The following is a 57,671-nucleotide window of genomic DNA, read 5'->3' as shown; positions in this document are numbered from 1 at the left end:
CCCGTCACCAACATTTTATAATTTGTTAATCTGCCATAACCAATATATGAAGTTTCCCCACAATCTGGTTTAGGTTCTAATTCTTTTTGTAAACCAGGAACCGCTTGTTCTTGTTTTGGAAAATCTGCATTTGAAAATTTTGTTCTTGGATCTTGGGCTGCCATAATACAACACTCCTTCAATAATTATTATATCTTTACATTACCCAAATTTTATAGGAGTTAATACATATATAAAGTGTTTGACAACTTATACTTCGTTCAATAATTTTTGCACAAATGTAACAAAATACTCAGGTACTTTTTCTAGAATACGTTCATCTGGGTCATACTTAGGGTGATGTAAATCATATTCACTATTCGACCCAATAAATGCAAAGACGCTTGGATATTTATTTGAAAAACCAGAAAAGTCTTCCCCAATTGTTAAAGGTTTATCCATAACTTCTACATTATATCCAACTTGTTTCGCTACTTCGATAGCGTCATCCGTTAATTTCTCATCGTTTTTAACGGCGCCTGGTAAACGATGATATAGTGTTTCTATTTCGACATCAAACGCTTCTGCAAGCCCACTTCCAATTGCTCTAAGTCGTTCTTCAATATAAACACGTTTATCTTCATCAAAGCTTCTCACAGTACCTTGGACATATGCCTGATCAGCGATGACATTCCATGTATTTCCACTAGATACTTCACCTATAGTTACAACTGCGCTATCAAAAGCAGATAGATTTCTACTCACAATCGATTGAACACTGTTAATTAATTGTCCTAGAACGATGACAGGATCATTACCCTGTTCTGGTTTAGCAGCATGCGCGCCTGTGCCTTTTATTTTAAATTCAAAACGATCTACAGATGACGTAATTACACCAGGTTTCACTGCAAATTCACCCACGTCTAACGACGGATAATTGTGATAGCCTAACACAGCTTTTGCACCATCAATCGCTCCTGATTCAGTGATATGTAGTGCACCATAACCCAGTTCTTCTGCAGGTTGAAAAATAATGCGGACACGCCCTTTTAATTGGCTTTCAATGTCTTTAAGTCTTGTTGCTACGGCTAAAATACTGGCCATGTGTATATCATGTCCACATGCATGCATAACGCCTTTATTTGTTGAAGTGAATTCATGTACCACTTGCTCATGAATAGGCAAAGCATCAATGTCTGTTCTTACAGCTACGAATGTTTCACCTTGTCCTACTTCAGCAACTAAACCAGTCTCTAATGGTAAATCAATTATTTTAATATCATACGCTTCTAATATTCGTTTCAATCTTTTTGTCGTCTCATATTCAGCATCTGAAAGTTCAGGGTATTGATGTAAAGTTCTTCTCCAATTCACGTAATCTTCATATTGTGGCATTATATGTCACGTCCTTTCTTATTAATAAAACGGAAAATCATGTAATAACTTATCGTTACGACAACGACGCCTAATGCAAGGTTATTCGTAATTAAAATAAGCAATACAGTAGATATAATTAAAGTACTATTTAACAAAGGTGCTTTGCGAATGAATGGCACCGTTCGTCTATCAAATGTACCAAGTGAAATTGTGATCAACACAGTAGCTAACACTGCCATAGGTATTCGTCCGATAATTTCTCCAAATATAAATAAACAAATCAATAAAAAACTGCCTGTGATGAAAGTAGACACTCTCGAATTTGCACCCATAGCTATGTTAAAGCGCGATTGTCCAACAAGTGCGCTACCGCCAAAACCTCCAAACAAGCCAACGATAAAGTTTGCAATGCCTTGACCAATAGATTCCTTATTCTTATCACTAGTTGTCGAAGTTACAACATCAACCATTTGTGCTGTTAACGTCGTTTGGATTACGGCTACGATAGCCATTGCTACACCATAAAGTAATGCAACCATCACTATATTCAAATCACTCATTTCATTTGGTATGGAAGGTATTGGCATTTTTATATGTATTGAAGCCATATCAGAAACATATTGAATGTTTGGCTTAATCACTCCCGCAAGTAGCGTCAATATAATAATTGCTATTAAAGGTGCTGGTATAAGTTTGATATATTGCCCTGCAAGCCAAATAATAAAGAATGAAGCTATTGCAAACGCATATGTCGAAGCTGAAATATTAAATATATGCTTTAATTGGGATGTAAACAATAATAAACCTAATGCATTCATAAAACCAATAACAACACCCGTAGGTACAAAGTTTAACAATTTATTTATGTGACAGTATCCTAATATGATTTGTATGACGCCCATAAACAATGTAGCTAAAATAAGCGCTTTTAGACCATGACTTGCCATTAATGGTGCAACTACTAGCGACACACCACTACTTGGCGCTGAGACCATCAACGTTCTATTGCCAGTAAAGCTCAACACGAGCATCATCAAACCAGTACTTAACATGCCTATCGTTGGACTTACGCCAGCGATGAAAGAGAATGCAATTGCGCCTGGAAGTAATGCAAGGGCAAGTAATATACCTGTGAGCATATTTTGACTTAAATCCCCGCTCCATTGTTTAACATAAGTAGTTTGCCCCACATTCGATGTCACCTCCCATGTATGCTTTAAATAACATGGTACCATAATTGTCAAAATATTTAATCAACTCAAACTTAATTAATTTACACTTAAAAAAGAAGAGTGAACTTGAAAAAGAGCTTTGCATTAGCTCTTTTCAAGTTCACTCAATTCACAACAATATAACAATTAAATCTGAGACATACGTATATGCCCCAGACTCAATATTATTAGTTATTTAATTTAATTTGGTTATCAACAAGTATTTGACCATCTTTGATTACTTTTTCAGCATGGTTTATACCATAATGATACGGAATATACTCATGGTTTGGTGCATCCCAAATAACGATATTGGCTTTGTCACCTTTATTAATTGTTCCAGCATCAACATCAATTGCTTTCGCTGCATTCACTGTAACAGCATTCCAAATCTCATTCGGTGATAATTTTAATTTCAACGCAGCAATCGACATCACAAGTTGTAAGTTGTTTGTCACACAACTCCCTGGATTAAAGTCTGTTGCAATTGCGATAGCTCCACCATTATCTAACATACCTCTAGCATCTGCGTATTGCTCCTTACCTAAATAAAATGTGGTACCTGGTAGTAATACAGCTACTGTATCGCTATCTTTAAGTTTCGCTTTACCTTCTGTACTTGACGCAACTAAATGGTCTGCAGAAATTGCACCTTCATCAATTGCTAATTCTAGACCACCTAATGGATCAATTTCATCTGCATGGATTTTAACATCAAAACCTAAATCTTTTGCTGCTTGCATATATTTTCTAGATTCTTCTACTGTAAATACGCCTGTTTCGCAAAAGATATCTGCAAAATCAGCATACTGTTTAACTTCAGGTAGTAAATCAATCATTTCTTGTAAAAAAGCTTGATTAGATTTCGCGTCTTTTGGTACTGCGTGCGGACCTAAGAAAGTATGTTTCATATCTAAGTTATATTTTTCTGCTAAACGTTTGGATACACGTAGTTGTTTGAGTTCACTTTCTTTATCTAAACCATAACCACTCTTACTTTCAACAGCTAAGACTCCATGTTGTATCATCGTTAACAAATTCTTTTCAGCTTTATTAAATAGCTCTTCTTCAGTTGCATTTCGTGTAGCTTCTACTGTGGATAAAATACCTCCACCTTGCTCAAGTATTTCTAAATATGAAACGCCTTGTCTTTTAAGCGACATTTCATGTTCTCTTGAACCGCCATGCACTAAATGAGTATGTGCTTCAACAAGTGATGGTGATACAACTTTCCCTGTAGCGTCGATTGTTTCCTTCGCCTCATATTCATCTGTATGGGCACCCGAGTAAACCACTTTGCAATCTTTAACAACAACCGTTCCATTTTCAATGATTTCTAATTCGTCTAAATCTTTTCCTTTTAAAGGACGCTCTGTAGATTTTGGTAAAATTAATTCTTTAATGTTTTGAATAATTAAATCGTTCATTTTATATCTCCTTTACCCGTAATCATTGGAATTTTGATACCTTTTTCTTTAGCAACATTAATTGCTGATTCATAACCTGCATCTGCATGTCTTACAACACCCATACCCGGATCTGTCGTTAATACACGTCCTAAGCGACGATCTGCGCGTTCTGAACCATCAGCGACAATGACCATACCAGCATGTAATGAGTAACCCATACCTACACCACCGCCATGATGGAACGAAATCCACGAGCCACCAGCCGCTGTGTTAATTAAAGCATTTAATACTGCCCAGTCTCCCACAGCATCTGAACCATCTTTCATACCTTCTGTCTCACGGTTTGGACTCGCAACAGATCCTGAATCAAGATGATCACGCCCGATAACGACCGGTGCAGAAATTTCTCCGTCACGAACCAAACGATTTAAGGCTAAGCCCATTTTGGCACGTTCTTCAAAGCCCAACCAAGCTATACGAGAAGGTAATCCTTGGAATGCAATTTTTTCTTGAGCTAAATCTAACCAGCGAATAAGCTTTTCATTATCTGGGAATAGTTTTCTCATTTCTTCATCTGCACGTTCGATATCTTTAGGATCTCCACTTAAAGCTGCAAAGCGGAATGGTCCTTTACCTTCACAGAATAAAGGTCTAATATACGCTGGTACAAATCCTGGGAAATCAAAAGCATTTTCTAAGCCATTATTATAGGCAACTTGTCTAATGTTATTCCCGTAATCAAAAGCAACTGCACCATTTTTTTGGAATTCAATCATTAATTCAACGTGTTTTCTCATTGAATCTTGCGATAATGCAACGTATTCTTTAGGGTCTTTATCACGTAGCGCTTTTGCTTCCTCTAAGGAATAACCTTGTGGAATATATCCGTTCAATGGATCATGTGCACTTGTCTGGTCAGTAACAACATCAATTTTAAATCCTTTATCTAAAATGGCTCTGTGTGTGTCTACAGCATTACCAACAAGTCCTATGGATAATGGTTTGCCCTCTTGTCGTGCTTCTTCGGCTAAACGTAATGCCTCATTTAAGTCATGTGTCTTCACATCGCAATAACGCGTTTCTATACGTTTATCAATACGTGTCTCATCAACATCTACACCAATTACAACACCGCCATTCATCGTAACAGCCAGTGGTTGCGCACCACCCATGCCACCTAGACCAGCTGTTAAAGTTACTGTTCCATTTAACTTGCCATCGTAATGTTGATTAGCAAGCTCACCAAATGTTTCATAAGTACCTTGGACAATACCTTGGGAACCAATATATATCCAGCTACCCGCTGTCATTTGTCCATACATCATTAACCCTTTTTTATCTAATTCGTTAAAGTGATCCCAATTTGCCCACTCAGGTACAAGTACGGAATTTGAAATTAATACACGCGGTGCTTCTTCATGTGTTTTAAATACAGCAACTGGTTTTCCGGATTGTACTAACATTGTTTCATCCGCTTCTAATGAACGTAACGTCTCTTCTATCGCTTCAAATGCTTCCCAATTTCTAGCAGCTTTACCAATACCGCCATATACAACTAAATCTTCAGGACGTTCAGCTACTTCTGGGTCTAAGTTGTTATACAACATTCTAAGCACTGCTTCTTGTTCCCAGCCTTTACATTCAATATCTAAACCTTTTTTTGCTACTATTTTTCTCATGAAAAATCACTCCTCATTTTAATTAATTAACCTTTGTTTAATAAATCTTAAAATAGCCATAATGCGAATGGTATCGTGATTAGTAATGTAAGCACTACTCTCTCAAACCATATCAAGACCAATTTACCAACTGAAATTTTTATCTCAGTTGAAAGAATCACAGGTACCACACTCGAGAAAAAGATAATCGCCGAAACACTCATTACTGCTACTATAAATCTCGTAGCTAAATCAGCAGTTTGTGCAATGGCAGCAGGTAATAGCATCTCAACAATTGAAATGGTTGAAGCTTGTGCTAATATTGCTACATCCTGAACTGGGAATATACTTATAAATGGATAAAAAATATAAGATACATATTCTATTATCGGTGTATATTCAGCAATAATTAAACCTAAGAAGCCGATAGACATAATAGATGGTAATATCGCAATTGTCATTACGACGCCGTCACGTAAATTTTCACGTACGTTTCCTATTAATGAGTCAGCATTTTTAACTGCTAACTTAGCTTCTAACCAAGATTCTTTTAATAAAGGCATATTTCTGCGTTTTTCTTCTTTATATGGTTGGTTTTGATATGTCGTGTTTTTCTCAAATCTTATAGGTGGGAGTTGTACGGTGATAGCAGTAACTATAAAAGTCACTGCAAGTGTGAACCAAAAATAAAGGTTCCAATGTTCAATAATACCTAATGTATTGGCTACTATAATCATGAAAGTAGCAGATACAGTTGAGAAACCTGTCGCAACAATAACTGCTTCTTTATGTGTATATCCACCATTTTTATAGACTTTATTTGTAATTAATAAGCCAATTGAATAACTACCTACAAACGAGGCAACCGCATCAACTGCTGATTTACCAGGCGTTTTAAAAATAGGCTTCATGACTGGTCTCATAATTACGCCAATAAATTCTAATAATCCGTAACCTACTAAAAATGTTAATAAAATAGCCCCTACTGGGATTAACACACTTAGCGGTATCGCTAATTTATCGTATAAAAACGGTCCAATACTTTCTTTCAATACAAATCCTGGTCCAAAATCAAAGACAATCATGAAAGCAATGAAGACGCCTAATACTTTAAATAAGCTAAAGATAATATCAGTTTTTGATTTGTTCCATTTTTTATTAATAAATGGATGCAATGCACCTATAATGATTAAAAGTAATACATAATAAGGTAAAATTGGATTCACCAAAAATGTAATCCACTGAACAATATGATCAATCAGAATTGTTGATTTACCATTAATCGTTATAGGTACAAAGAAACATATAATGCCAATTAAGCTATAAATGAAAAATTTCCACATGTACTTCACGCCCCTAACATGAAAGTACGCCTCCCACTATATCTCTCAGTATAATATGATATGATATATACTACCAATATAAATAAACTAATTATTGATAGTTTAAAACTATAAGATAAATACATATTCACGGAGGAATTATATTGAAAATCATTCAATTAGAGTATTTTGTCGCCGTTGTGAAATATAATAGTTTCACTAAAGCTGCTAACTTTTTACATATTAGTCAACCGTCTTTAACGACCACAATAAAAAAAATGGAAGCCAATTTAGGTTATGACCTTTTTATGAGAACTACTAAGGATATTAAAATCACTGAAAAAGGAATTCATTTTTATAATTACGCGCAACAATTGATACAGAACTATCATCAAACAATCGAAAAAATGTATGACCTCAATATGGGACATGCGCCTAAAATCAAATTATCTATTTTAGAATCAGCGAATCAATGGATTTCTCAAGTGCTTTCTATCCATTTAAAATATAATCCTAATCAGACTTATCTTGTATCTGAAGTGCATGACCAAAATAAAATACTGGAACAACTCATCAATTTTGAAAATCATCTCGCTTTGACAAACGAACAAATTAGTCATGAAGATATTAAATCTATTCCTTTATACGAAGAATCCTATGTCGTTATTACACCTAAAAATGCTTTTCCAGATACTAAAATAACGTCTATTAAATCATTGCCATTAATTTTACCTACAAAAGGCTCTCAAGTGCGTAAACATCTTGATGATTACTTTACACGTATGAATATACATCCAAATATCATTATGGAAGTTGATCGTTTTGAAGCGGCTACGAATTTTGTCCATAGAGGATTAGGATATGCTGTTATTCCACGCGTATATTATCAATCATTTAATGCACGAGATTTAGATGCACTAGAAATGCGTCCCAAACTAGGCCGTTCTATTTATATTAACTATCTAAAAAAAAGAAAGCACTCAGAGCGAGTACTTTCTTTTATAGATCAGTGCATTGATTATTGGAATATTAAAGAATAAAATGATGTAAAAAATTAGCAGATAATTTAGCAGTTCGATTATCCACATCATATTTTGGATTTGTTTCAGCAATACTAACAGTCGAAACTTTCTCATTTGGAATAATACGTTTCGCCAATTCAAGTACAACATGCGGTGATAGACCTAATACAGCATTTGCACTTACACCCGGTGCAAATGCACTATCAATAACATCCATACATATCGTAAACATAATCACATCATGATCATGTACGAAACGTTCTATCTTATCCTTAATTGGAGGAGAAATTTGATGTAACAATTCATCAGAATAAACAAAACCGATGTCTCTTTCTTTCGCGTAATCAAATAGTGCTTGCGTATTACCACCTTGTTGAATACCTAATACTAAATAATCAGTGTTTTCATCCTGTTCTAAAATTTGTCTAAAGCTCGTACCAGAAGTAGAACCAGATTCTTTTCTAGTGTCAAAGTGTGCATCAATATTGATGATACCAATAGAAGCATCAGGAAACGCCTCACGCGTGCCCAAATACTGTGCATAAGCGATATCATGTCCGCCACCTAATAAAAAGGTTTGGTTATGTCTTTGTATCGATGAAGCAACATAATGCGCAAATTCTTGTTGGGTTTCTTCTAAAGTTTCGTGATTATGTTCAACATTTCCATAATCATAAATTGAACATGTTCTTAAGACTGGCAAATTAGCAAAAGTCTTCTTGATTGCATCTGGTCCTAACTTAGCTCCGATTCTTCCTTTATTAAGTTCAACACCCTTATCAACCGCATAACCTAGCATACCTACACCGTGACGTGGTTCATCGTACTCATCTTCAATATTACGAAATTGTATCGTTTGAAAATGTCTGAATTCTGTTTCCTCTGTCTCACTATCGATTCTTCCTGTCCATAAATCACGTTGTGCTAATTTATACATAGTTCTCCTCCTTTTGAAACTATATCGACACTTAAAGTATACGCTTACATTTTTGCCAATTCAATTATATTTATAATTACCTTTACCCACTTGTTTAAAAGTTAATTTTGAAATTCACATTAAAATTGTTGCATTTACACGTTTGATTTTGTAAAAGTATTACATTTCAATGATAAATATTTGAATTTAATTTATTTATCGCTAAGAAGTATGTATAATTAGGCATAAATGATTTTTCTGAACCCTATTGGAGGTTACATAATGAATACAAAACGTATACCAGGTTTTCAATGGGCAATGATGATATTTATTTTCTTCATTATTGCTTATGCAGCACCTATTATACTTAAAGATTTTCAAGGTACAATTTCACTTAAAACTTTTGTCTTTGACATAAGTAGCTTAGCACCATTTATTGCTGCTATTATATGTTTACTCGTCTTTAAGCACAGAGGTACGCAACTCGGTAGTTTAAAGTTTTCAATTAGTTTAAAAGTTATAGAACGTATCATTTTAGCACTCGTTATACCATTAATTATTTTTATTATTGCTATGATTTGCTTCAATGTTTATGCAGATAGTTTTGTACTTCTACAAACAGAAGATTTATCTGTTTCAATTATATCAATTATCATTGGTCAAATTATCATGGCTTTCTTAGTAGAGTTTGGTTTCCGTTCTTATTTACAACATATTGTTGAAACTAAGATGAATACATTTATCGCATCTATTATTGTAGGGATTATGTATTCAATATGGAATGTTAATATTTCATTTAGCTTTGATTATGCGATATATAGTTTCCTTTATTCTTTCGCTTTTTCAATGATTATTGGTGAACTTATCCGTGCTACAAAAGGACGTACAATATACATTGCGACAATATTCCATGCGACAATGTCATTTGGACTCGTTTTCTTATTTAACGAAGAATTAGGCGATGTGTTCCCAATGAAAGTAATTGCTTTAAGTACAGTTGCTGTTGCCGCTGTTTACATTCTATTAAGTATTATCGTTCGAGCGATTCTTTATTTCTTCACAAAACGTAATTTGGATGAAGTGGATGATAACAACTATCTTGACCATGTTAACGAAACATCTGAAAACGATGCTCAAATCGATGATGTTGATGTTGACGAAGATAGTGTTCAAGATGAAAACAAGACAAACACTTCGACTTCAGACAGCTCAAAATCAACGACTGCTGCAAGTGGTGTTGCTGTGGCCAACCGAACGACACATGACTCAGATCAACAGCCGCACACTGATGACACAACAAAGACGACAGCTTCAACAGTCGATGATAAAGATACAACATCTCCTGTTAATGAAGCAACTAAACAAAACAACACAGATTTAACTACTGATGTTAATCAAAAAAAGACAAACACTGAAAACAACACGATGTATCATAATAGTGATGAAATAAATGAACAAGATGACAACACAAAATCTAATGATAATGACAATAACGACTCAAACAATTTAACTAATAGTTCAGTTGAAGCATCTACTGAAAAAGTAAAGCATGATTCAAATGACAACGATAATGAGTCATTAAAAACAAGTGCGCGTTATTCAACTACTCGTAAATCTTCAGCAGTAAGTAATGCGAAAGCATCCATTACTGAGGATAATCATGTTGAAGACACATCATCAACTGAAGCAAACACTACACACGCAACACATAATGATGCAACAGTAGATAATGATTCAAATGATAAACACACGCGTTCTCCTTTTAATCTTAAAAGTAAACGTGGTCACCGTCGTTAATTACATCAATGCGTTACATTATTAAATCTCGAGGAAGTATTGTATATATAATATTTCCTCATAGAGTGTCGACAAAGTCTCTCGCTTTGTCGGCATTTTTTGTATACATTTTCTGCGAAACCCGTAGTCTTCAACTAGTACTTTATTAACGAGTCAGGCGTCGCCTAAATCACTACCATCTTTATATAAAAAAAGTGATAAATAATCCTTTGGGACCTTTATCACTTTTTTATTATTTATCAAGAACTTTCACACCGTCTGGTGAACCAACAATAATTTGGTCAGCAACATCTAAGAAATAACCAGTTTCTAATACGCCCACAAGATGGATTAAATACTCATGCATTTCGTAAGCGTCTATATTTTCGTATAATTCTAAGTCCAATATATAGTTACCATTATCTGTAATAAAAGGCACATCATCAACAACGCGGCGTATTGCTTTAATATTACCCTTACCATATGACTCAATCTTTTTAGATACGAGTAGCCAATTAAATTTATCTACTTCTACAGGAAGCTTAAACGTTTGGCCTAAATAATCTACGCATTTACTATCATCTATTAAAACAATAAATCTGTCTGCCATAGCATCAATTACTTTCTCTCTAAATAGTGCTCCACCGCCACCTTTTATAAGGTTTAATTGGTTGTCTACTTCATCAGCGCCATCAATTGCGATATCAATTTTATCTACATCGTTTACATCGACTACACGCATACCTAATTCTTTAGCGATATAAGCCGTTTTGTTTGAAGTACAGACTCCAGTTATATCAATATGTGCTTGTTCTAATTTCTCTGCGATTTTTGGCACGAGTAGTTCAATTGTTGAACCTGAACCAATACCCACAATCATACCATCTTTAATTTGGTCTAATGCATCATCAAATGTACTTAACTTCAACTGTTTTTTATTCATAATGCTTCCCCTTTACACACAGTACTTTTACCTTTATTGTACATGAGATTTATAAAAATACATAGCTAAAAAACGTAAATATAAAACGCTAATATATGTTCACTTGCATATTCCTAAATTTGTTTTAAAATGATAATCACTAAACTGCAGGAGGTACTGAATTATGATTTATACGCTAGATGCAATTTCTACAGGTAAAATTCAAGATTTATCATACAGTACGAAAAGACCAATGCGCTCAGCCTTAAACAAAAAGAGAATCACAAATCAAATGTGGTTATCGAAGACTGGGTTCATTGAAGATGAGCAAGAATATAAAGGGCATGGTGGACCAGATAAAGCGCTATGCCTTTATAGTAAGAAGAACTATGAATTATGGAAAAATGATGTTTCTACATTACCTGACTATGCTATGTTTGGTGAGAATCTAACTGCTGTCGATTTAGATGAAAATGACATTTATTTGGGTGATCAGTTCCAATTAGATGAAGCAATTGTAGAAGTATCTGAAATAAGAGAACCATGCTGGAAAATTCAAGAAAAGTATAATATTCCAGATCTAGTTAAGCGCATGTCACGTTCTTGCAAGACTGGGTTTTATCTTAGAGTTATCAAAGAAGGGTTTGTAAATGACGCTGCAAATTTAGAATTAATACATTCTTCAAACACGCATATGCCTCTTACAGTGTTCGAACTTAATGACATCTATTATAACGATAATAAAAATATAAGACGTTTAACAGATGCTTTAAAGAACCCCTATCTAACTGACGAGAGACATTTAAAGTTGCAAAAATTTTTAAAACGAGCACAAAACATCGCAGAGAAATAACTATATAAATGGGAACTGGAGAGAAAAATAATTTTTTCTCATAAGGTTTCGGTCTATGATTCGCTCTCGGCAAAGATGTCTAGAAAATAGACTACAAGAATTGCAAGTCTTTAAAAATTTAATATAAGCCCATTTCCAATTCAGTTAACTACTGCCAATATAAAAATAAGGCTGAGACATAAAGTAATGTCCTAGCCTTATTTGCATAATATCAATTTAGTTTCTATAACTCTTTTTCAAAAATTTTATATGACGTTTTTGAATAGTATGGTTGATTAGCTTCCAATATAGATGGTGCTTTTTCTCCCATTAAGTTAATGTCATTTGGTATACATTGCGTCTCAAGTGTAAAACCAGAATGTGCCTTGTAAATATTAAAGTCACTTTGCCAACTTGTAGTATCATTAAATGTGAAAATTACAACATTTGGCATGTCAGTATTCACTGTTAATAAAAAGCGTTTATTTTCAACGGTCATTTCATTGCCACCTATATCAAATGGATGATCGATGCCGCCAAAACGTTCCATTTGTACTTTCACAACTGGATGTTCACTCGTAAAAATGTCTTTAAATTGTATGTTTTTTTCGTTAAATGTGTCCACTAAATCAATTGGTTTCATGCTTTCAACAATATTATCGTCGCCTAATAAATACATATCTAATTTTGAACTTGAAATACTATGGTTATCAATTACATTATTATCTCTATTCAAATTAAAATAAACATGATTCATCGGATTAAATAACGTTTTCTCTGTAGCGGTTGCTTTGTATTCAATTGTCCATTTATGGTCAACATCATAAGTATGAATTACTTCTAGGTCAATATCACCGGGAAAATGGTCGTCTGAACTTTTTATAGTTGTTGTAAAAATAACTTTTACTTGGCCCACTTGCTCTTCAATTTCATAATCAAAAAAGCGTGTACCAATACCTTCTGGGCCACCATGTATGTTATGTTCACCGTTATTTGCGTCAAGCTGATACGTTTTTCCATCTAATTCGAAAGTAGCATTTGCGATTCTACCACCATAACGGCCAATTGTTGCCCCGAAATGAAATGGGTTTTCCTCATAGAATTCATCTGCTTCTACAACATTTCCAAGTACAATGTTATTATCATCGTATTTCCATGAGACAATACGTGCGCCATAATTTGTAAAAACAATTTTCGTTTCTTCATTATCAATTTTAATTAAATCAATACCATTACTTTGGCTTTCTACTTTTGCAAACATCATCAATTACTCCCTTTCAAACCCAATACTTTTTCAAAAGTTAATATTAAGTTTTATCATGAATAAAAACATCACTTACAAACGTGGCCTGTAAATCACAACTCAGAGGGGGATCTTCATTGTGTTTAGGCAATGTAAACTTTCTCACTACAAGTCCAATTAATTTGAATTATTATTTTGAAAATAATAATTCAATTGTAGTAAACAAACCCTATCACACATAATACGATTAAATGTAACAACATCAATGTGATTAACTATGCTTCCCTCTAGCATAAATTAACTTGCAAAGTCACTATGATGCAATAACACAAATCTTGTGTAATATTTAATACTCCCTATTTCTTCTATTACTCTCTTATATTGTAACAATTTAGTCAAATGTTTATCTATACTAATCGTCAATTTTAACAAACAATCATAAAAATTGTTATACTTTTTCTATTATTATACAAATAATAGCCAAATTTTCATTGTATAATATTATAACTTTGTTGAATTCCTCTTTATTCTACTACTTAATTTATATAAATACATAGTAATTTTATATAAACAACTTTCTATTTACTCTAAAAAGATACGTTTTTTATACACAATAAACGTATCAATATTAAAAAATAAACTACCTCCACATATTACATGGTGATGGTAGTTTATTTTAATAGCGCACTTTAAATTATTATTTTTTGTTAAATATACGTTTTACCGAGCTCATAAAGCCTTTATCAAAACTCAAAATCGTATCTTTATAACTACGCACTGCAACCCATAATAGTATAAAAATAGTGATAATAGATATAACCATACTTAATACGATTTCCCAAATAGCAACATCAGGCGTGGATGCACGAACAAACATTACAAATGGTGAAAGTAATGGTATAAAGCTCGTGATTTTCACTAATAACGTATCTGTGTTCATGATACTGAAAAAGGAAATATAGAAAGCAATCATACTAATTAATGTCATTGGCATTAATGATTGATTAATATCTTCTATACGCGCAGTAATAGATCCCAAAATCGATGCTAAAATAATATATGAAAGTATACCAATAATCATTGATATGATACCTACGACGATTAATTGCACGGTTAATTCGTTTGGTTCAATATCAAACCCTTTTAACATATCTCCAATATCAAACACTAAGAAACATATAATGCCAGCCACAATAAATATACTGATTTGGGTTAATGCTACTGAAACCACACCTGCCATCTTCGCAAGTATATGCGTCACTGGTGACACACTCGTAATAATCATTTCAATAACTCGTGATGTTTTCTCAGTTGCGATTTCCATTGCAACTTGGCTCGCATAATTGAAAACGATAAAGAATATGAGCATCACGCCTGCATATACAATCATTGTATTAAAGCCTTTTTGAGCTTCATTTAAATTTGAATTGTTGGCATTATCTGCAAGCACTTCTGAAGTCACTTCACTTTGAGATTGCAATTGCTTTAATTCATCTTGTGATAAGTTTAAATTCGCTGCAACAAATTGTGTTTGTACAGTTGATAATGTTGCTTTTAATTTTTGCTTATCTTGTTCTGAAACAGTATCTTTACTCAATATTTTACCTGAAAGTTTTTGATCTTCACTCAGTTTAATAACGTATGCTTTATCTAATTTTTCGTTTTTAACCTGTGACTTTGCTTGTTTTTCTGATAATTGCTTAAAGTCTGCCCCTTCATCAAGCTGATCACCTTGTGATTTAATGACTTTATAAATTTCATCATTCGATGAGACAACCCCTACTTTATCAGGGCCATCGTCAAATAAATCAATAATTTTATTAATATTCGCCGCTCCAACCATTAACAGAATCACAATAGCTGTGAATATAACAAATGACTTTGTTTTAACTTTATTTTTATAAGTTAAGGAAAAAGTTGCAAAGAATTTATCCATTGACGTCACCTACTTTTGCTATAAAGATCTCATTTAGTGATGGTTCTACAACTTGGAATCTTTTGACGAAACCATACTGTATTACAACTTCATAAATTTTCTCAGCAACCGCTTCTGTCTCAATCATTGCTTTAATTTCTCTTTTACTTCTATCTACATTTAATACACCATCAATGCTATCTATCTCTGACATTTCATGTTCTGTTTCTATGACGACGCTTTTCTTACCATGATTCGCTTTCACTTCATCAATTGGCCCTGAAACAACAAGCTCTCCACGATTTAGAATACAGACATTATCACATAACTCTTCTACATGTTCCATTCTATGAGAGCTATATATAATAGTAGTACCAGCATTATTTAAATCTTTAACCGCTGATTTTAATAACTCTACATTTACTGGATCTAAGCCGCTGAATGGTTCATCCAAAATGAGTAATTCTGGTTTATGTAACATACTTGCTAAAAGTTGAATTTTTTGTTGATTCCCTTTGGATAGTGCTTCAATTTTCTTTTCTCTATTTTCATTAATACCAAACCTATCTAACCAATAGTCTATAGCTTCTGTAATTTCTTTGGACTTCATTCCTTTTAAAGTAGCTAAATAACGCAATTCATCTTCTACTTTCATTTTAGGATGTAATCCTCTCTCTTCTGGTAAATAGCCAATGTGGTTGTATGAAGTCTTGTCTATGGGTTTGTCATTATATGCAATTTTACCTTCAGTGATTGGCGTTAGACCTAAAATCATTCTGAAGGTTGTCGTTTTTCCTGCACCATTTCTGCCTAGAAAACCTAACATTTTACCTTGTTCTAAAGATAATGAAATATCATTAACAGCTGTAAAATCTTTATACTTCTTGGTTACATGTTCAATGTTTAGTGACATTGTGTCCCGACTCCTTTCTTTTTAAAAATTATATACTTTGATAATACCATTAGATTAAGCAAAGTTACATTTTAAATTTAACTTTGCTAGACATGATTCTATTTTTTTAATGGTCTTAGCTCATTGCCGTAACTATAATCGATTAAAAATATAGCTTTGTTACTTCTTATGCAAATGATATAACGCAATAAAAAATAACGCTGTTTCCACTTAAACTAAGTTGGTAACAGCGTTTTAATTTCAATATTTTAATTCATCTTGTTTTTGAGTTTGTCCAAGTTGCCCATTTTCTTTTGTATTAAAAGTATCTTCATACCCATGAGCACTCGAACGAATGTGATTACCGTATTTATGGCTCGTCCCATATTTATTTGTTCTTCTTTCACTATCCAAACAACAAATAACTAAACAATATATTCCTAAAACCATATAAATGATATATATCAACAATAGCGTAATGATACTAGAAATATTAGCATATTCAGGATCCATTGCATTTGTTGATGTAATAATAATATTAGTAACAATTAATACAGCAAAATAAATCACTGGAAACACCATTTTTCTACCAGTATCATGAAATCTTCTCACCAATAATGCCCAGCCAGGAATCAGTGTAGCTAATCCATATATAACAATATATATACAGGATATGACTATTAAAATGCCCCCAATCATAGTAACTTCACCGGAATAAGATGAAACACCTGAAACAAGCATGATTAAACCTATAATAAGTATTATTAGCGCTGGTATCATAAAAATCAAATGCCATAACGTCATGTACCAATATTCGCTACGACGTGAGCGCCCTTTAAAATTAACATAGTTTGTCCAAAATAATTTGAGCGCTTGAAGAAAACCAATTTTCCGCTCCATATTACTCCCCCTTCATATACATTTGTTAAAGATAATTTTTAAATTACATTAAACTTTGGTACATTATATGTAAATTCTTTAAATATCTCATTTAGTTTAGTGTAACAAACTATTTTGTAAGTAGTAATACAATTTTACTGATTCTAAAAAAAAACATTTAAAAATATTTATTTTTTTAAAAACTAGAAACCGGAGGAACAACTCATGGACTTTTTACATCGAGATACAATAGCTATTGCTAAAGATTTATTAGGTGTCAAAGTGGTTTTCCTGGATGAACTCGAAACATTCACTGGATACATTGTAGAAACTGAGGCCTATGTTGGCAAAGAAGACCGCGCTGCTCATGGTTTTAATGGAAAAAGAACGCCCAAAGTAGAATCTTTGTATAAACGTGGTGGAACGATATATGCGCACGTTATGCACAATCACCTTTTAATAAATTTTGTCACAAAAGATGAAGGCATTCCTGAAGGTGTATTAATTAGAGCTGTAGAACCTGAAGAAGGTATTGAAACCATGAAATTAAATAGAGGAAAAAGCGGGTTTGAATTAACTAATGGCCCTGGAAAGTGGACAAAAGCATTTAATATCCCTCGACATTTAGATGGTTCTCGCTTAAATGAAGGACGCCTATCAATCGACACTAAAAACCGTAAGTACCCATGCGCTATTGAAGAAAGCGGACGTATTGGGATTCCAAATAAAGGTGATTGGACATTTAAACCACTACGTTTTACTGTAAAAGGTAATCCGTATGTCTCTAAGATGCGTAAATCAGATATGACAGATACAGATTATACGTGGCTCTAATACAATATAATAATATAGAAAAAGGAGCTTCCTAAGATGGACGCTCCGCTACGTTCGTTTCTATTTCTTTTATCGATTGCTTTATTCAACATTACAGACCTCACCACTGTTTAATTTAAACATATTATTTTTGTTTGAAAAATGACAGTAATTTGGACCGACTCCTGCGGGAAAAGCACTAGCCGAAGACTACAGGCTGAGGCTGTGCCCGCGGAAAGCATGCACAAAAAAGTGTCGACACTTTGAGAGCTTCCAAAAATGGAAGCTCTTTTTTCTATATCAAGCATAAGTTTTTCATCAACTATTTATTTTTTAACTTTTTATTTCCATCTAATAAACCAAATTGAATTGTTATAATTGTACAAATAACCAATATAACTGGATAGAATGAATATTTTAATACTTCTAAATAGGAGACATCACCATATTGTTCTACCATTAACATCCCACTATCATGGGGTAGAACCATTAAGGCACTACAAGCAAATATATCTAGTAAGCTGGCCATCCGTTTAGGTGGCACTTTATATTCATCACCAATCTCTTTTGCAATTGGTGCAGAAATAATAATCGCTAACGTATTATGTGAAAGTGCAGCAGATAGTACACCTGACATCATACTGATGACATATTCAGCACTTTTACGTCCTGTAGCCTTTCTCTTCATAGCTTGAATGATCCAATCCACACCACCATAGTATCGAATCAATGCTACAAGGCCAGATACTAAGAATGCTACAAGGAAAATGTTGAACATACTTTCCATACCGTCGCCCATTGCTTTAGTAAATTGGAAGATACCCATTTGACCTTGAACCAAACCTAGTAGTCCAGCCATCCCAATACCAAGAATAAGCACAAGAATCACATCTAAACCTGCAATAGCCGCTATTAATACAAATATATAAGGCAAAATATTAATGAAGTTGAAACTTAAATCACCTTCTACATTACCAGTGCCACCAACAATGGCGTATATAATTGCAGTGATAAGTGCGGCAGGCAAAGCAATGAGTACATTCATTTTAAATTTATCTTTCATCTTAGCGCCTACACCATTCGTTGCGGCAATCGTTGTATCAGAAATGATGGATAAATTATCACCAAAGTAAGCACCTGCAATAACCGCTGCACCCGCTGCTGCAACACTTAAATCCGCTGCTTGTGCTACAGCTACACCAACAGGTATAAATGCTGCTTGCGCTCCTGTTGAAGTCCCTAAAGTTAAGGCAGCAAACCCACTCATTATAAATATTCCTGGGATAAGTAAACTTGGTGGAATGACGGAAAGTCCCATGTTCACCATAGCTTCTTTACCACCCATTTCAGACGTAACCGTTGAAAAAGCACCCGCAAGTAACAAGATTAATCCAAGATTTACAATGCCTGAGTTCCCTGCATGTTCAGTAAAAATTTGAACTTTTTTCGTGAATTTCGTTTTTCTATCATAACAAGTCCATGCTATGACAATACCTATAAAAATAGCGACATGTCGCGGCAATTGATCAAAAGCATCCTCTTTGCCCATAATCGTAAATGTAATCCCCACGCCGATATATAAAACTAAAAATATTAATAACGGCAATAATGCTAACGCACCATATTGTTTTTCACTTCTTAATGATTCACCCATATATTTACTCCTTATAACCTAGTATTTACATATGATATATAGTATATCAAAACTGATAGAATGTCATCGGATAAAACTTCATTTCTTTTATATAATGGTCATTTAGTCTTTTTTAGCTATTTGATTATACTTGATTATTTTAATTTTACTTCCTTTAATTAACTTTAATACTATATAAATTAAGTTCTATTATAAAATTTGGTGTTAAATTACACAAAAAAACTATATATTTCTTAGCATTTAATTTTTTTGTAGCATTATCATATTCGAGAATGTATAATAAATATCATGGACTTTTGTAAGCACTTTCTTGCTTTAGTACAAAAATTATTTACATATCACAACTTAGGAGAGATTTATTTGTAAAATGAGGGGGAATGAAAATGCTAGAGCTAGACGCTATTACTACTTTAGCACTCGCATGTGTTTTATATCTTTTAGGGGTATATATAGTGAATCATATTGGCATCTTAAAGCGATTATGTATTCCTGCACCAGTAATTGGTGGTTTGTTATTCTCAGTACTTGTTGCTATCTTACAATCAACGAACATTATAACAATAAAATTAGATTCTGAATTCTTTCAGAACTTCTTTATGCTTGCTTTCTTTACAACAATTGGACTAGGAGCATCATTAAAACTACTACGCTTAGGCGGAAAAGTGTTAATATTATATTTTATCTTTTGTGGGGTTCTTGCCGTATTCCAAAACATTATTGGAGTATCCTTAGCAAAAGTTTTAAATATTCCACCATTACTTGGACTAACAGCTGGTTCAATGTCAATGGAAGGTGGACACGGGAATGCTGCAGCATATGGTCAAACCGTGCAAAACATGGGTATTGATTCAGCATTAACAGCCGCTCTAGCAGCCGCAACATTAGGTCTTGTTGCTGGTGGATTAATTGGTGGTCCTGTAGTTAAATTTTTAATAAATAAATATAAGTTAAAACCAGAACACGCAGAAGAAACAACAAAAGATTACAGTAATGTAAAATCTAACGCATATTTAAGAAATCGCATGACACCGACAACAATTTTCCTATTACAATTTTCAATTGTAGCCATCTGTATGGCCATTGGTTCTTATTTAGGTAATACATTCTCAGACATAACAAACATTAATGTTCCTGTTTATGTGGGTGCTATGTTTGTCGCAGTTATTATACGTAATATATCAGAATATAATAATTTAAATCTTATTGATATGAAGATTGTCGATAGTATCAGTGATGTTTCTCTTAGCCTATTCTTATCTATTGCCTTAATGAGTATTCAACTTACTGAAATTTATCAATTAGCGATTCCATTAATCGTTATTGTATTAGTACAAGTCGCATTTATCGTATTATTCTCAGTCTTCGTCGTCTTCAGAGGACTAGGTAAAAACTATGATGCCGCAGTTATGATTGGTGGTTTCATCGGACATGGTTTAGGTGCTACACCTAACGCAATGGCTAACTTAGATGTTATTACTAAAAAATACGGTGCTTCACCTAAAGCTTATCTTGTCGTTCCGATAGTCGGAGCATTCTTAATAGATTTACTTGGTGTACCAATCGTTACAACATTCATTAACATCTTTGGTTAAAGTAAAAATGACATTTGAATCAAACTGAAATATAAACATTTTCAGTTAAATAAAAAGATGGTTGAGACAAGTATTTATGTCTCAGCCATCTTTTTTGTTATCTAATATCTAACCCTCTTTGTTCTATCCATGATTCTAGCTTAGGGCTAAAGATCATTTGTGATTGTTTTAAATCTTTAATTGTTGGTGTATCAAGCATTGTCATAATTTTCTTCATGTGATCTGTGAATTGTTCAGCATAATTAATTGCCTCTGTAATACCATGGTGCTCGACTTGGTTTAAAAATGGTCGTGACATACCAACAGCACTAGCGCCTAATGCAAGACATTTCACTGCATCTAATGGCGTTCTCACACCACCACTTGCTAATATATCCATATCTTGTTGGTGTGCAGTACTTTCTAATAGTGATTCAACAGTCGTTTGCCCCCATAAACCAAGATAATCCATATCTTTATATGTACGTCTTTCATTTTCAATATCTACAAAGTTTGTACCGCCACGTCCACTTACATCAACGTATCGGATCCCAATCTCATGCAATTGTTTAATTGTTTCTTTGCTCATACCAAAACCAACTTCTTTAACAATCACTGGTACATCCACATGCGCTACAATTTGCGCAAGATTTTCCATCCATGTAGAGAAAGTTCTATTCCCTTCTGGCATGACAAGTTCTTGAGGTGCATTTACATGAACTTGTAGCGCTTGTGCATCAAGTAATTTCACTGATTCAACTGCTTTATCTACAGGTACATCTGCACCAACATTACTGAATATAATACCATCAGGATTTGTTTCTCTTACTATACTAAATGATGAAATCATTTTACTATTACGTAAAGCAGCATGTGTAGATCCTACAGCCATTGCCATTCCAGTTTCACGTGCAATGATCGCCAGTTTCTCATTGATCTCTTTCGTCCATTCACTGCCACCTGTCATTGCATTAATATATAATGGTTGCTTAAGTGTAAAGTCCTTTAATTCACTTTGTATATTAACATCATCCACATCGATATTCGGAATTGAATGATGGACAAACCTTATTTCATCAAAATCTGAAATTGTAGCATCTTGTTGTGCCATTGCAATTTCTACGTGCTCATTCTTTCTTTGTTCTCTTTTATTATCACTCATCTTATGCCCTACTTTCAATCCTTATTATGTTCACTCTATTATTTAAAACATTACCTATACTTTCAAATATAATATTAAAACCATTTCTCTTTTTTAAAATAAAAAATACTACCTATACTAATTGCTAACATGATTGCAAGTACAATGTAATAACCGTAATGCCATTGAAGTTCTGGCATATTTGAAAAATTCATTCCATATATACCTGTAATTAATGTTAAAGGAAGGAATACAACAGATACTAAAGTAAGTATTTGCATAATGCTATTCATCTTATAGTATGAATATGACGAATAATTATCCCTTATTTCTTCAGTCATTTCTTGTGATAAGTTTATTATATTTTCTTGTTTAATCATGTGATCGTCTATATGTTGAATATACATATGATTCTTGTCATCTACAAGTAATTGACTGCTTTCTTTCATATTATCTACTAATTCTCTCATCGGATATATAATACGCTTTAATTTTATGATTTTCGAACGTATTTTAAATACATCATCCATTATTTCTTTAGTTGAGCTACCATGTGTTTCTCTATCTTCTAACTCATAGACTTTATTTTCGATATCATAAATTAATTCAAAATAAGTATCTACAACTTTGTCTAAAATATAAAGTATCACATCTGAAGCATCTAAATCCGATTCATAATGGCTTGAGATATACTGCTCTACTTCTTGTAATACCTCAAAATGTTTATGGTGATATGTAATTAACATATTGTCTTTAATGTACAGATTCAGAACCTTGTCTCCAGTATATTGCGAATCAACGCTATGAAACGCTATATACTGATACGTGTTATAAATTTTATATTTAGCCCTTGGAGTCCCATTTATTGTATCATCGATTTCAAGTTGATTAAAATTAAAGTATGATTGTAGCATCTCGTTTTCTTCGTCAGATGGATTATTAAAATCACACCAAATAAAAGTAGCTGATTCAGGAATTTCTTTAAAGTGATTAACTTGGGATAAAGATTCTTTAGAAGTCTGATATTTTATTGTCACACTCATAATTTCCCTCCTCAAATCATTTCTTTTATTTTACCATGAAATACACTGTATGTATGGTTTAGTAAGTTTTAGTTATTTTTCTTTAGTAAATACATTTACATGTTAAAATTTAACTATTACTTTTGTTTTTAACAACCAAGGAGCTGTTTACATGAAAAAGCCTTTTACAGTAGTACAAACTGTTGCCAAAGAAATGATAGATCATAACGGACACGTACATGATGCCAACTACAATATGGTTTTTAGTGATGCAATAAACCAATTTAATTATCAGCATGGTTTATCACTTCAAGAACGAAAAGCATTAAATTATACAATCTTCACCGTTGAAGAACAGACTGCTTATTTATCGGAATTAATTGAAAACGATCAATTCTACATCAGTGTATATATATATAATTACGACGTTAAAAGAGTACATTTCTTCTCAATAATGAAGAAACAAGATGGGACGACTGTAGCTACAAATGAAGCTATGATATTAGGAATTAGCAGAGCAACTAAAAAATCCGCCCCATTCCCTCAACATTTTTTAGATCAAATTGTAAGTTATTATGATAATCAAGAACGCATCGATTGGCCTAAACAATTAGGTCATCGTATCAACATTTCACAGTAAGGAGATGTATATTCATGTCACAAAATATAAGAGAAGTCGTACAATTACAGCTATATGATTTATTCGATAATACTAAATTTGAACTTAGTGAACTCAATCAAAATAAAAGTCTCGTTATTAATGGCCCTGATAGTAAACTCATCAAGCGTGGTTTAGATATAAGCTATCTCCAAGGTCAAAAGAAAGCAATCGACGCGATTGATACACTTTTAAAAACATATACAGATGATCGTATATTCATTGAACATTATAATAATTACGTACTTATTACTTCAGAAGAATTTGAAACATCTGCTTCTAACTTTGCTTCAATGATTGAACCTCAAGATGAATTCGAATTATTTTTAGCAACTCATTATAATCTAATGGGTCAAAAACTAATTATCGATACGATTAATACACTTATAAATAGTTAAACGCAATAAAACAGTTCCAATTTATGTGCAAATTGGAACTGTCTTATTTTTTTCTATTTATACTTTGAGTTTATAAGTTGGCTTTTACTTAAAGTAAATATCTTTATTGTTCATTATACGTCAATTGTATTAACAATTTGTTTAACAACTTTATGAGACTCTCTAATAGGCAATAGTTCGAACGCATGAACCATGTTTTTGTATTCATAATAATGAATTGGTTGTTGACGCTCTTCTAAAATATAAACTAATTTTTTCATATCTGGTTGATAAATCTCACGAGTACCACCAAACATAAATATCGGTGGTAAATTAGTTAAATTACCATTGATAGGTGAAACTTTAGATTCATCTAGTGATAAATCTTTTGACCAATAACGCATAATTTTTTGAATACCATATTTATTTAGAATGACATCTTTCTTTTCTAACTCTTCTGTAATTGCTTCGTTTTGTAGATGTGCATCTAGAAGCGGAGATAGTAAATAAACCTTATTTGGCAACGGTTGTTGCTTATCTTGCAATTGCTGCATAAAGCTTAATGCTAATGCACCACCTGTCCCATCGCCCATAATGATGATTTCATCACTACTCACTTCGGATAATAATTGATTATACACTTCAAAAATAGCACTGTATGTGTCATCAATATAATACTCAGGTGCTTTAGGATAAATTGGCATAACAATTTCATGTAATGTACTCAATGCGAGCTTATCCATTAATCTCCAATGAAATGCTGAGGGTTGCAATACATTGTAGCCACCATGTATATATAGTATTTTTTTCTTGCGACTATGCCTAAAACAAAATCTGAAAAGTTGCATGTTCCCTATAGTTTGCTTATCCAAATCGGATTTCACATTTAATGTTTCTGGTTGTTTATGCTTTTTTTCATTCATTTTTAACCTTGTGTCTAAAAAACGTTCAAAATCTTGCTCACCTTCAAATAAAATTGATCTATGTGGTAATAAATACTTGTTGATAAATTTTGTTGTCAGTCTTGATTTCATTCATAATCAACCCAATCTCTATATTTAATGTGCATTTTATCAGAATTTTTTAATATAATTTAGTATTTAAAATTAATGTTATGGTAAAATTAATACAATGACATAAAAACGAAGATATAATATAATGTAAGTAACATAAAACCCTTATTTTAAATGCTATTGAATATTAAATACATTCTATCGATAATTAAAATGTATCAGTTATTTAGCATTATAACAAAACAAAAGTCATAAAATAAGCAGATGCTAATATTAGTTTAGCGAAAGGAGCACCTTATGGCCGAAAAAAACAAACAGTTTGCCGATTTTGAGCACACACTAACGAGCGAGCCTATGCAAAGAGGATCTCGATACGGTAAAAAGAAACTTTCTTGGGTAAACATACTTATCCAACTTCTCGTATTAATATTAGTAGCTATTACAGGCTATAGTATGTTTAAGGAACCTATTTTCAATCTAGTGTTTGTTAAAGAAACAATTAACTTCCACCAACTTACAAACTTTCAAGAAACGATCAATAGCTTCTCTAACTTAAATATCAACGTTGAAAACATTGACAACTTACAAACAAGTGTCGATCGTTTGATATTAGTATTTTATGTATTTTTTATTGCTTGTATTTTTAGTTTAGTTTTAACTATTTTTACAATCATTTTTAATAGAACTTCATTAAAAATTGTCAATATGTTTGTTATTGCCATTATGTTAGTTATTACATTTGGTTTTTCTTACTTAATTAAAAATATTGCTAGACGTATCGCTGATTCAATAAATCAATATTATGTTTCCGTTAAGCCTATTGATATTTTGACTGAGGCTGATGCAATTCATAATGCGCTCATCCTTTTAGGTTGTAGTATTGCATTGATTATTATTAGTATGCTTTTCAGAAATCGTAAACCTCGTATACGTGCTTAATGAAAGCATAACTGTTCATTCATTAAGCTAACACAACTAAATTTTAAAATAGAAAGAACCAATCCATTAGACAATGGATTGGTTCTTTTATTTTGAGAATAGCTACTTATATCTCATTTTTAAATTTTATAGTTACTTTAATTTTCTTTTGATAAATAATGTTCTTTCCCTTTTAAGAAAAGACTTAATATAAATGCAAGTGCACTTAAACCTGTCGCAACTAAAAACGCGCTATTCACACCGTTAATGGAAGCAATTTTCTGAACAAATTCTAACAATTGTGATGTCGCTAATTGTTCGCCGCCCATTGTTTGTGCCATTTCTTGTAAACGATCTTTAATAAATGGATTCGTTTTATCCAAATCTTGTGAATAAGCAGCGATATGTTCAGTTGTTTGTGTTGACATTACAGTCACTAATAAAGCTGTACCTATAGAACCTGCAAGTTGTCTTAATGTATTTGATAAGGCATTACCATGGGAAATCAACCGTTGTGGCAAGGAATTCATGCCTGCAGTCATAATCGGCATCATGATAAAACTCATACCAAATGAACGAATCATATAAACTATCATTAAGTGAGTATACGTTGTATTCGTATTCAGTTTCGACAATTCCCAAGTTGCATAAGTCATGATTCCTGTGCCTATAAGGGCTAACGGTTTAATACCAATTGTATCTAATAATTTACCTGCAATAGGACCCATTAGTCCCATAATTAATGCACCAGGTAATAATAGTATCCCTGAATCCATAGGACTAAACCCTTTTAAGTTTTGTAAATACAAAGGCAATAGAATCATACCACCGTATAAACTCATCGTAACAATCATATTGATTATAGTTGTTAATGTGAAACCAGAATACTTTAATACTTCCATATTCAACATTGGTACACGCATTGTAAGTTCTCTAATAACAAAGGCAATAATAAAGATAACACCTAGCATTAATGAAATTAACACGATAGGTGAAGTCCATGTATTATTCCCTGCTTCACTGAAGCCATACAATAGCGCACCAAAACCAATGGTACTAAAGATAATACCTGGGACATCTGCTTTAGGGTTTGTTGTAACTTGATATACTCTAAACCATATATAACCAATAATTAATGCTACCAGTCCGATGATAAACATACCATAGAACATAACATTCCATTGGTAATTTTCAACGATATATCCAGATAATGTTGGACCAATCGCTGGTGCTAAGATCATTGCTATACCTAATGTTCCCATTGCCGCTCCACGTTTTTCTGGTGGGAAAATCGTCATAAATACATTTGTACCTAACGGCATTAATACACCAGCTCCAATGGCTTGCAATACGCGTCCTACCATCATCATTCCAAACGAACCTGATATACCACAGACTAAAGAGCCTAATGTAAATAATGCCATCGCAACTAAAAAGAGTTTACGATAAGAATATTTATTAAATAAAAACGCACTGATAGGAATTAAAATACCGTTGACCAACATAAATCCTGTCATTAACCACTGTCCGGTATTTGCAGAAATATTAAAATCAATATTGATTTCTGGTAAAGCCACATTCAATAACGTTTGATTTAAGATTGCAATAAACATACCAAAAATCATTGCCACTAAAACTTTGGCTTGTGTAGCACCTTTACCAAACATAAATGAATTATGTTTGGCTTTTAGTTGTTCATTGACTTGGGCTTCTTCTGAATTTGGATTTATAGTTTCATGATTTGAATCAGTTTGTTGTACTTCTTCGGTTTCTGTATTAAAAGTTTCATTTTCATCATCAAGCACATCAGATTCTGATGTAACGTTTTCACTTGTATGACGTGTTGTTGCAGATTGTTTCGTTGTTTCGCTAGATTTTTCATTGTTTCTTATATTAAATTTAGATTGATAATTTTCATTTGATGTGTTGTTTTCATGCTTAACATGTTCCATTTGTCGCATTGATTTCTTTTTATTTCTTTTCGTTATAAATAGATTCAATAATCCGACAAGAATGAGCGCTATGACTACGTAAATAATAATGAAGGCCATTGTCATTTCAAGCCCTCCTTAGTTTTTATGGATTTTAACTTCAGCGTTCATTCCTGGAACAACATTATTAGATGGTTTTGAATCTAGTGAGATTTTTACAGGTACTACTTGAGAAACTTTAGTATAGTTACCATCACTGTTTGTTGAAGGCATCATAGAAAAACTTGACGCTGTTGCTTTACCAACCTCTTCTACTTTACCTTTAAGTTCAGCGTCTTCACCGTCTAGTGTTATATTTACATCTTTACCTTCTTCAACATCTGCAATGTCTTTTTCATCAACATTTGCAGTAATGTATGAATCATCTAAATTATAAGCATAGGCAATTGGCGATCCAGCTTGCGCCATTGAACCTTCCATACCATCAGTTTTTACAATTGTGCCGTCTTGAGGCATTTTAATATCCATTTTTTTTGATTGGCCGTCTTCACCTTTTGTTGCAATCTCTGCAACTTTATCGCCTTTACTTAATTTCTCATTATTTTTAACGTCAAAAGATTTAATTTCGCCTGCTGCTGGAGCTGAAACTTTAATTTGCTCACCATCAACTTTGGCATTATCTGTACTGACGAACCCTGTAGCTTGATTATAAAAGTGGAAGCCAACTACTCCTATTATTACAAGAACTACAATGGTAATGACATTAATTAACACCATTTTCTTCATTACACTTTCCTCCTATTTGCTTTTAAAATTCACCTTATATATTATAGAGTCATGCTAAATAAAAAAACACCGACACTTCTACTAAATGTGTCGGGTAAGTAATTATATGTTTTTTGAAGGAGATAAAATGAGACAGAAAGCTAAAAATAAAATCATTCGAAATATGATTATCCTATTAGAAGAACATCCATTTGAACATATTACTATTAAAATGATTTGCGCTTATAGTGGGGTCAATAGAACGACATTCTATGACTATTTTGTGGATAAATATGACCTTTTATCTACAATTCAAACTTATCACTTAAAAAAGTATATAAAATTATTAGATGTTTTATACAATAGCTTTGAACACACAGAAATCAACTATGAGAAATTATATAAATTTTTTAAAATTATTTTGTGCTATATCCATCGTCATTATGGCTTCTTTCACGCAATATTCGTTACACACCCAAATCGTGACTTATTTAGCGATTATGTTAAAGAAACCAAACTCAATTATACAAAATTGTTAGATGATTATACGACCGTAACAAATAAAAAACAGTTTGTTACGTATGCTATCGGTGGGCAACTTGGTATTATCTATTACTGGGTACGTGAAGACTGTATTGAATCACCAAATGAAATGGCACAAATTTTACTTGCAAATGCCATTAAATTAGGGCGTTAATACTGTAATCATTTTCACATTACAATGTTTTTATAATATAGAAAATAAAAACGGCTGCTAGATATCCACTAAGGAATCTAACAGCCGTTTCTCATTTTCTTTTTATCCAATTTCACTATTTTGGAGCTACACGTTTAAATACATAATAATTTATTATTTGAAGTGTAATCAACAATAATCCTACTATTAATATAATCGTGACATAGGGGATATAACTATCTTCCCCCATCACGCCAACTAGTGGTGACACAAGCCCACCTATTAAGAATTGCACTAACCCTAATAAGCTAGATGCACTACCATTGCCGACTGTGTTCTCATCCATTGCAATCGAGAATCCTAATGTCGCTACTCCTGTAACAGGAGCCACTAGAACAATAAAACCTATAAACAATAGCCAGATAGATAGATGCATGTATAAAATAACGCTTATCCATACAACACCCACTAATTGAATGATTGTTAATACACGCAAAAGAACTTGTCTATCAATATAATCCACTAACTTACCTGTCAATTGACTAGAAACAATGAGACTTATACCTACAGATGCAAACATAAGGCTAAATTGCTGAGCAGACATGTCATAAATACGTTGTGCAATAAAAGGAGATGCAGAAATATAACTAAACAATATAACGAATGTCACACCTTGTATAAGCATAGGTAATACAAATCGAGGTGTAGCTAATAGCTGTTTGAAACCTTTGAAGATACTAACGAGATGGGGGCTATCTCGCTGCTCAGTTGACAATGACTCTTTAATATTAAATATCGTTCCAAATAACATTAGCAGACCAAATATAGTTAATATAACAAAGACCATACGCCACGTAGAAAATGATAGAATGACACCGCCTAATGCCGGTGCTAATACTGGTGCAACACCGTTTACTAACATGAGTAACGCTAAAAATTTAGTTAATTGTTTTCCGGTATACAGATCACTTGATATCGCTCTAGAAATCACTGCCCCTGCTCCACCACAAAATCCCTGTACAAATCTTAAGGCGATCATCAACCAAATATTATCCACAAAAATAATACCTATACTTGCCAATGTAAATAATGCCATAGCTACGATTAATGGTGTCTTTCGTCCTATAGAATCTGATATCGGACCTACAAATAAATTACCTAATGCTAAACCAATCATAAATAAAGATAAAGTTAGTTGTGAATTAGATGTTGTTGTATTGAAATCTGATTGTATCTGTGGCAAGCCTGGCAAGAACATATCAATAGATAATGCGCCTATCGCAGTTAACGCGCCTAAGATAATAACAAACAGTAAGGAATTCTTATGTTGCTCTTGATAATTGGACATTTCTATTCTCCTCAATGCTGAAGCCCTAGCATTTTTAGCTACTTATTAACACTTCATCTCATATCATTATAAGAAAATGTTCATTGCTATTATTATAGCCTTTGCTAACACAATTTTAAATAGATGTAGTTAAATTGATATGTAAAAGACAAAGGGAGCGATGATAAGAAATCAAAATTTGAAATTTGATTTCTTATCATCGCTCCCACAAAGTTGACTAAAAAATACGCTTTGCATTAATTTTTTAAATATTTAACTTTGCTCTGAATACTTCACTACTTTTAAATCATTCGCTTTGTCATTACCTTCAAGTTGATATTCTACTTCACCATATTGGCCATCTTCTTTTAATGTTTGGCCCGTAACATAGAATGTATTACCTTCTTTTACAATATCAGTAATCTGTGGTTGCTGAAGATAGAATAGTTCATTAGATTTAACGTCTTTTTTAGTATCCTTATACTTTTCACTATCTTTTTTTAAATAGGATGATACTAAATTAAAATCACTTTGACTGCGTGCACTAATCATTGCCGCAGTGTAATCACCGAAAAAACGAGACACCTTATTTCTAAAACTATTTTCTTCTTTTTCTTTTTTCTCAACATACTTCTCGATTTCATCATCATCAAAGTTTAAAGTGACTTGTGTTTTATCTTTGAGGTTATCTGTTTTCACTGTTGTTTCTGCTGATTTAAATGTTTTCTTCTTAGCTTGTCCTTCAGCAGATACCGTTATATCTTTTGTTTTAGGATATGGGCCAAATTCTTTAGCTTTTGCGTAATCATAAGTTTTGTCATTGATTTTAACTTTAACTGAATCTGTATCTATTTCAGATGCACCATTTAATTCAACTTGTACATATGCTTCGTTAAAGTCTTCAGTAACATCAACTGATTCATTGTTACTGTCATTAAAATTGAATTTGAGGTGACCATTGAATTGACCGTTCGACATTTCTTTCTTAGCTTCAAGTGTATAATCGCCTGGAATAAATTTACCTAAAGAAGTTGGCTTATTTTTCTCAGCTACTACAGTTTTTTGCTTATCATCTGCCTTAAATTTATACGTTGTTTCTTGTTTAGGTTTTACAATCGCTTCTTTAGTTGGTGCAGTAAAGCTCATATTATCAAATATTAAATAGCGAGTCCCATTTTTACTGATTCTCAGAACTTTTTCTCCATTTTTGGCTGTGACAAAATCTGAATTCTTAGTATCATTTTGGTTCAATTTCGCAATTTTACTATTTACATCTTTCACAAAGTTATCCATTCCAACTTCATTTTTTATGTATTTAATATAAGCATCAGCTTCATTTTCATCAACACTGTTATTTTGAGTACTCAAAAGAGTTGAAAGTTTTTGCGTATCGTTATTATCTACTGCATTTATTATAATCTCTGATTGCGCTTCAGGTGAATTAAAGTTTCTTACCAAGAAAAAAACAATGATAAGTAAGATAAGGATAAAGAATGCAATACCCCAAGGAATAACTTTACGTACGTTAATATTGGTTGTGTTTTTATTTGTTTTTGTAGAGCGTGTCATTTTTTCTGAATCGCCTTGCTTTGTACGATACCCGCAATGACTACACCTTCTCTGCCCATTTCTTATGTTTTCTCCACACTTCGGACATTTTTGCATTTTATCACCTCTTTACGATTACCCTTGTTTTTTACACTATCCCGCTATTTTAACACATTATAGGATGAAACTATATGGCAGATTAATACTCCATTAATCACTATACCCATGCATAATCGAAGTATACCAATAGTATATTTTAAAGCTATAATATTTATTATATGTGCCTTGCTTAAAAATTGATATACGCATTTAGTCCAATGCTTTGTTCTTTTACTGAATCGTCTATTGTTCATAACAATGTACCTTCAAAATTAATATCTAAATGTTTTATAAGTTAAAAGAGACTACTAGTCACCCTAGCTTGGGTGCTAACAGCCACTTAATAAGACTCATCTTTATCTAATTATATCTCGATGTATTTTTAAATATGTCCTATCATACTTATATTGATTAATGTTACGAATGATGTTTAATATTAAAGTTCTTCAACCTTTGATCAATGATCTCTAATACATAACGCGCTTGTTCAATTTCATCATCTGATAGATCATGCAGTATATCACTGACTATGTCATTTATAATAGACTTACTTTTTCTATTAAACTGTTTGCCCTTCTCAGTTAATTTAATATATTTTAATCGTTGATCTCCTGTGTCTTCAGATTTATCCCATTGTACAACCTCAGCTTGAATTAATTTTTTTATTCTTCGGCTGACGGCAGCTTTATTTACACCTTGTCGTTCTGTAATTTCTGTTAAAGTCATCGCTTTTCCATTTTCAAGCATTAATATAACGTTTGCCTGTTCTTTTGATACATTGTATTCTTCTCTTAATGCCTTTAATAATTTAGCTAATAATGTATTTACATCATCTATAAATTCTCCCATGAATTCTATATGACTACTTAAATTTTTCACCATTGGTTGCACCTCTTTAATCTCCACTGTATGTAATATCATTTTGTAATTTGTTATATTAATAGTATCAATATTTTAACGTCTATAAAAGTTAAAATATACAATGCTTCCATTTACGGATATTGTATGTTGCTTAATATTAATACTAAGGCTTTATCCATTTGCATATTTTAATGGATTCAACTACATTTAATATACTATAAAACACTGGGGTGAAACATGAATATTCTGGCACTACTTTGTAGTTTACTGATAGTACTTATTTTCTTAAGTATGTATTTTAATTTTAAATCTTTTGCAAATATTAATATTTTTATTTCCCAGGTAATATTAGGTTATATTGTAATTATCTTACGTATTGGTTCTCATCAAATCCCTATAGACATCATTGTTGTAATGATTATTGGTTTCTTATTAGTACATATAAAACACAAACATATACTGCAGTATCGTATGAGCGCGCTATTTTTAAAACGACTTTATCGCTTATCTTTTAAAGTTATTGTTTTCACACTTGCTTGTGCATACATTAGCTTGCTACCTTTTGGATTTAATGTTGTATTCCTATGGTTATCAGCGATTGCCTTTAGCGCGATTTTCACTTTTATTTGTTATGTATCTTGCGCTTCTTGTTATTTAAATCAGAAATATATAGCAAAGTTTGATACGATACTCATCTTAGGTGCGGGTATTTTTAATGAACATGTCACGCCTATGTTAGCTAATAGATTAGATCGAGCATTAGGATTGTATAATCAACAACCAAATGCCCAATTTATCGTAAGTGGTGGACAAGGTCCGGATGAACCTATATCTGAAGCTTTGGCCATGTTTCGTTACTTAGTTGATCGTGGCGTGAACCCAGCTCAAATTTTAATGGAAGATGCATCTACGAGTACATATGAAAACATTAAATTTACAAAAGCACTAATACAGCAGTCATTCAATACAAAACCTAAGATTGTCTGTGTCACAAGTCAATTTCATATTATGCGTGCAGTCCGCTTCGGCCAAAAGTTAGACCTTAAATTAAAAGGCGTAGGAAGTCATACACCTTATCACTTTTTTGAAGTTGCCTTAATTAGGGACTTTTTAGCATTAATGTATCAATACAAGTTATTGCTTACAGTTTACTTTGCTACATTATTTTTTGCTTGTATTTTTGCATTGTGGCACATCCCTACTTCTTAGACATATAATGTTAAAAACAACCAGTTTTAAATCGATTTAAAATATCAATTTAGCAAATAGATCAACGTGACATAGTATTAAGTATTTATTAATAATACTAAACATAAGAAGAATAAGAACGCAAAAAATAAGAGGCTGGGACATATCACATGTCTCAGCCTCTTATTTTTATTGGCAGTGGCTGACTGAATTTAAAAAGCGCTTCGGCTCTTATATCCCATTTAACAGTCAGCTGTGTCGGGATGGCTCATACAACGAAATTTCATTGAAAAAAATAAATTTCTGTCCCATTCCCTTCTCCCCGTTCTAAAAAGGTTATTTATTATTTTTATCTCCCAAGCGCTTCAAAAGGAATTAGACTTTTATGGGTTATGAATTCACTATTACACCATTATCTAATTCAATTACTCTGTCTGCATACTGAAATAATCGTTTGTCATGGGTAATCATTATACCTATCATTTTTTTACTTTGTATTTGATTTTTAATCATGTGAATAACTTCAGTTGCACGTTCTGCATCTAAACTTGCTGTAGGTTCATCCGCAAGTATAATTTTAGGATTGTTCATCAATGCTCTCATAATCGCTACACGTTGTTTCTCCCCACCAGATAACATATGTGGAAATACATTTAAACGGTGTTCTAATCCTATTTGTTTTAATAACATTTCCGCTCTTTGATTCGCATCATTTTTAGACATCCCAGCTTCTTTACCTATTGTCGTTAATTGTGCTTTCACTTTTAAATAAGGCACTAAATGTGAAGATTGGAATATAAATCCAATTTCATTCAATCTTAATTCTGATGCTTTTTTATCTCCTGCATATAATGGAGAACCATTATACAAAATGTCACCACTATTTTGTGAGAGTAATCCACCTAAAATAGTAAGTAATGTTGTCTTACCTGAGCCTGATGCACCATTTAATATTACGAATTCTCCATCATTTACTTCAAAGTTTATTTCTTTTAATACAGGCGTTTCTGATGGACCTTTACCAAATGTTTTTTTAATATCTTTTACTTGTAAACTCATTATTCTCCACCTCCAATTGCTTCAATAGGGTCTACTTTAAACAGTTTAATGAACGATAATACTGCACCTATAATTGCCACTACAATAAATACGCCTACAACTAATAATAGATTAGATAGTGTTACATGGAATGGCATGGATACGGGCATAATTAATGATAAACCACTCACAAATCCTACAGAAATTAACACACCGATCATAGTAGTAATTAATATTTGAATTAATAATGCACTTAATAAATGTTTTGTTTTGATGCCAATTGCTTTTAAGATACCGATTTCTGGTATTTTTTGAATCGTCATAACATAGAAGAATGCGCTAAGTACGATCGCTGAAATCACGAATAAACTTACAATCATCATATTTAATGGCGCTTGCTCTGCTTGATAACTTGGTATTTCACTTGTAATATCATCTTGTGTAAATACTTTGACATCTGAGATTTTATTTATTTCATCTTGTTGTTTACTTGTTAAGTCTTTAACAGGATAAACTGTACTCACTTGTTTGTTCAAATTGTCGAAGCCACTATCACTCATCATCACGACTGAGCTATGTGAATGCATCGTATCGTTGATAACACCTGATACTCTTAATTCTTTACCATCTTTAACTTCAACCATGTCACCAACGTTTATACCTTCTGCAGTGAGCTTACTATTAATTGCAAATTCATTATCTTTTGTTGGATAACTACCTTCTGCCAATTCAGGCTTGTCATTATTCACTGTATTAATCATCACAACATCTTCTTCGGTTTTATCAATTTTTAATGTTTGTGACGCTAATTTTAATGGTTCTTGGTTTGTGATATCTTCTATTTTCTTTTGTTGTTCTGGTTTGATAATTGATTTCTCAATTTGTGGTTGCTTATTGTCCTGTAAAACATATTTTTCAGTTTTCATATTGTCTAACATCGATATATTTTCTCTTGCTAACCCCTGTGCTAATCCGCTAATAAATAGAACCATAATACCTAGTAATAAAATGATTAACATAATTAAAATATAACGGAATTTATAATATTTTATCTCCTGCCATGCTAATTTCATCATTTCCACTCCTTCTCCAAAACTTATATCTAGAGTTTATCCTCCTTATGTGAACTCAATATGAACTTATGTTCATTTTTTAAAAACTTTTGTTATTTGTGAAGTCTATGAGTAACGTTTATAATGACAATAAAATGAAGAAGGAGACATTGCCCATGACAACTTGTCTTATTGTCGATGATGACAAAAAAATATTAGAGTATGTTTCTAATTATATTCGTCGTGAAGGATTAGAAACAATTACGCAATCAAGCGCTGAAGACGCACTGTCCTATCTAGAATCAAATCTAGTAGACATTGCCATTGTAGATATTATGATGGGTGGCATGAGCGGTTTTGAGCTCTGTAAAATTTTAAAAGAAGATTACGATATGCCAGTTATCATGTTAACTGCGCGCGATGCGCTAAGTGATAAAGAACAAGCTTATTTAACAGGCACAGATGACTATGTCACGAAACCTTTCGAAGTAAAAGAGCTCATTTTCAGAATTAAAGCTGTGCTGAAGCGCTATAACATTAATGCTAATAGTGAAATTACTATTGGCAACCTGACGCTTAATCAAGCGTATTTAGAATTACAGACAGATTCTAAAACAATGAATTTGCCTAATAAAGAATTCCAATTGCTATTTATCCTTGCTTCTCATCCAAGACAAGTTTTTAACCGTGATGATTTAATAGAAAAAATATGGGGATTTGATTATGAAGGTGATGAGCGCACTGTCGATGTTCATATTAAACGCCTTAGAAAAAGGCTTGAAAAATTGGAAGCATCAGTAACAATTCATACAGTGCGTGGATTGGGTTATAAGGTGGATGATCATGTTTAAATCACTCTATACACGCATTGCAGTGTATACTATTGTTGTTATGCTCTTCAGTGCAGTAGTCAGTTTTTTATGTACAAATATTATTTATCATAATTTTTTGAAAGAAAATAATGACGCAAAAATTATGCGTACTTTAAAAGATTCGATGGAATATCAAAAAGAATCAAAAATTGATAGTCATCCACCATTTTTCAAACATTTAGGTGAAATGAATTACCAAATTATGACTATTTCAGAAAATGGAAAAAGAACATACTATGGTGAAGCATTCAGAAAAGATAATATAGCACAACAAGATGTTCAAAGTGTATTAAACGGTAAAGATTATCATGGTATTAAAAATTTACCTTACACGCCTATTATTACTGGTTTTTTTGAAAATACTACTCAAAATACAGTAGGTATTGCTTTTGAATCCGAAGGTCAAAACTATGCCGTCTTCATGAGACCTGATATCGGTAAAACATTTAGTGAATTTAGAATATTCTTAGCGATACTAATATCGTTATTACTCATTATCTCTATCATCCTAGTTATTTCTTCAACTTATACATTAATCAAACCCATTCAACAATTGAAAAACGCGACAGAACGTCTTATGCAAGGCAATTTTGATACAGCAATTAAAATCACACGTAAAGATGAATTAGGCACGTTACAATATCGATTTGATAAGATGAGACTTTCATTAAAACAGTTAGATGATATGAGACAACATTTCGTTCAGAACGTTTCTCATGAAATCAAAACACCATTGACACATGTTCATCATCTACTTGATCAGCTCAAATTTGCTAAGAGCGATCAGGAACGTGAGCGCTATATTGATGATATTTACCAAATCACTACACAACTTAGCGAATTAACAAAAGAACTTTTATTGTTATCCGAAATTGATAATGGTGCACATCTTGAATTTAAAGATCACATTGAACTTAATCAACTTTTAAAACAAATTATTCGCCATGAACAATTTTCTGCCAATGAAAAAGATTTAATCATCATGTCAGATTTAGAAAATATTGAAATGGTTGGTAACGAACGCTTATTACATCAAGCATTCCAAAACCTCATTACAAATGCCATTAAATATTCAGTTCAAGGAGGTACAATAGATATTATACTTAAGCAGGATTTAGATTCTATTAAGTGTACAATTACAGACGATGGTCAGGGTATGACTGAAGAAACACAATCACGTTTGTTCGAACGTTTTTATAAAGCAAGTAATCATGACAATAGTAATGGCTTAGGCCTTGCTATTGCTAAGGCCATTTTTGAACTACATGGTGGTACGATATCCATAGTAAGCGAAAAAAATAAGGGCACTACATTCTCTATCGAAATCCGTAAAAGTTAAATTAAAAGCGCACGGTTAGCCTAGTATGATACTAGATTAACCGTGCGCTTATTTTCATTGCTTATTATCATATCAATGCCAAAGCAATATTAATTTATTTTTAAATTTTTCGTAATTTCTTCATTCAATTTCGTATAAAGTGCTTCATTATCTGATAGTTTCATGCCATATGAAGGCACCATTGTTTTCACTTTGTCTTCCCATTGTTTAAATTCTTCACCATAGCAGCGTTTAAGCATATCAAGCATGATATCTACTGCTGTAGAAGCACCAGGCGACGCACCTAACAATGCAGACAATGAACCGTCTTCAGAAGTTATAACTTCGGTACCAAATTGCAATGTTCCTTTACCATTTTCTGTATCTTTGATAACTTGCACACGTTGACCAGCTACAACAATTTCCCAATCTTCACTCTTAGCATTAGGAACAAATTGACGTAAGTCTTCCATACGCTCTTCATTTGAAAGGGTAAGTTGTGAAATTAAATATTTTGTTAAACTCATTTCTTTAATTCCTGCAGACAGCATTGTAATTAAGTTGTTTGGTTTCACAGACTTAATTAAGTCCATATTTGAACCAGTTTTCATGAATTTAGGTGAAAATCCAGCAAATGGACCAAATAATATTGTACGTTTGCCATCTATGTAACGTGTGTCTAAATGTGGTACTGACATTGGTGGTGCTCCTACTGAAGCTTTTCCATATACTTTAGCAAGATGTTGCGTTGTAATTGATTCATCTTTACATACTAAGAACAAGCCACTTACAGGGAACCCACCAACATGTTTCGATTCTTTAATACCTGTTTTTTGTAGCAATTGTAAACTTGCACCACCAGCACCGATGAACACGAAATCACTTTCAACAAATGTCACGATATCTGTTTGTAAATCTTTAACTTTCATCTCCCAAACACCGTCTTCACGTTGTTTAAGATCTTGTACTTCATGTTCATAATTTAATTCAACTTGCTTTTCTTCTAAGTTTTCAAATAACTTTTTAGTTAATGCACCGAAGTTAACATCTGTACCAGTTTTATCATAACTCATTGCCACTGGTACATGAGATGTACGACCTTCCATCATCAATGGTACCCAATCAGCTATTTTATCTTTATTATCAGTAATTTTCATATTACTGAATAGAATATTTTTGTTTAATCTGTCTACACGTCTTTTTAAGAAATCTACATTACGGACACCTTGTACAAAACTCATGTGAGGTACTGGCTTAATAAATGCTTCAGGTTGCGTAAGTTGACCTTGTTTGACTAAGTAATTCCAAAATTGTTTAGTAACTTGGTATTGTTCATTAATTTTTACAGCCTTATTTATATCTATTGAACCATCTTTATTTTCTTTTGTATAATTCAACTCACATAATGCAGAGTGACCCGTACCCGCATTGTTCCAACCATTAGAACTTTCTTCTGCTGGCGTAGATAACCTTTCATACATCTTAATCTCTTTCTCTGGTGCGAGTTCTTTTAATATAGTTCCTAATGTTGCACTCATGATACCGCCACCGATTAAGATGACATCTGTTTTGCTATGTTTTGTGCTCATAACAAACACAGTCCCCCTTTTATATATGTTTATAGAAACGTTATCTTTATCCTTTTAGAAAAGTGGATGAAGCGTTTTCTATAACTAAAAAATTAAAAACTTTGCCGTTATTATTGATTAAAATGTAAAAATAACGAAATATATCTTTATACTTCTCTAATTATATACGTAATCGCCCTATGAAAAAAGGGCTTTCAGTAATTCTACACAAATTTTGTTAATATGTGTTAACCAAACTGTTAGTTAAAAAATCTATTATATCTTCTAAAAAGACGTTAAAATGCTTTTTAAATACTGAAATAAGTTTGATACTACTAATAAAAACACATTATACATTTCATGATATAATGAATTCTAATTTAAGTTAAGAAACATTTGGAGGTTTTCCGATGAAATCAATCACTTTTTTCATGCATAATATCTATGCCATGGGAGGTACTGTAAAATCTATTTCACAATTAGCTAATACACTGGCTAAAAAAGGTCATAAAGTCGAAATCATTTCTATATTTAAAGGTGATTTAAAACCTTATTTCAAACTCCATGATTCTATCGTTATAAAACCTTTAATCAATTATCAGTTGCACCCTAAAAATTTCAAAAATTTACTTTTTAACCGTATTAATAAATACACTTCATTTTCTAAACCTAAAGTACTTTCAAAAAATGAACCAGGTTTAAACCAGTTTTCACGTTATATAGAGAAAAAGATGATTAAATCCATTCGTAAAATCGATACAGACGTTTTAATCGGGACTAGAGCCAGTTTTAATATATTGATTGCAAAATATGCACAAAACAACATTGAAACTATCGGCATGGAGCATATGAATTTTGAAGCCCATCCTGAAGCATTTCAACAAGAAATCATTGATGCATATACCGCTTTAGATAAAGTGACTACACTTACTACTGTAGATAAAATTAAATATCAAACTTATATTCAAACACCTATTTATGTTGTTCCAAATATTTTAGATGAACCTAGACTTAATAAAACAAAAGAAAAAATAATTACTGCAGCTGGCCGTTTAGAATATGAAAAAGGATTCGACATACTCATCGATAGTATTAATCCCATTCAGCATATCGTCAGAAAATTTGGCTATAAAGTACACATCTTTGGAGAAGGACAAGAAAGAGATGCATTACAACAACTTATTGATCGCTATGACTTATCAGATATTGTTTTACTACAAGGTTCAACGCAACAATTAAATGAACAATTAGCAATTAGTGAAATTACAGTGGTTCCTTCACGTAACGAAGGTTTCGGCATGGTTATCTTAGAAGCCATGAACCAAAGTAATATTGTAGTAAGCTTTAGTGGGAACGCTGGGCCCTATTCTATTATTAAAAATAACGTGAATGGTTATTTAATAGATCATAAGAACGTGACTGAATTGTCGAATAAACTGCGTAGGCTAATCAATCAAGAATTCAAAGAACAAGTCCTTATAGAAAATGGTTTCAAGACCGTAGCTACTTATGCACCTGAGGCTGTTTATCAACAGTTTTCAAATATGCTTAATTCAAAATAAAAAAGATGTTGGAGCATATCAATTTATACTCCAACATCTTTTTTATAGTTAAATATCTATCGTGATTCGGGTCAATCTTTCATCGAAGACTACAAGATAAAACTTTGATTTAGGCAAATAATTATAGATTTATATAAATTAGATCTATCTACGTAAAACAAAAAACTGTCAACAAAGTCTGAACTCTGTCGACAGCTAAATATTATTTATTTCTAAATAAAGAAATTCAAGATAAATGTCCAAATACATATGAAGACGAGCATCGCAATACTATAGCGTAATGTCATTTTCAACAATTGAGATTCTTTACCAACTTGTTGTACAGATGCAGTTGCGATTGCAATAGATTGTGGAGATATAAGTTTCGCTGCTACACCACCAACAGTATTGGCAGAAACGAGTAACGCGCCACTTGCTCCTATATTATTTGCAACAGCTGCTTGAATCGGCGCAAACAACGTATTATTATTTGTCACTGATCCAGTTAAAAAGACACCAATCCAACCTAAAATTGGAGATAGTAATGGGAATATAGCGCCTGTTTTTGCAATACCTTCACCAATTACATTACTTAATCCTGCATACGTCATAAGTTTTGAAATTACTAAGATAAAACATATTGTGATAATTGGTAACCAAAGTTCTTTAAATGAAAGTTTAAATAGTCGACCACCATCAGCAAAACCAACACGTTTAGACATTAAAATAGTAATAATTATTACTAAAAGAATGGCTGTACCTGTTTGACCAATTATGTTTAATGGAAGACTAATTGCTTTATTTGCAATCTCACTATAAGTGCCCGGCAATGTGATGTTAAAGACGAACGCTTCTAATGCGCCACCTGGCTCAAACAGTGCTTTGAAGTTTGGTGCACTCCATATCATTACAAATACTGTTAAAATGAAAAACGGGCTCCATGCATAAACAATTTCTTTCGCTTTATGTTGGTCAATTTCTTGTGGTTTTTCTTCTTTATTAATTCTAAAGATATGTTTTGGTTGGAATTTTTTAGAAAATAAAGCTAATGCTAACATTGCACCTAATGGTGGAATAATATCTGCTAATTCAGGTCCAACAAATAATGTAATTACAGCTTGTAATACTGTATAAGTAATACTTACAATTAAGATGGCTGGTAACGTTTCTTTAATACCTTTGAAACCATCAATAATCCATATTAATAGGAATGGTACTGCCATATTCATAATAAATAAAGTGAGCGTAGACATTTGCGATACTGCCATACCTGTAATATCTTCTGGTAATCCTAAAGTGTTAATTACAGTGATAGGTAAACCAATCGCACCAAACGCCCCTGCTGTAGCATTTGCAATTAAACATAACATCGCTGCTTGTAATGGAGCGAAACCAAGTTGAGTAAGTAAAAGAGCACATATTGCAATTGGCACACCAAAACCTGCAGCGCCTTCTAAGAATCCATTAAACGCAAAACCAATAAGTAATAATTGGATACGTTGGTCTTGTGAAATACTAGATATACTATCTTGGATAGTTTGGAACTGCCCTGTTTCAGTTGTAACTTTATATAATAATACTGCCATGATAACAATATAACCAATAGGTATGATACCTTGGAAAAATCCTTCGACAACTGCACCAGAAGCAATACTTACTGGTAGTTTAAAACACAATATTGCAATGATTAATGTAACGACTACAGTAGTAATTGACGCATATATCCCTTTCATTCTAAATACAGTTAAGCATAACAAGAATAAAATAATAGGAATCGCTGCAATGATAGATGAGACTAATACATTGTTAAAGGGGTTAAAAGTTTCTACAAACATTTGCTTCACTACTTCTTTCTATTTAAATTTATATTGACATAGTTCGTTATTGTGATTTTTTTCACAATGAAATTATAACATTTTCTGTATTAAATACAATATACTTTTTAAAACTTTCATTATTTTTTTCTAGCGTAACACGAAGTTTAAAATTTTAAAACCTGCTCTGCAAGGGATTCATTTATCTCAAGTGCACTCCGTGGTAAAATAGTAACAATAATGATTAAGTAGAGGGATATTAATGATAAAACAAATTGAATTAGTTGAGTGGCAACATTTAGAAACTCAACTAAAAAAAGCAACACTAGAAGATTATACACATTTTGTTGTAATTAACAACAGTATAAAAATACACCAAAATATGATTGAGGCAGTTAATTTGAAGCCTTGCACGATTGTATCTGACTATACGGTTAACCAACAATACATAAATGATTGTCGTTATTTTGGTAAATTAGAGATTTCATTTAATGACTGGGTAGAAAATATTAATCACTATCCAAACATCATTTTCCATATAGAAACAACGCAGCGTATTTTAGATGAATTTAATATACAAAATTTATTTGATTTAGCTTTAATATCACTATTGCAAGATGATGTTGTTACTGACAGTCATGTCATTTTTGATTTCAGTCAGTCATTTACTACAAGTAGCAAGATATGGAAAGATATACACAAACTGACACCATTGAATACGACAAAATTTAATTTAAATAAATTGGCATATGAACATAAACACGGGCTTCCATTTAAAACGAAAGAAACATTGGCGCCTGAACAAATGCGTTTTACTGATAAATGGTTGAATGCTACAGGTTTCAAAATGCCCCATTGGCTTTTCAATATTGTGCAACGCCAGTCAGTTAAAAAGCATCGAGAAAAAAGCTATATATATGAAAAAAATCCATCAAAAGTTAAAAATCATATTGTATTCTTAGGTTTTGATTATGGTTTTAGAGGTAACTCTCGTTACTTGTTCAATCATTTTGCTAAGCATTTTTCAAAATTACCAATATATTTTATAACCGATGATGTCAATGGTCCAAACTTCATCAAGCCAGATGATCCAAAAGCAAAAGATCTTATAGAAAGCGCATGTGTAGTGATATTAGAAAGTAATATTCCTGATACACTTAAACCTAATGGAACTATTATTCAGCTTTGGCACGGTACACCTATTAAAAAACTGTTTTTAGATAGTAATGAACCATCACAAAATCTAAATATTTACAATTATCGAGCACGTAAATACAATAAGTGGTTACAACAAGATTATTTTGTGTGCGATAGTGAATCCATTATTGATTATTTCAAATCTGCTTTTCCACAACAACAAACACATATTTTAAACTGTGGTTATCCTAGAATCAGATATTTGCTAGATAAACAAACGGATCACCATTATATTTCTTTTATTAAACGAGAATTGAAGTTAGACCCTGAAAAAGAAACTTTACTTTATGCGCCAACATGGAAATCTCACCAAGATGATTCAGATCTATTACCTATTAGTGACGGATTACTCAATAAATATAATGTTATATTTAAAGGACATATTGAAGATCAAGCTTCTTATATTCCTGAAAATGCAATTCTTGCACCGCCACATATAGAAGTTCAAGACTTATTATTAGTTTCAGACATTGTACTCACAGACTATTCTTCTATTATTTTTGATGCATTAACAATTAATAAAACTGTGTGTCAGTACACACCAAATCACGCTAAATACATTGCTGAACGTGGAGTTTATGATGAAGTTATGCATTCATTAGCTACTGTTAGATATAGTGATGCTAAGGCTTTGTTAAATGATTTAATTAGTCATCAAATGACAGAGATTCATTCCAATCCCTTTATCAATAAAGATAATCATGCTTTTGAAACACTGTCTCATATTATTAAAAAGTGTAATAAAACATATAACTAATATAGAAATATCGTTAATCATATAATAAAAAGGCTAGGAAACCTCATTACAGTAATGAGAGCTCCTAGCCTATTTTTTGTGTGTATGATTACTACTTCAATTTATTATTGATGATAAGCTGGATCTACAACTCGTACAGTTCCTTGTTGATCTACTGTAGCAATTGCGTATGTTCCCGGTTCAGCTTGATTTTGGAAACTAAAGATATAACTATAATTACCTTCGCTTCCTTCAATGGCATAATCATTATAAGGATTAGATTGACCATTAATTGAGTTAACTTCTGCCATTGCATTATTTAATGAGTTTTGGAAGTTAGGTAAATTCTGTAATGCGGCTTGATTATCAACAGTTCCTGACGAAATATTTTGTGAAACTGGAACCGCATTTTGTCCTTGGTACGGTGGTACATATTCTGATGTCCCTGAATTTGCTGTACCATTGTTTCCATTGTTTGTATTCGCATTGTTTGATGCATCATTGTTTGCATTCGCATTACCATTTGCACCGTTTGCATTTGCACTATCTGCAGAATCATTAGCGTTACTACCACTGTTAGCTGCATTGCTATTAGAATTTGCATCACTTGAACTATTAGCACTATCGCCACTATTAGAACTGTTAGCGCCATTACTATCATTTGAATTTGAATCATTGCTATCTGAAGCATTTCCACTGTCGCTTGATGAACTATTACTATCTGAGTCACTATTACTGTTGCTATCAGAACTATCATCATCGCTTGAATTGCTGTCACCAGATTTACTGTCTGAATCTTTGTCAGAGCTATCATTGCTCTTCTTGTCATCATTCTTAGAATCTTTTGATTGGTCTTCGCTAGATTTTTTGTCATCTGAACTATCGTCTTTGTTATTACTTTCGTCATCGCCACCATTTGAACAAGCAGCTAAAGCTAAAGATAGTGTCAGCGCCCCTGCTAATAATTTTTTCATATAGAAAACCTCCTTATGTTTTAATACTCATAACTTAATAGTTTAGCCATATGTATTAATTTGCCAATAAGTTAGATGAGAATTAGTATGTTATTCACTATAAATTTAAAAATAAACATCTTTTGTCAAAATTCTTTTGAAAGAAAATATAAATTTAATGAGAACTAAAAACTTCAAAACTTTAATTTACATTATTATCAGCTTAATAAGTTAACTTAATTTACGATATTTAAATTGTTACTTAATTATTCATTAATTTATTTGATCCAATTCATGCTATTTATAAATATTTCTCCATAATTAAATCCGTATCGATAATAGAACCTGTATAAAATTGATGTTCTCCAGTCACTGCAAGCCCTTGTTTTTGATAAAATCGATAAGCTTGCGTATTATGCTCCCATACACCTAACCAAAGCTTTGATTTGTTCAAATCTTTTGCTTTAGCCACTGCAAAATCAAAGACACTTTTACCTTTACCACTACCTTGCGCTTGAGGTAAAAAATAAATACGTTGTAGTTCAAGATAATCATTACCCATAGCTTCCGTTTGAGCCTCATTAATATTCAATTTAAAATAGCCAATAACTTTATTATTTTCTTTATAAAAGTAAGTGAAAGAATTTTTATTTAGTAACTCTTTTTTTAATTGTTCGACAGCATATGCTTCATTAAAGTAATGTTTGAAATCTTCATCAGAATATTCTCCCTCCTCAAATGTTGTTCTAAACGTTGTCATACACAAATCTCTCAACATGTTAACTTCAGATTGTTTAACATGTTCAATACAGTGGGTCATGATTCCACCTCTATTTCTATTAATATTTGTTATTTATTATACTAAAATAAGGATAATTTTACTATAAATTTTTCATAATTCCGCCATTTTCGCAAGAGTATATTTACAATAATTCTCATCTTGTAACAAAACCAAATGTTTTTGACTTTGAAGCGCTTACTTCTAAAACCTTATGTCTAGCCTTATTGTGTAATTTGCAATTACGTGATAAAGTTGATTCTAGTTTTTTAATTGTGCATAAATATATACATAAGGGAGTGCCCTAAGGCAATGACTGAATCATTTAAAGCTTTTGTGGTCGACGAACAGGACGGCAAAGTAACAAATCAATTTAAAGATATAACTATAGATGACCTTCCAGAAGGTGAAGTGCTGATTAAGGTTAAGTACTCAGGTATCAATTATAAAGATGCATTAGCAACGGTTGAAAATTCAAAAGTTGTTAATACTTATCCAATGGTTCCAGGTATTGATTTAGCAGGTGTAATAGAACATTCTGATACGCATGCATTCGAACCTGGCGAAGAAGTAATCGTAACAGGTTACGATTTAGGGAGCAGTCATTATGGTGGATTTAGTGAATATGCTCGTGTCAAAGAAGAATGGATCGTGCCATTACCTAAAGATTTAACACTGGAAGAGGCTATGATTTACGGAACAGCTGGTTATACAGCAGGATTAGCAATAGAGAAATTAGAGCGTAACGGACTTTCAGTTGAAAAAGATGACGTACTTGTACGTGGTGCTACAGGTGGTGTTGGAACACTTGCTGTTATGATGTTAGATTCTATTGGCTTTGATGTTGTAGCGAGCACAGGTAAATCAGATGTTGAAGAAAAACTTAAATCACTCGGTGCAAAAGAAGTTATACCTCGTATTAGCGAAACTGATAATAAACTCCTTGGCAAACGTACTTGGCAAGGAGCAATTGATCCTGTAGGTGGCGAAAGCTTATCTCAGATTATCAAACAAATAGATTATAATGGAAGTATCGCAGTAATCGGTATGACTGGTGGTCATAAATTTGATAGTTCAGTATTTCCTTTCATATTAAGAGGTACTAGTATTATAGGTATTGATTCAGTTTATACTGAAATGAAACAACGTAAACATATCTGGCGTCGATTAGCTAGAGACTTAAAACCAGATCATTTACACGAAATTAAACAAGTAATCAAATTTAGCAATATCGAAGGTAGTATTAAAAAAGTCCTTGAACATAACAATTCTGGCCGTATCGTAATCGATTTCGAAGCATAGTAAAACAATAATTCCTTACCCCTACTTCAATTCATATTTTGAAGTAGGGGTTTTTGCATTTTAAATATAAATTCATTTTTATTCACATATAGAAAATATTCCGTTTGATATAAACACATATGAATTAATAAAAATCTTATACTTTAATATTTACAACCAATATGTGAAAGCGTATACTTATATCTATCGAATTAAATCAGGAGGGTTTGGGAATGAAAATAAATAAGAAACTCATCTTTTTCCTTGGTGCCTTAGGTGGATTACTCTACGGTTATGACATGGGAGTCATATCTGGTGCTTTATTATTTATAAAAGATGATATTCCTTTAAATAGTTTTACAGAAGGTTTAGTCGTTTCATCTATGCTCGTTGGGGCAATTGTTGGTTCGGGAGCGAGTGGACCAATGTCCGACAGACTTGGACGTAGACGTGTTGTGTTTATCATAGCAATCATTTACATTGTCGGAGCATTAATACTAGCATTAGCACCATCAATGCAAATCTTAGTACTTGGTCGTCTAGTTATTGGGTTAGCCGTTGGTGGTTCTACCGCAATCGTTCCAGTATACTTATCTGAAATGGCACCAACAGAACAACGTGGATCATTAAGTTCATTAAACCAATTAATGATTACAATTGGTATTTTATCATCATATTTAATCAACTACGCTTTCACACCAATTGAAGGCTGGAGATGGATGTTAGGTCTTGCTATTGTACCTTCTATCATCTTGCTTATCGGTGTAGCATTTATGCCTGAAAGTCCAAGATGGTTACTTGAACATCGAAGCGAAAAAGCTGCTCGAGACGTTATGAAATTAACATTTAAACATAATGAAATAGATAAAGAAATTGCTGATATGAAAGAAATCAACAAGGTTTCAGACAGCACTTGGAATGTCTTAAAATCAGCTTGGTTAAGACCTACTCTGTTAATTGGTTGTGTGTTTGCCTTACTGCAACAAATCATAGGTATTAACGCAATCATTTACTATGCACCTACTATTTTTAGTAAAGCTGGATTAGGAGATGCTACTTCTATTTTAGGTACAGTCGGCATCGGTGCAGTGAACGTGTTAGTTACAATTGTCGCTATTAATATTATTGATAAAATTGACCGTAAACGTCTATTAATTATCGGTAATATCGGTATGGTTGCTTCATTATTAATCATGGCTATCTTAATATGGTCAATGGGAATTCAATCATCAGCTTGGATTATTGTTGCTTGTTTAACTCTATTTATTATATTCTTTGGTTTCACTTGGGGACCAGTACTATGGGTTATGTTACCAGAATTATTCCCAATGCGTGCACGTGGTGCAGCAACGGGTCTGGCAGCATTAGTATTGTCAATTGGTAGTTTATTAGTTGCACAATTCTTCCCACTCTTGACTGAAGTATTACCAGTAGAACAAGTATTCTTAATATTCGCAGCTGTTGGTATTGTAGCTTTAATCTTTGTTATTAAATACTTACCAGAAACTCGTGGACGTAGCTTAGAAGAAATTGAAGCGGAATTACGTACTAGAACAAATGCAAACGAAGCAAATATAAATGAAACAAAATAATTTCATTATATAAAAACGCGAACAAAAAAGCTGACGACAAAATCTCACGATTTTGTCGTCAGCTTTTTTGTTCGCGTTTTTTGTGTGCACAACTTCATCCTGTATCGGTTATTGCTTTATTAGCTAGTCAGGAGTAGGAGCAAATCACTACCATTTTTCAAATAAAAAATTATTCATCATATTAAGGCAAAAGAAATAAATATATTAAAAATTATTGAATAAGTAACTCTTTTCATAGAAAAACACTTTCATTGAATACATATTAAAATGTATTCAATGAAAGTGTTTTTATGTTATTAGCTGAGCCAACTTTATTATATTTTAATATTTTCGATACATCCCTGCTGAATGCGGTTCTGTCGTTATAAAACCGTATTGTGCATATAGCTGATCTGCTGGATAGTCAGCAATTAAACTGACATATGTGCCTTGTTCAGCTTCAGCAGAAATGTACGCCATAATATTTGTCATAATCAACTTGCCATAGCCTTGCCCTTGATAATTAGGATTAACAGCTATATCAATAATTTGAAACGCTGTCCCACCATCGCCAATTACCCTCCCCATGCCAATAAGCAATTGATTATCATAAATTGATACATCAAAACAAGCATTAGCTAAACCTTTTGCTGCTGCTTTTTGTGATTTCTCACTCAATCCTGCTATTTTGCGTAAATTTCGATACTCTGAAACTGCTGGGGCTTTATGCTTTATTTCTATCATTTACGAACAACTCCTAAAAAAAGACTATGTAACATTTACCATATCACATAGCTTCTTAGCTTACTTTTGTTTTATAGATATTTTTTCATAACCACTTTATTTGATTCTTTAAACACATCATTGTGACTAGATACATAACCCTCAGGTGTGGCTTTAGGCTCGACATATAATTTAGCTAAGTTTGCGGCATTAGCTGCATCACTAAATGCACTAGCAATAAGATGTGCTTTTGCCTCGTGATAGATAATATCACCACATGCATACAGCCCTTCAATACTCGTAGATGTATTACCAAAACCTTTAATACTATATTCGTTAAACATATCAACTTGAGTTGAAGATTCTTCTAGTAATGTGTTTTCATGATCAAAGCCATGACTAATAATTACTTCATCAAATGTTTTAGCAATTTGTTCTTTCGTTTCTGTATTTTCTAAAATAACCTGTTCAATTTTAGTTTGTGTAGAATCACCAATAAGTTGATGAATATGTGTGTTAGGTAATTTTTCAACTTCTAATTTATCCAACACATCTTTCATTGCCTCATAGCCTTTAATATCTGTTTTACGATAAATAAGTGTGACACTTTTGGCATAACCACTTAAATCATTTGCCCAATCTAATGCAGAATTCCCAGCGCCTGAAATCAATACGTTTTTATTTTTAAACTTTTTCAATGATTGTACTACATAATGTAAATTCGTTAGTTTATAGCGCTCTGCATCTTTGATATCTAATTGCTTAGGATTAATAATACCACCGCCTATTGCAATGATGACAGATTTGGCGTCATAAATATTATGCTTATCCGTTTCAATTTCAAAATGTTGTTCCGCTATTTTTCTAATGTCTAAGACACGTTCTTCCAAATTGACTTCAGGATTAAAATGTAAACCTTGTGTAACCGTATCTTTAATTACTTCGCCACATGGTTTAGGCGCTAAACCGCCAATGTCCCATATAATTTTTTCAGGGTAAACATGCATTTTCCCACCAAGTTTATCTTGTATATCAATAATTCTAACACTCATACCTCGTAAACCCGCATAGAAACTTGCATACAACCCTGCTGGTCCACCACCAATAATTATAACGTCATTCATAATGAATCCTCCCAAAATCTATCTTTTCTCTTGATACTATTATGCTTGAAATGATAACGATTATCAATGGAAACGCTGTTATTTCCAGTACATTTTACATTAATTTGTATACTTAAAATGGATATAACGATACGGTCATTTTTCTTAGATTATACTTTATTAACGAAGTTTCTCATCTAGAAAATAAAGGAGTGGAACCACCCCGGCAAAGCTGATTAGAAATGACGTATAAAAGCTGAAGTGCTTTTTCAATTCAATCAGCCACTGCTAATATAATGAAAGAATCTGGGACATGTACTTATCTCCCAGATTCTTTTTAAATTTATGATCATACTTAATGTAGCATTACAATTTATTTTTCATTTTTAGGATCTTTGATAATTGCACCTTTTAACAAGAAGAATAATAAAATAAATCCTGCTGTTAAAATTGTATGTCCGATACCAGCAAATCCTGCAAATGATTCTGGTACTGTTTTACCTATGACTTGATATGTCCCTTTAGTAAACATCATCCCAATTGTTGTTAATACACCTAGGTTAAATATAATGTAGAACCAATTAAATAGATAATAACTACTTAAATTAAAGACTTTTGTTACAGGTAATAAAATAAGATGCATAAACATACCTAATATCAACGTATGTGTGTGTACAACTACAAGTTGTGTTTCACCAGTAAAATCATACGCTAACGTTAATTCACGATAATAAAACCCACTTAGTAAACCTAAGATTGTATAGACTAAAAAAGCATACAATATTCTGCGCATCGAGACTCCTCCTTATAACTATTATAGGATATTTTAAAAAAATTACAGTGACAATTCAACAAACTTACTCATTAAAAAGACAAGTCATATTTTTAAGATGACTCGTCTTTTTATTTATTTTATTAAATAACTTTATACACCTATTTTATTTAGCTGTCTTTTTAAAGATTGCTACTAACGACAAAATGATTGCAACAATAGATACAATCCATAGTGCTATTGGGCCATTACTAGATTGACTGCTTCCAGCAGTATCTTCGTTCCCCATAGCTACTTTAGTAATAGGTGCAGGTTTTTCTGCATCTTCATCTCCTGTCCATTTAACAGTTTCACCATCATCGTATGTTTGATAAGCATCCCATTTAAATTCGCCTTCTTTTTCAGGGTTCGCCACTTGGATTGGTAAATCGATGAATTCATTTGGGCCAATGCCTTTATCTTTTGCCGTCCAAGTAATTTTCGTAATATTACCATCATCATCTTTAGTTAATTTATGATCAAATTGATCATTAGGTTCAACACCAACTACTGTAAGTTCTTTCGGTACTTTTAATTCAATTTTAGTCGTATTTGCTTCTTTTTCGACTGGAACTCTGACATCATACTTTTCATATGAACCCGGTTCACTCGTATCTGGATTTAGCGTTACGTGAGCATCTGCACTTTTAGAAAAGCCCACTGCAATAATACATGCGACGATTGCTGCCATAATTTGTTTAAACATAATTTTTATCTCCCTTTATCCTGGAATATTGATTTGACTCATAATTACACCAACTAATATCAATATAATTCCCATAATTAATTCAATATACAATGTTACTTTATTTGCGCGGTGTTGTTTTCCTAACGCTCGTGTCGTTTGATAAAATCCTAGTGTCATCATGATGAGCGTTAATACCACTTTAACGATGAGCAATGCACTCCATGTTTGTATATTAGTCCAAATAGCTAATATATTTGTTTGGTCTATAGACATCAATACGCCAGAAATTATAATAAGTGCTACTGCAATCGTATTTAATTTCAATAAAAATGCTCTGATAGCATGGCTACTCTGATTTGATTTCGCACGTATGACAAGGAGTAAATAAATCAATGCACCTAACCAAAGTGACATCCCGCCTATATGTACTGTTCTAATTAAAATCGACCAAATAGGCACGCTTTGAGACCATGCGTGTCCAGACATACTCAATGTGATTAGCATTAATATTGTTATGAATACATACCAACTCTGTGACATGTGTTTCAATGTAAATAGCCCTAACAATACTATAATGGCCACCATCGTTAAGACAAATGGCACTTGTATTAGCGCTGCTGTTTGTAATGATAATACATCAGAAACAACATCTGAAGAAAGTGTCATCATATAAACTAAAGCAGTCATTACTGATAGCATCATAAGCATCCATACAATAGGTTTAATATATTGATTAGACTGAAATGTTAATAACCCTTTTCTACTTGCCAATTGATTTACTAGAAATAGGCCTGATAATGTAATAATGAGTCCTTCAGTTATAAAGCGTAATGCTCCAAACCAAAAATCTGCTTTTTCGTAAAATGGTGGTGTCGTATCAATTCCATTAGCAGTTTCTTTACCAATTGAAAATTCAAACGTATCGCTTATCTCGTGACCATCTGCTGACATTGTTTGCCATTTTACATTATGTGTTCCTTTTTCTAACTCATCCACAGTAAATGATAATGTCTGTGAAGAACCCGTTGTACTCGGTTTCACTTCAGCAATTTCGCTTCCAGTATCATCAAAAATTTGCACACTCGAATATTGTGCGTGTACTGGTTCATTAAATTGTAGTTCAATTTCTCCTGGTTGTTCATTTACAACGCTGTTCGCGTTTGGCGTTACTTTTTCAAGTGTAGCATGTGCTGACACTTGTTGCGTTAATGCCATAAACACTATGATTATAGTGATGAAAAATATAGACATCGTCGCTTTAGGAAATCTTATAGACAGTTGCACGACAAATCCCCCTACTTATGTCTTGTACTTCTCATCATATTAAATTCAAAGTTTATTCACAATATTAATTATTAATTGTCATTTTTCAGACATATCATTTACATTAATTATTTTAATTCATGTTATATACTTGCAATCAATTTATTACATGTTATTGATTTGTACAATGCTATCTTTTAAAGTATGATGCTTTTATTTTTACAAAATAAATATCACTCATTTCCTCTCTAAACAATAAAAAGCTCATTCCCAAATTGTTGTGATTGGGAATGAGCTTTTTTAATATATGAATTGATTTCAAATTATATTTTAGTTGTTTTCATTATTTTCAACTTGGTCTATTTTATCCACTTTACGCTGTGAACCGCCTTCCCAAGTTACATTGAGATAAGCTTCAACATTCTTTTTAGCGACTTCTATGCCAACAATTTGAGCGCCCATTGTCAAAATTTGTGCGTTATTACTTAATTGTGCACGTTCTGCAGAGTAATAATCATGTGCAAGCGCTGCACGAATGCCTTTGAGTTTATTAGCGGTGATTGCTACGCCAATCCCCGTACCACAAATTAAGATGCCTCTTTCGTTTTGTCCTTGTTGAATGCTTTTACCTACTTCAGCAGCTACATCTGGATAGTCAGTTTCTGCACATTGATGACAACCAAAATCTTCTACCTCATGTCCTAATTGTTCGACATGAACTTTAACCGCTTCTTTTAATTCATAACCATTATGGTCTGCACCAATTGCTATTTTCATTCTAATTCCTCCTTATAGATTTAGCTACAGTAATTAAATAAATGATTTAAAAGTTTCTAACATAAGATAAGAAGATGTCGCGCCTGGATCAACATGTCCTTGGGCACGATAACCTAGTCTTTTAGAACGTCCTTTATTAGAAATAATCTCTTTCGTGCTATCCATTCCAGACTTCGCTTTCACCAGTGCTTTATTAAAAGCGTCCCCAAATGGTTCATCCTTATTTAGTGAGGTTTCTAAAGATTTATAAAACGGGTCAAGCGTATCTATCATTGTCTTATCTCCGATTTCAGCTTTACCTCTATCTTTAATACCTTTACTAAAAGCAATCCAAAATTGATATAATGCTACATCATCTAATTCAGTTTTGTTTTTTACTGCAACAGCCGCCTTAAGATAACCAGAAGCATAGAGTGGACCCACTGAAGAACCAACTGCATCTAAAAAGCTTTTACCGACTGCAACGCTAATTTTTGCGATATCATTTTGTGTTTGCAATTCATTAATTATCGTTTTTTGTACAGCTTGATAACCAATATTCATCGTTACACCATGGTCACCATCACCAATTTTTCTATCCAATTCACAAAGGATATCTTGTTGTTCTTCAAATAAAGTTGTTAACGCTAAGATATATTGTTTAAATGATTGACTCGTCAACGCCATAACTACTTCCTCCTACACTTCTTTAAAGTTTGGGCAATCTACTGGATGATCCATACAAGTTTTCAACGTTTCATCTAATTTCATTAAACTCACCGAAAAGCCGCCCATTTCCATTGAAGTTATAAAATTACCTACATAAGATTTATATGTTTTAATGTTTTGTTCTTTTAAAATTTCATCTACCTCTTTATTTATGATGTACAGTTCCATTTGAGAGGTTGCACCTAAGCCATTAACCAATACAATCACTTCATCATCGGCGCTGTATAGTCCTTCTTTTAAAATATTTTGCATAATCACATGAACTGTTTCTTTTGCTGTGCGAATTGTTGTTTTTTCAATACCAGGCTCACCATGATGGCCTAAACCAATTTCCATTTCATTCGCTTCTAAATCAAAACTTGGTTTTCCAGTTTGAGGTAAGTAGCACGGGCTTAAACCAATACCCATTGAACGGGTACAATCATTAGCTAATTGGGCAATACGTCTTACCTCTTCTAAGTCATAACCAAAATCAGCTGCTGCGCCTGCTGCTTTATACACTAACAACTCTCCAGCTATCCCTCTACGATCATCAATATCTTTTGAAGACGCAACATCATCATTACCTATGACCACTGCAGTTTTGATATCATCTTCTATTTCAGTCATTTCACTAGCCATTTCAAAGTTCATCAAATCTCCCGCGTAATTACCATAAATGTATAACACACCGTGACCTTCACTTATTTCTTTAGTTACAGCTTGTATTGGAATAGGAGATGGAGAAGCAAATATATTACCGACAGCGACACCGTCTGCCATGCCTTTCCCTACATAACCTAGGAACGCTGGTTCATGTCCTGAGCCACCACCTATTAATACACTTACTTTTCGATTAGTATTGCGTTTTTTTCCAATTAACGCCCTTTGGTGAAGTTTTGAACGTCTAATATAGTCAGGGTAGGCAATCACATAACCAGTCATTAACTCTTCAATGACATTATCGGGGTTATTAATCATCTTT

The 57,671-nt window shown here is 32.7% G+C and carries 49 protein-coding genes and 2 pseudogenes (2 of these 51 running past the window's edge); 16 read left to right on the top strand and 35 right to left on the bottom strand.

The window, feature by feature from the left end; all coding sequences use genetic code 11:
• The 6 genes and pseudogenes from NSR03_RS01305 to NSR03_RS01280 all read right to left on the bottom strand — a co-directional run.
• Nucleotides 1-164: pseudogene (locus NSR03_RS01305) on the bottom strand (SDR family oxidoreductase); it reaches 717 nt to the left of the window's first position.
• 85 nt (nt 165-249) lie between these two features.
• A complete protein-coding gene (locus NSR03_RS01300) occupies nt 250-1,374 on the bottom strand; it encodes an amidohydrolase (RefSeq protein WP_021338458.1) in 1,125 nt (374 codons plus the stop codon).
• A complete protein-coding gene (locus NSR03_RS01295; protein ID WP_021338459.1) occupies nt 1,374-2,546 on the bottom strand; it encodes a SulP family inorganic anion transporter in 1,173 nt (390 codons plus the stop codon). Before NSR03_RS01295 ends, NSR03_RS01300 begins: the two co-directional genes overlap by 1 nt.
• Before the next feature lie 209 nt (nt 2,547-2,755).
• Nucleotides 2,756-3,994, bottom strand: a complete 1,239-nt coding sequence (hutI, locus tag NSR03_RS01290) for an imidazolonepropionase (RefSeq protein ID WP_002506875.1) — start codon at nt 3,992-3,994, stop codon at nt 2,756-2,758.
• Entirely contained in the window at nt 3,991-5,655 is a 1,665-nt protein-coding gene (gene hutU / locus NSR03_RS01285) for a urocanate hydratase (protein ID WP_021338460.1), read from the bottom strand. Before hutU ends, hutI begins: the two co-directional genes overlap by 4 nt.
• 47 nt (nt 5,656-5,702) lie before the next feature.
• Nucleotides 5,703-6,977, bottom strand: a complete 1,275-nt coding sequence (locus tag NSR03_RS01280; RefSeq protein WP_002506873.1) for a YjiH family protein — start codon at nt 6,975-6,977, stop codon at nt 5,703-5,705.
• A 143-nt stretch (nt 6,978-7,120) separates the two neighbouring features.
• On the opposite strand from NSR03_RS01280, the gene NSR03_RS01275 reads away from it, so the two are divergent.
• Complete coding sequence (locus tag NSR03_RS01275) at nt 7,121-7,996, top strand: LysR family transcriptional regulator (RefSeq protein ID WP_021338462.1); 876 nt, start codon at nt 7,121-7,123, stop codon at nt 7,994-7,996.
• Here the strand turns inward: NSR03_RS01275 and hutG are convergent.
• Nucleotides 7,986-8,915, bottom strand: coding sequence for a formimidoylglutamase (gene hutG, locus NSR03_RS01270; RefSeq protein WP_021338463.1), 930 nt, complete (start codon nt 8,913-8,915; stop codon nt 7,986-7,988). The genes NSR03_RS01275 and hutG overlap by 11 nt on opposite strands.
• Nucleotides 8,916-9,176: 261 nt before the next feature.
• Between hutG and NSR03_RS14435 the strand changes: the two are divergent.
• Nucleotides 9,177-10,020, top strand: a pseudogene (locus tag NSR03_RS14435) (CPBP family glutamic-type intramembrane protease); the annotation flags it as partial.
• A 903-nt stretch (nt 10,021-10,923) separates the two neighbouring features.
• Here NSR03_RS14435 and NSR03_RS01260 read toward each other — a convergent pair.
• On the bottom strand, nt 10,924-11,613 hold the full coding sequence (locus tag NSR03_RS01260) for a ribose 5-phosphate isomerase A (RefSeq protein ID WP_002506869.1): 690 nt from the start codon (nt 11,611-11,613) through the stop codon (nt 10,924-10,926).
• Nucleotides 11,614-11,776: 163 nt separating this feature from the next.
• Here NSR03_RS01260 and NSR03_RS01255 point away from each other — a divergent pair, with 163 nt between their 5' ends.
• Nucleotides 11,777-12,445, top strand: a complete 669-nt coding sequence (locus tag NSR03_RS01255) for an MOSC domain-containing protein (protein ID WP_021338465.1) — start codon at nt 11,777-11,779, stop codon at nt 12,443-12,445.
• A gap of 223 nt (nt 12,446-12,668) precedes the next feature.
• Here NSR03_RS01255 and NSR03_RS01250 read toward each other — a convergent pair whose 3' ends face one another.
• The 4 genes from NSR03_RS01250 to NSR03_RS01235 form a co-directional block, all read right to left on the bottom strand.
• Nucleotides 12,669-13,685, bottom strand: coding sequence for an aldose epimerase family protein (locus tag NSR03_RS01250; protein ID WP_069813257.1), 1,017 nt, complete (start codon nt 13,683-13,685; stop codon nt 12,669-12,671).
• 679 nt (nt 13,686-14,364) lie between these two features.
• Nucleotides 14,365-15,603, bottom strand: a complete 1,239-nt coding sequence (locus tag NSR03_RS01245; protein WP_002506866.1) for an ABC transporter permease — start codon at nt 15,601-15,603, stop codon at nt 14,365-14,367.
• The gene (locus NSR03_RS01240) at nt 15,596-16,495 is read right to left on the bottom strand and encodes an ABC transporter ATP-binding protein (RefSeq protein WP_002506865.1); all 900 of its coding nucleotides are present in this window, start codon (nt 16,493-16,495) and stop codon (nt 15,596-15,598) included. The genes NSR03_RS01245 and NSR03_RS01240 overlap by 8 nt, the downstream gene beginning before the upstream one ends.
• Nucleotides 16,496-16,735: 240 nt before the next feature.
• On the bottom strand, nt 16,736-17,374 hold the full coding sequence (locus NSR03_RS01235; protein WP_069813259.1) for a DUF805 domain-containing protein: 639 nt from the start codon (nt 17,372-17,374) through the stop codon (nt 16,736-16,738).
• 204 nt (nt 17,375-17,578) lie between these two features.
• On the opposite strand from NSR03_RS01235, the gene NSR03_RS01230 reads away from it, so the two are divergent.
• The gene (locus tag NSR03_RS01230; protein WP_069813261.1) at nt 17,579-18,187 is read left to right on the top strand and encodes a DNA-3-methyladenine glycosylase; all 609 of its coding nucleotides are present in this window, start codon (nt 17,579-17,581) and stop codon (nt 18,185-18,187) included.
• Between the two features lie 301 nt (nt 18,188-18,488).
• On the opposite strand, the gene NSR03_RS01225 is transcribed toward NSR03_RS01230, so the two are convergent.
• Nucleotides 18,489-19,820: a Na+/H+ antiporter NhaC family protein gene (locus NSR03_RS01225; protein ID WP_002506862.1), complete on the bottom strand. Its 1,332-nt coding sequence runs from the start codon at nt 19,818-19,820 to the stop codon at nt 18,489-18,491.
• 383 nt (nt 19,821-20,203) lie between these two features.
• Here NSR03_RS01225 and gltS point away from each other — a divergent pair, with 383 nt between their 5' ends.
• The gene (gene gltS, locus NSR03_RS01220) at nt 20,204-21,412 is read left to right on the top strand and encodes a sodium/glutamate symporter (protein WP_064783487.1); all 1,209 of its coding nucleotides are present in this window, start codon (nt 20,204-20,206) and stop codon (nt 21,410-21,412) included.
• A gap of 97 nt (nt 21,413-21,509) precedes the next feature.
• On the opposite strand, the gene fni is transcribed toward gltS, so the two are convergent.
• Both fni and corA read right to left on the bottom strand, forming a co-directional pair.
• Nucleotides 21,510-22,553: a type 2 isopentenyl-diphosphate Delta-isomerase gene (gene fni / locus NSR03_RS01215; protein WP_002506860.1), complete on the bottom strand. Its 1,044-nt coding sequence runs from the start codon at nt 22,551-22,553 to the stop codon at nt 21,510-21,512.
• Between the two features lie 74 nt (nt 22,554-22,627).
• A complete protein-coding gene (gene corA, locus NSR03_RS01210; protein ID WP_021338472.1) occupies nt 22,628-23,575 on the bottom strand; it encodes a magnesium/cobalt transporter CorA in 948 nt (315 codons plus the stop codon).
• Between the two features lie 151 nt (nt 23,576-23,726).
• Between corA and NSR03_RS01205 the strand changes: the two genes are divergently transcribed.
• Nucleotides 23,727-24,194 carry a thioesterase family protein gene (locus NSR03_RS01205; RefSeq protein ID WP_069820738.1) on the top strand — a complete coding sequence of 156 codons (468 nt, stop codon included), beginning with the start codon at nt 23,727-23,729 and terminating at the stop codon, nt 24,192-24,194.
• Between the two features lie 14 nt (nt 24,195-24,208).
• Nucleotides 24,209-24,610: a hypothetical protein gene (locus tag NSR03_RS01200; RefSeq protein WP_021338474.1), complete on the top strand. Its 402-nt coding sequence runs from the start codon at nt 24,209-24,211 to the stop codon at nt 24,608-24,610.
• A gap of 113 nt (nt 24,611-24,723) precedes the next feature.
• Here the strand turns inward: NSR03_RS01200 and NSR03_RS01195 are convergent, their stop codons facing one another.
• On the bottom strand, nt 24,724-25,623 hold the full coding sequence (locus NSR03_RS01195; protein WP_069802319.1) for an alpha/beta hydrolase fold domain-containing protein: 900 nt from the start codon (nt 25,621-25,623) through the stop codon (nt 24,724-24,726).
• Between the two features lie 276 nt (nt 25,624-25,899).
• Here NSR03_RS01195 and NSR03_RS01190 point away from each other — a divergent pair, with 276 nt between their 5' ends.
• The gene (locus NSR03_RS01190) at nt 25,900-26,541 is read left to right on the top strand and encodes a hypothetical protein (protein WP_002506855.1); all 642 of its coding nucleotides are present in this window, start codon (nt 25,900-25,902) and stop codon (nt 26,539-26,541) included.
• Between the two features lie 137 nt (nt 26,542-26,678).
• Here NSR03_RS01190 and NSR03_RS01185 read toward each other — a convergent pair whose 3' ends face one another.
• Nucleotides 26,679-28,577 (bottom strand): DHA2 family efflux MFS transporter permease subunit, encoded by a 1,899-nt coding sequence (locus tag NSR03_RS01185; protein WP_064783484.1) that lies wholly within the window; start codon nt 28,575-28,577, stop codon nt 26,679-26,681.
• 12 nt (nt 28,578-28,589) lie between these two features.
• Nucleotides 28,590-29,237, bottom strand: a complete 648-nt coding sequence (locus NSR03_RS01180; RefSeq protein ID WP_069813265.1) for an HlyD family secretion protein — start codon at nt 29,235-29,237, stop codon at nt 28,590-28,592.
• A 127-nt stretch (nt 29,238-29,364) separates the two neighbouring features.
• Between NSR03_RS01180 and NSR03_RS01175 the strand changes: the two genes are divergently transcribed.
• The gene (locus NSR03_RS01175; protein ID WP_002506852.1) at nt 29,365-29,913 is read left to right on the top strand and encodes a TetR/AcrR family transcriptional regulator; all 549 of its coding nucleotides are present in this window, start codon (nt 29,365-29,367) and stop codon (nt 29,911-29,913) included.
• Nucleotides 29,914-30,028: 115 nt separating this feature from the next.
• Here the strand turns inward: NSR03_RS01175 and NSR03_RS01170 are convergent, their stop codons facing one another.
• The 3 genes from NSR03_RS01170 to NSR03_RS01160 form a co-directional block, all read right to left on the bottom strand.
• Nucleotides 30,029-31,240 (bottom strand): multidrug effflux MFS transporter, encoded by a 1,212-nt coding sequence (locus NSR03_RS01170; RefSeq protein ID WP_021338477.1) that lies wholly within the window; start codon nt 31,238-31,240, stop codon nt 30,029-30,031.
• A gap of 252 nt (nt 31,241-31,492) precedes the next feature.
• Nucleotides 31,493-32,884 (bottom strand): zinc ribbon domain-containing protein, encoded by a 1,392-nt coding sequence (locus NSR03_RS01165; protein WP_069813267.1) that lies wholly within the window; start codon nt 32,882-32,884, stop codon nt 31,493-31,495.
• A 399-nt stretch (nt 32,885-33,283) separates the two neighbouring features.
• The gene (locus tag NSR03_RS01160; protein ID WP_002506849.1) at nt 33,284-33,748 is read right to left on the bottom strand and encodes a MarR family winged helix-turn-helix transcriptional regulator; all 465 of its coding nucleotides are present in this window, start codon (nt 33,746-33,748) and stop codon (nt 33,284-33,286) included.
• A gap of 216 nt (nt 33,749-33,964) precedes the next feature.
• On the opposite strand from NSR03_RS01160, the gene NSR03_RS01155 reads away from it, so the two are divergent.
• Complete coding sequence (locus tag NSR03_RS01155; RefSeq protein ID WP_069802316.1) at nt 33,965-34,936, top strand: YdcF family protein; 972 nt, start codon at nt 33,965-33,967, stop codon at nt 34,934-34,936.
• Between the two features lie 369 nt (nt 34,937-35,305).
• Here the strand turns inward: NSR03_RS01155 and NSR03_RS01150 are convergent, their stop codons facing one another.
• Both NSR03_RS01150 and NSR03_RS01145 read right to left on the bottom strand, forming a co-directional pair.
• Nucleotides 35,306-35,974 (bottom strand): ABC transporter ATP-binding protein, encoded by a 669-nt coding sequence (locus NSR03_RS01150; protein ID WP_069813268.1) that lies wholly within the window; start codon nt 35,972-35,974, stop codon nt 35,306-35,308.
• The gene (locus NSR03_RS01145; RefSeq protein ID WP_021338480.1) at nt 35,974-37,026 is read right to left on the bottom strand and encodes an ABC transporter permease; all 1,053 of its coding nucleotides are present in this window, start codon (nt 37,024-37,026) and stop codon (nt 35,974-35,976) included. The genes NSR03_RS01150 and NSR03_RS01145 overlap by 1 nt, the downstream gene beginning before the upstream one ends.
• Before the next feature lie 155 nt (nt 37,027-37,181).
• On the opposite strand from NSR03_RS01145, the gene NSR03_RS01140 reads away from it, so the two are divergent.
• Together NSR03_RS01140 and NSR03_RS01135 are read left to right on the top strand one after the other, a co-directional pair.
• On the top strand, nt 37,182-37,856 hold the full coding sequence (locus NSR03_RS01140) for a response regulator transcription factor (protein ID WP_021338481.1): 675 nt from the start codon (nt 37,182-37,184) through the stop codon (nt 37,854-37,856).
• The gene (locus NSR03_RS01135) at nt 37,849-39,216 is read left to right on the top strand and encodes a sensor histidine kinase (protein ID WP_002506844.1); all 1,368 of its coding nucleotides are present in this window, start codon (nt 37,849-37,851) and stop codon (nt 39,214-39,216) included. Before NSR03_RS01140 ends, NSR03_RS01135 begins: the two co-directional genes overlap by 8 nt.
• Before the next feature lie 89 nt (nt 39,217-39,305).
• Here the strand turns inward: NSR03_RS01135 and mqo are convergent, their stop codons facing one another.
• The gene (gene mqo / locus NSR03_RS01130; protein ID WP_069813272.1) at nt 39,306-40,784 is read right to left on the bottom strand and encodes a malate dehydrogenase (quinone); all 1,479 of its coding nucleotides are present in this window, start codon (nt 40,782-40,784) and stop codon (nt 39,306-39,308) included.
• Between the two features lie 389 nt (nt 40,785-41,173).
• Here mqo and NSR03_RS01125 point away from each other — a divergent pair, with 389 nt between their 5' ends.
• A complete protein-coding gene (locus tag NSR03_RS01125) occupies nt 41,174-42,325 on the top strand; it encodes a glycosyltransferase family 4 protein (protein ID WP_069813274.1) in 1,152 nt (383 codons plus the stop codon).
• Between the two features lie 212 nt (nt 42,326-42,537).
• On the opposite strand, the gene NSR03_RS01120 is transcribed toward NSR03_RS01125, so the two are convergent.
• On the bottom strand, nt 42,538-44,139 hold the full coding sequence (locus tag NSR03_RS01120; RefSeq protein ID WP_002506841.1) for an L-lactate permease: 1,602 nt from the start codon (nt 44,137-44,139) through the stop codon (nt 42,538-42,540).
• Between the two features lie 241 nt (nt 44,140-44,380).
• Between NSR03_RS01120 and NSR03_RS01115 the strand changes: the two genes are divergently transcribed.
• Nucleotides 44,381-46,072 carry a CDP-glycerol glycerophosphotransferase family protein gene (locus NSR03_RS01115; RefSeq protein WP_069813276.1) on the top strand — a complete coding sequence of 564 codons (1,692 nt, stop codon included), beginning with the start codon at nt 44,381-44,383 and terminating at the stop codon, nt 46,070-46,072.
• Nucleotides 46,073-46,176: 104 nt separating this feature from the next.
• On the opposite strand, the gene NSR03_RS01110 is transcribed toward NSR03_RS01115, so the two are convergent.
• The gene (locus NSR03_RS01110) at nt 46,177-47,025 is read right to left on the bottom strand and encodes a hypothetical protein (protein WP_069813278.1); all 849 of its coding nucleotides are present in this window, start codon (nt 47,023-47,025) and stop codon (nt 46,177-46,179) included.
• A 280-nt stretch (nt 47,026-47,305) separates the two neighbouring features.
• A complete protein-coding gene (locus tag NSR03_RS01105) occupies nt 47,306-47,824 on the bottom strand; it encodes a GNAT family N-acetyltransferase (RefSeq protein ID WP_069813280.1) in 519 nt (172 codons plus the stop codon).
• Between the two features lie 270 nt (nt 47,825-48,094).
• Here NSR03_RS01105 and NSR03_RS01100 point away from each other — a divergent pair, with 270 nt between their 5' ends.
• The gene (locus NSR03_RS01100; RefSeq protein WP_069813282.1) at nt 48,095-49,084 is read left to right on the top strand and encodes an acrylyl-CoA reductase family protein; all 990 of its coding nucleotides are present in this window, start codon (nt 48,095-48,097) and stop codon (nt 49,082-49,084) included.
• A 212-nt stretch (nt 49,085-49,296) separates the two neighbouring features.
• Nucleotides 49,297-50,655, top strand: a complete 1,359-nt coding sequence (locus NSR03_RS01095; RefSeq protein ID WP_021338488.1) for a glucose transporter GlcP — start codon at nt 49,297-49,299, stop codon at nt 50,653-50,655.
• 321 nt (nt 50,656-50,976) lie between these two features.
• Here NSR03_RS01095 and NSR03_RS01090 read toward each other — a convergent pair whose 3' ends face one another.
• From NSR03_RS01090 to NSR03_RS01055, 8 genes are all read right to left on the bottom strand, one after another.
• Nucleotides 50,977-51,378, bottom strand: a complete 402-nt coding sequence (locus NSR03_RS01090; RefSeq protein ID WP_002506835.1) for a GNAT family N-acetyltransferase — start codon at nt 51,376-51,378, stop codon at nt 50,977-50,979.
• Nucleotides 51,379-51,449: 71 nt separating this feature from the next.
• Complete coding sequence (locus NSR03_RS01085; protein ID WP_069813284.1) at nt 51,450-52,481, bottom strand: NAD(P)/FAD-dependent oxidoreductase; 1,032 nt, start codon at nt 52,479-52,481, stop codon at nt 51,450-51,452.
• Nucleotides 52,482-52,833: 352 nt separating this feature from the next.
• Nucleotides 52,834-53,253, bottom strand: a complete 420-nt coding sequence (locus NSR03_RS01080) for a DUF2871 domain-containing protein (protein ID WP_002506833.1) — start codon at nt 53,251-53,253, stop codon at nt 52,834-52,836.
• A 145-nt stretch (nt 53,254-53,398) separates the two neighbouring features.
• Nucleotides 53,399-53,977 carry a YcnI family copper-binding membrane protein gene (locus tag NSR03_RS01075; protein ID WP_069813286.1) on the bottom strand — a complete coding sequence of 193 codons (579 nt, stop codon included), beginning with the start codon at nt 53,975-53,977 and terminating at the stop codon, nt 53,399-53,401.
• A gap of 15 nt (nt 53,978-53,992) precedes the next feature.
• Nucleotides 53,993-55,243: a copper resistance CopC/CopD family protein gene (locus NSR03_RS01070; RefSeq protein ID WP_081330629.1), complete on the bottom strand. Its 1,251-nt coding sequence runs from the start codon at nt 55,241-55,243 to the stop codon at nt 53,993-53,995.
• Nucleotides 55,244-55,552: 309 nt separating this feature from the next.
• Nucleotides 55,553-55,999 (bottom strand): ribose 5-phosphate isomerase B, encoded by a 447-nt coding sequence (gene rpiB, locus NSR03_RS01065; RefSeq protein ID WP_002506830.1) that lies wholly within the window; start codon nt 55,997-55,999, stop codon nt 55,553-55,555.
• A 33-nt stretch (nt 56,000-56,032) separates the two neighbouring features.
• Entirely contained in the window at nt 56,033-56,665 is a 633-nt protein-coding gene (dhaL, locus tag NSR03_RS01060; RefSeq protein WP_021338493.1) for a dihydroxyacetone kinase subunit DhaL, read from the bottom strand.
• A gap of 12 nt (nt 56,666-56,677) precedes the next feature.
• Nucleotides 56,678-57,671 carry the 3' portion of a dihydroxyacetone kinase subunit DhaK gene (locus NSR03_RS01055; protein WP_069802302.1) on the bottom strand. The gene runs 5 nt beyond the window's last position, so 994 of the gene's 999 nt are visible here — the last part of the coding sequence; its start codon lies beyond the right edge, outside the window — the gene reads right to left on this strand; its stop codon occupies nt 56,678-56,680.

The sequence above is a fragment of the Staphylococcus sp. FSL W8-1207 genome (assembly GCF_038003745.1).
GTDB classification, from domain to species: Bacteria; Bacillota; Bacilli; order Staphylococcales; family Staphylococcaceae; genus Staphylococcus; species Staphylococcus equorum.
This window is presented reverse-complemented; position numbering and strand designations above follow the sequence as displayed.

Excerpts from the sequence above, each read along its gene's own strand:
- NSR03_RS01300 (WP_021338458.1), bottom strand. The coding sequence starts at position 1,374 with ATGCCACAATATGAAGATTACGTGAATTGGAGAAGAACTTTACATCAA.
- hutI (WP_002506875.1), bottom strand. The coding sequence starts at position 3,994 with ATGAACGATTTAATTATTCAAAACATTAAAGAATTAATTTTACCAAAA.
- hutU (WP_021338460.1), bottom strand. The coding sequence starts at position 5,655 with ATGAGAAAAATAGTAGCAAAAAAAGGTTTAGATATTGAATGTAAAGGC.
- NSR03_RS01280 (WP_002506873.1), bottom strand. The coding sequence starts at position 6,977 with ATGTGGAAATTTTTCATTTATAGCTTAATTGGCATTATATGTTTCTTT.
- hutG (WP_021338463.1), bottom strand. The coding sequence starts at position 8,915 with ATGTATAAATTAGCACAACGTGATTTATGGACAGGAAGAATCGATAGT.
- NSR03_RS01260 (WP_002506869.1), bottom strand. The coding sequence starts at position 11,613 with ATGAATAAAAAACAGTTGAAGTTAAGTACATTTGATGATGCATTAGAC.
- NSR03_RS01255 (WP_021338465.1), top strand. The coding sequence starts at position 11,777 with ATGATTTATACGCTAGATGCAATTTCTACAGGTAAAATTCAAGATTTA.
- NSR03_RS01250 (WP_069813257.1), bottom strand. The coding sequence starts at position 13,685 with ATGTTTGCAAAAGTAGAAAGCCAAAGTAATGGTATTGATTTAATTAAA.
- NSR03_RS01245 (WP_002506866.1), bottom strand. The coding sequence starts at position 15,603 with ATGGATAAATTCTTTGCAACTTTTTCCTTAACTTATAAAAATAAAGTT.
- NSR03_RS01240 (WP_002506865.1), bottom strand. The coding sequence starts at position 16,495 with ATGTCACTAAACATTGAACATGTAACCAAGAAGTATAAAGATTTTACA.
- NSR03_RS01235 (WP_069813259.1), bottom strand. The coding sequence starts at position 17,374 with ATGGAGCGGAAAATTGGTTTTCTTCAAGCGCTCAAATTATTTTGGACA.
- NSR03_RS01230 (WP_069813261.1), top strand. The coding sequence starts at position 17,579 with ATGGACTTTTTACATCGAGATACAATAGCTATTGCTAAAGATTTATTA.
- NSR03_RS01225 (WP_002506862.1), bottom strand. The coding sequence starts at position 19,820 with ATGGGTGAATCATTAAGAAGTGAAAAACAATATGGTGCGTTAGCATTA.
- gltS (WP_064783487.1), top strand. The coding sequence starts at position 20,204 with ATGCTAGAGCTAGACGCTATTACTACTTTAGCACTCGCATGTGTTTTA.
- fni (WP_002506860.1), bottom strand. The coding sequence starts at position 22,553 with ATGAGTGATAATAAAAGAGAACAAAGAAAGAATGAGCACGTAGAAATT.
- corA (WP_021338472.1), bottom strand. The coding sequence starts at position 23,575 with ATGAGTGTGACAATAAAATATCAGACTTCTAAAGAATCTTTATCCCAA.
- NSR03_RS01205 (WP_069820738.1), top strand. The coding sequence starts at position 23,727 with ATGAAAAAGCCTTTTACAGTAGTACAAACTGTTGCCAAAGAAATGATA.
- NSR03_RS01200 (WP_021338474.1), top strand. The coding sequence starts at position 24,209 with ATGTCACAAAATATAAGAGAAGTCGTACAATTACAGCTATATGATTTA.
- NSR03_RS01195 (WP_069802319.1), bottom strand. The coding sequence starts at position 25,623 with ATGAAATCAAGACTGACAACAAAATTTATCAACAAGTATTTATTACCA.
- NSR03_RS01190 (WP_002506855.1), top strand. The coding sequence starts at position 25,900 with ATGGCCGAAAAAAACAAACAGTTTGCCGATTTTGAGCACACACTAACG.
- NSR03_RS01185 (WP_064783484.1), bottom strand. The coding sequence starts at position 28,577 with ATGACAATGGCCTTCATTATTATTTACGTAGTCATAGCGCTCATTCTT.
- NSR03_RS01180 (WP_069813265.1), bottom strand. The coding sequence starts at position 29,237 with ATGAAGAAAATGGTGTTAATTAATGTCATTACCATTGTAGTTCTTGTA.
- NSR03_RS01175 (WP_002506852.1), top strand. The coding sequence starts at position 29,365 with ATGAGACAGAAAGCTAAAAATAAAATCATTCGAAATATGATTATCCTA.
- NSR03_RS01170 (WP_021338477.1), bottom strand. The coding sequence starts at position 31,240 with ATGTCCAATTATCAAGAGCAACATAAGAATTCCTTACTGTTTGTTATT.
- NSR03_RS01165 (WP_069813267.1), bottom strand. The coding sequence starts at position 32,884 with ATGCAAAAATGTCCGAAGTGTGGAGAAAACATAAGAAATGGGCAGAGA.
- NSR03_RS01160 (WP_002506849.1), bottom strand. The coding sequence starts at position 33,748 with ATGGTGAAAAATTTAAGTAGTCATATAGAATTCATGGGAGAATTTATA.
- NSR03_RS01155 (WP_069802316.1), top strand. The coding sequence starts at position 33,965 with ATGAATATTCTGGCACTACTTTGTAGTTTACTGATAGTACTTATTTTC.
- NSR03_RS01150 (WP_069813268.1), bottom strand. The coding sequence starts at position 35,974 with ATGAGTTTACAAGTAAAAGATATTAAAAAAACATTTGGTAAAGGTCCA.
- NSR03_RS01145 (WP_021338480.1), bottom strand. The coding sequence starts at position 37,026 with ATGAAATTAGCATGGCAGGAGATAAAATATTATAAATTCCGTTATATT.
- NSR03_RS01140 (WP_021338481.1), top strand. The coding sequence starts at position 37,182 with ATGACAACTTGTCTTATTGTCGATGATGACAAAAAAATATTAGAGTAT.
- NSR03_RS01135 (WP_002506844.1), top strand. The coding sequence starts at position 37,849 with ATGTTTAAATCACTCTATACACGCATTGCAGTGTATACTATTGTTGTT.
- mqo (WP_069813272.1), bottom strand. The coding sequence starts at position 40,784 with ATGAGCACAAAACATAGCAAAACAGATGTCATCTTAATCGGTGGCGGT.
- NSR03_RS01125 (WP_069813274.1), top strand. The coding sequence starts at position 41,174 with ATGAAATCAATCACTTTTTTCATGCATAATATCTATGCCATGGGAGGT.
- NSR03_RS01120 (WP_002506841.1), bottom strand. The coding sequence starts at position 44,139 with ATGTTTGTAGAAACTTTTAACCCCTTTAACAATGTATTAGTCTCATCT.
- NSR03_RS01115 (WP_069813276.1), top strand. The coding sequence starts at position 44,381 with ATGATAAAACAAATTGAATTAGTTGAGTGGCAACATTTAGAAACTCAA.
- NSR03_RS01110 (WP_069813278.1), bottom strand. The coding sequence starts at position 47,025 with ATGAAAAAATTATTAGCAGGGGCGCTGACACTATCTTTAGCTTTAGCT.
- NSR03_RS01105 (WP_069813280.1), bottom strand. The coding sequence starts at position 47,824 with ATGACCCACTGTATTGAACATGTTAAACAATCTGAAGTTAACATGTTG.
- NSR03_RS01100 (WP_069813282.1), top strand. The coding sequence starts at position 48,095 with ATGACTGAATCATTTAAAGCTTTTGTGGTCGACGAACAGGACGGCAAA.
- NSR03_RS01095 (WP_021338488.1), top strand. The coding sequence starts at position 49,297 with ATGAAAATAAATAAGAAACTCATCTTTTTCCTTGGTGCCTTAGGTGGA.
- NSR03_RS01090 (WP_002506835.1), bottom strand. The coding sequence starts at position 51,378 with ATGATAGAAATAAAGCATAAAGCCCCAGCAGTTTCAGAGTATCGAAAT.
- NSR03_RS01085 (WP_069813284.1), bottom strand. The coding sequence starts at position 52,481 with ATGAATGACGTTATAATTATTGGTGGTGGACCAGCAGGGTTGTATGCA.
- NSR03_RS01080 (WP_002506833.1), bottom strand. The coding sequence starts at position 53,253 with ATGCGCAGAATATTGTATGCTTTTTTAGTCTATACAATCTTAGGTTTA.
- NSR03_RS01075 (WP_069813286.1), bottom strand. The coding sequence starts at position 53,977 with ATGTTTAAACAAATTATGGCAGCAATCGTCGCATGTATTATTGCAGTG.
- rpiB (WP_002506830.1), bottom strand. The coding sequence starts at position 55,999 with ATGAAAATAGCAATTGGTGCAGACCATAATGGTTATGAATTAAAAGAA.
- dhaL (WP_021338493.1), bottom strand. The coding sequence starts at position 56,665 with ATGGCGTTGACGAGTCAATCATTTAAACAATATATCTTAGCGTTAACA.